51 protein-coding genes and 1 tRNA gene (1 of these 52 running past the window's edge) are annotated in these 56,936 nt (G+C 70.9%); 23 read left to right on the forward strand and 29 right to left on the reverse strand.

Annotated elements, in window-relative coordinates:
- Positions 1–1,019 precede the first annotated feature (1,019 nt).
- From BLQ63_RS24195 to BLQ63_RS24225, 7 genes are all read right to left on the reverse strand, one after another.
- Entirely contained in the window at positions 1,020–2,108 is a 1,089-nt protein-coding gene (locus BLQ63_RS24195; protein ID WP_143015068.1) for a hypothetical protein, read from the reverse strand.
- Between the two features lie 275 nt (positions 2,109–2,383).
- Positions 2,384–3,541 (reverse strand): hypothetical protein, encoded by a 1,158-nt coding sequence (locus BLQ63_RS24200; RefSeq protein ID WP_091040114.1) that lies wholly within the window; start codon positions 3,539–3,541, stop codon positions 2,384–2,386.
- Positions 3,541–3,867 carry a hypothetical protein gene (locus tag BLQ63_RS24205; RefSeq protein ID WP_091040115.1) on the reverse strand — a complete coding sequence of 109 codons (327 nt, stop codon included), beginning with the start codon at positions 3,865–3,867 and terminating at the stop codon, positions 3,541–3,543. The genes BLQ63_RS24200 and BLQ63_RS24205 overlap by 1 nt, the downstream gene beginning before the upstream one ends.
- Positions 3,868–4,254: 387 nt before the next feature.
- Positions 4,255–4,842: a GTP-binding protein gene (locus BLQ63_RS24210; RefSeq protein ID WP_091040116.1), complete on the reverse strand. Its 588-nt coding sequence runs from the start codon at positions 4,840–4,842 to the stop codon at positions 4,255–4,257.
- A 6-nt stretch (positions 4,843–4,848) separates the two neighbouring features.
- Positions 4,849–5,226 carry a DUF742 domain-containing protein gene (locus BLQ63_RS24215; RefSeq protein ID WP_091040117.1) on the reverse strand — a complete coding sequence of 126 codons (378 nt, stop codon included), beginning with the start codon at positions 5,224–5,226 and terminating at the stop codon, positions 4,849–4,851.
- 217 nt (positions 5,227–5,443) lie between these two features.
- Complete coding sequence (locus BLQ63_RS24220) at positions 5,444–5,842, reverse strand: roadblock/LC7 domain-containing protein (protein ID WP_091040118.1); 399 nt, start codon at positions 5,840–5,842, stop codon at positions 5,444–5,446.
- Between the two features lie 45 nt (positions 5,843–5,887).
- Positions 5,888–9,046 carry a nitrate- and nitrite sensing domain-containing protein gene (locus tag BLQ63_RS24225; RefSeq protein ID WP_091040119.1) on the reverse strand — a complete coding sequence of 1,053 codons (3,159 nt, stop codon included), beginning with the start codon at positions 9,044–9,046 and terminating at the stop codon, positions 5,888–5,890.
- 636 nt (positions 9,047–9,682) lie between these two features.
- On the opposite strand from BLQ63_RS24225, the gene BLQ63_RS24230 reads away from it, so the two are divergent.
- From BLQ63_RS24230 to BLQ63_RS24250, 5 genes are all read left to right on the forward strand, one after another.
- A complete protein-coding gene (locus BLQ63_RS24230; RefSeq protein WP_091040120.1) occupies positions 9,683–10,492 on the forward strand; it encodes an MHYT domain-containing protein in 810 nt (269 codons plus the stop codon).
- An 83-nt stretch (positions 10,493–10,575) separates the two neighbouring features.
- A complete protein-coding gene (locus BLQ63_RS24235) occupies positions 10,576–11,643 on the forward strand; it encodes an MHYT domain-containing protein (RefSeq protein ID WP_091040121.1) in 1,068 nt (355 codons plus the stop codon).
- A gap of 358 nt (positions 11,644–12,001) precedes the next feature.
- On the forward strand, positions 12,002–12,325 hold the full coding sequence (locus BLQ63_RS24240; RefSeq protein WP_091040122.1) for a hypothetical protein: 324 nt from the start codon (positions 12,002–12,004) through the stop codon (positions 12,323–12,325).
- Positions 12,326–12,345: 20 nt separating this feature from the next.
- Complete coding sequence (locus BLQ63_RS28625; protein ID WP_091040123.1) at positions 12,346–13,056, forward strand: hypothetical protein; 711 nt, start codon at positions 12,346–12,348, stop codon at positions 13,054–13,056.
- Positions 13,057–13,058: 2 nt separating this feature from the next.
- A complete protein-coding gene (locus tag BLQ63_RS24250) occupies positions 13,059–14,699 on the forward strand; it encodes a hypothetical protein (protein ID WP_091040124.1) in 1,641 nt (546 codons plus the stop codon).
- A gap of 270 nt (positions 14,700–14,969) precedes the next feature.
- Here the strand turns inward: BLQ63_RS24250 and ccsB are convergent, their stop codons facing one another.
- The 8 genes from ccsB to BLQ63_RS24290 form a co-directional block, all read right to left on the reverse strand.
- The gene (gene ccsB / locus BLQ63_RS24255; RefSeq protein WP_091040125.1) at positions 14,970–15,938 is read right to left on the reverse strand and encodes a c-type cytochrome biogenesis protein CcsB; all 969 of its coding nucleotides are present in this window, start codon (positions 15,936–15,938) and stop codon (positions 14,970–14,972) included.
- Positions 15,935–17,518, reverse strand: a complete 1,584-nt coding sequence (resB, locus tag BLQ63_RS24260; protein WP_245681078.1) for a cytochrome c biogenesis protein ResB — start codon at positions 17,516–17,518, stop codon at positions 15,935–15,937. Before resB ends, ccsB begins: the two co-directional genes overlap by 4 nt.
- Positions 17,515–18,255, reverse strand: coding sequence for a cytochrome c biogenesis CcdA family protein (locus BLQ63_RS24265; RefSeq protein WP_091040126.1), 741 nt, complete (start codon positions 18,253–18,255; stop codon positions 17,515–17,517). Before BLQ63_RS24265 ends, resB begins: the two co-directional genes overlap by 4 nt.
- A 52-nt stretch (positions 18,256–18,307) precedes the next feature.
- Positions 18,308–18,469: a hypothetical protein gene (locus tag BLQ63_RS28630; protein ID WP_177155086.1), complete on the reverse strand. Its 162-nt coding sequence runs from the start codon at positions 18,467–18,469 to the stop codon at positions 18,308–18,310.
- Positions 18,466–19,041, reverse strand: coding sequence for a TlpA family protein disulfide reductase (locus BLQ63_RS24270; RefSeq protein ID WP_177155087.1), 576 nt, complete (start codon positions 19,039–19,041; stop codon positions 18,466–18,468). Before BLQ63_RS24270 ends, BLQ63_RS28630 begins: the two co-directional genes overlap by 4 nt.
- Positions 19,042–19,064: 23 nt before the next feature.
- The gene (locus BLQ63_RS24275) at positions 19,065–19,718 is read right to left on the reverse strand and encodes a histidine phosphatase family protein (RefSeq protein WP_091040128.1); all 654 of its coding nucleotides are present in this window, start codon (positions 19,716–19,718) and stop codon (positions 19,065–19,067) included.
- Positions 19,715–21,019, reverse strand: coding sequence for a glutamate-1-semialdehyde 2,1-aminomutase (gene hemL / locus BLQ63_RS24280; protein ID WP_091040129.1), 1,305 nt, complete (start codon positions 21,017–21,019; stop codon positions 19,715–19,717). Before hemL ends, BLQ63_RS24275 begins: the two co-directional genes overlap by 4 nt.
- Before the next feature lie 358 nt (positions 21,020–21,377).
- Positions 21,378–23,033, reverse strand: coding sequence for an adenylate/guanylate cyclase domain-containing protein (locus tag BLQ63_RS24290; protein ID WP_143015069.1), 1,656 nt, complete (start codon positions 23,031–23,033; stop codon positions 21,378–21,380).
- Between the two features lie 607 nt (positions 23,034–23,640).
- On the opposite strand from BLQ63_RS24290, the gene BLQ63_RS24295 reads away from it, so the two are divergent.
- The 4 genes from BLQ63_RS24295 to BLQ63_RS24310 all read left to right on the forward strand — a co-directional run bounded on the left by BLQ63_RS24295 (position 23,641) and on the right by BLQ63_RS24310 (position 28,886).
- Positions 23,641–24,516, forward strand: a complete 876-nt coding sequence (locus BLQ63_RS24295) for a lytic transglycosylase domain-containing protein (RefSeq protein ID WP_091040132.1) — start codon at positions 23,641–23,643, stop codon at positions 24,514–24,516.
- 69 nt (positions 24,517–24,585) lie between these two features.
- Positions 24,586–25,611 carry a GNAT family N-acetyltransferase gene (locus BLQ63_RS24300; protein ID WP_091040133.1) on the forward strand — a complete coding sequence of 342 codons (1,026 nt, stop codon included), beginning with the start codon at positions 24,586–24,588 and terminating at the stop codon, positions 25,609–25,611.
- 113 nt (positions 25,612–25,724) lie between these two features.
- Entirely contained in the window at positions 25,725–27,494 is a 1,770-nt protein-coding gene (locus BLQ63_RS24305; protein ID WP_091040134.1) for a potassium channel family protein, read from the forward strand.
- 159 nt (positions 27,495–27,653) lie between these two features.
- Entirely contained in the window at positions 27,654–28,886 is a 1,233-nt protein-coding gene (locus BLQ63_RS24310) for a trypsin-like serine peptidase (protein WP_091040135.1), read from the forward strand.
- A gap of 73 nt (positions 28,887–28,959) precedes the next feature.
- On the opposite strand, the gene BLQ63_RS24315 is transcribed toward BLQ63_RS24310, so the two are convergent.
- The 7 genes from BLQ63_RS24315 to BLQ63_RS24345 form a co-directional block, all read right to left on the reverse strand.
- Complete coding sequence (locus tag BLQ63_RS24315; protein WP_091040136.1) at positions 28,960–29,361, reverse strand: YbaB/EbfC family nucleoid-associated protein; 402 nt, start codon at positions 29,359–29,361, stop codon at positions 28,960–28,962.
- A gap of 91 nt (positions 29,362–29,452) precedes the next feature.
- Positions 29,453–30,604, reverse strand: a complete 1,152-nt coding sequence (gene mqnC, locus BLQ63_RS24320; protein WP_091040137.1) for a cyclic dehypoxanthinyl futalosine synthase — start codon at positions 30,602–30,604, stop codon at positions 29,453–29,455.
- A gap of 91 nt (positions 30,605–30,695) precedes the next feature.
- Positions 30,696–31,463 (reverse strand): FAD-binding oxidoreductase, encoded by a 768-nt coding sequence (locus tag BLQ63_RS24325; RefSeq protein ID WP_091040138.1) that lies wholly within the window; start codon positions 31,461–31,463, stop codon positions 30,696–30,698.
- Complete coding sequence (locus BLQ63_RS24330) at positions 31,448–32,404, reverse strand: menaquinone biosynthetic enzyme MqnA/MqnD family protein (RefSeq protein WP_218125478.1); 957 nt, start codon at positions 32,402–32,404, stop codon at positions 31,448–31,450. The genes BLQ63_RS24325 and BLQ63_RS24330 overlap by 16 nt, the downstream gene beginning before the upstream one ends.
- A gap of 332 nt (positions 32,405–32,736) precedes the next feature.
- A complete protein-coding gene (locus BLQ63_RS24335; RefSeq protein WP_091040140.1) occupies positions 32,737–33,030 on the reverse strand; it encodes an HPr family phosphocarrier protein in 294 nt (97 codons plus the stop codon).
- Between the two features lie 219 nt (positions 33,031–33,249).
- Positions 33,250–35,391 (reverse strand): zinc-ribbon domain-containing protein, encoded by a 2,142-nt coding sequence (locus tag BLQ63_RS24340; protein ID WP_143015070.1) that lies wholly within the window; start codon positions 35,389–35,391, stop codon positions 33,250–33,252.
- Positions 35,392–35,496: 105 nt separating this feature from the next.
- Complete coding sequence (locus tag BLQ63_RS24345; protein WP_177155088.1) at positions 35,497–36,867, reverse strand: C40 family peptidase; 1,371 nt, start codon at positions 36,865–36,867, stop codon at positions 35,497–35,499.
- 269 nt (positions 36,868–37,136) lie between these two features.
- Here BLQ63_RS24345 and mqnE point away from each other — a divergent pair, with 269 nt between their 5' ends.
- From mqnE to BLQ63_RS24360, 3 genes are read left to right on the forward strand one after another with little or no spacing between them, the layout of a single operon-like run.
- Positions 37,137–38,312, forward strand: coding sequence for an aminofutalosine synthase MqnE (mqnE, locus tag BLQ63_RS24350; RefSeq protein WP_091040143.1), 1,176 nt, complete (start codon positions 37,137–37,139; stop codon positions 38,310–38,312).
- Complete coding sequence (locus tag BLQ63_RS24355; RefSeq protein ID WP_091040144.1) at positions 38,312–38,746, forward strand: hypothetical protein; 435 nt, start codon at positions 38,312–38,314, stop codon at positions 38,744–38,746. Before mqnE ends, BLQ63_RS24355 begins: the two co-directional genes overlap by 1 nt.
- A complete protein-coding gene (locus BLQ63_RS24360) occupies positions 38,743–38,988 on the forward strand; it encodes a DUF4229 domain-containing protein (RefSeq protein WP_091040145.1) in 246 nt (81 codons plus the stop codon). The genes BLQ63_RS24355 and BLQ63_RS24360 overlap by 4 nt, the downstream gene beginning before the upstream one ends.
- A gap of 22 nt (positions 38,989–39,010) precedes the next feature.
- Here the strand turns inward: BLQ63_RS24360 and BLQ63_RS24365 are convergent, their stop codons facing one another.
- Positions 39,011–39,766: an oxidoreductase gene (locus BLQ63_RS24365; protein WP_091040146.1), complete on the reverse strand. Its 756-nt coding sequence runs from the start codon at positions 39,764–39,766 to the stop codon at positions 39,011–39,013.
- A gap of 339 nt (positions 39,767–40,105) precedes the next feature.
- On the opposite strand from BLQ63_RS24365, the gene acs reads away from it, so the two are divergent.
- The 3 genes from acs to BLQ63_RS24380 all read left to right on the forward strand — a co-directional run bounded on the left by acs (position 40,106) and on the right by BLQ63_RS24380 (position 44,295).
- On the forward strand, positions 40,106–42,064 hold the full coding sequence (acs, locus tag BLQ63_RS24370) for an acetate--CoA ligase (RefSeq protein ID WP_091040147.1): 1,959 nt from the start codon (positions 40,106–40,108) through the stop codon (positions 42,062–42,064).
- Positions 42,065–42,139: 75 nt separating this feature from the next.
- Entirely contained in the window at positions 42,140–43,060 is a 921-nt protein-coding gene (locus BLQ63_RS24375; RefSeq protein ID WP_091040148.1) for an alpha/beta fold hydrolase, read from the forward strand.
- Between the two features lie 92 nt (positions 43,061–43,152).
- Complete coding sequence (locus BLQ63_RS24380; RefSeq protein WP_091040149.1) at positions 43,153–44,295, forward strand: amidohydrolase; 1,143 nt, start codon at positions 43,153–43,155, stop codon at positions 44,293–44,295.
- A 106-nt stretch (positions 44,296–44,401) separates the two neighbouring features.
- Here the strand turns inward: BLQ63_RS24380 and BLQ63_RS24385 are convergent, their stop codons facing one another.
- The 3 genes from BLQ63_RS24385 to BLQ63_RS24395 form a co-directional block, all read right to left on the reverse strand.
- On the reverse strand, positions 44,402–44,605 hold the full coding sequence (locus BLQ63_RS24385; protein WP_091040150.1) for a hypothetical protein: 204 nt from the start codon (positions 44,603–44,605) through the stop codon (positions 44,402–44,404).
- Between the two features lie 643 nt (positions 44,606–45,248).
- Positions 45,249–45,464, reverse strand: a complete 216-nt coding sequence (locus tag BLQ63_RS24390; protein WP_091040151.1) for a CDGSH iron-sulfur domain-containing protein — start codon at positions 45,462–45,464, stop codon at positions 45,249–45,251.
- An 89-nt stretch (positions 45,465–45,553) separates the two neighbouring features.
- Positions 45,554–46,603, reverse strand: coding sequence for an iron-containing redox enzyme family protein (locus BLQ63_RS24395; RefSeq protein WP_091040152.1), 1,050 nt, complete (start codon positions 46,601–46,603; stop codon positions 45,554–45,556).
- 617 nt (positions 46,604–47,220) lie between these two features.
- On the opposite strand from BLQ63_RS24395, the gene BLQ63_RS24400 reads away from it, so the two are divergent.
- The 6 genes from BLQ63_RS24400 (at position 47,221) to BLQ63_RS24425 (ending at position 52,484) form a co-directional block, all read left to right on the forward strand.
- The gene (locus tag BLQ63_RS24400; RefSeq protein ID WP_218125479.1) at positions 47,221–47,706 is read left to right on the forward strand and encodes a hypothetical protein; all 486 of its coding nucleotides are present in this window, start codon (positions 47,221–47,223) and stop codon (positions 47,704–47,706) included.
- A gap of 484 nt (positions 47,707–48,190) precedes the next feature.
- The gene (locus tag BLQ63_RS24405) at positions 48,191–48,991 is read left to right on the forward strand and encodes a SigB/SigF/SigG family RNA polymerase sigma factor (protein ID WP_091040153.1); all 801 of its coding nucleotides are present in this window, start codon (positions 48,191–48,193) and stop codon (positions 48,989–48,991) included.
- Between the two features lie 180 nt (positions 48,992–49,171).
- Positions 49,172–50,794, forward strand: coding sequence for a phytoene desaturase family protein (locus BLQ63_RS24410; protein ID WP_091040154.1), 1,623 nt, complete (start codon positions 49,172–49,174; stop codon positions 50,792–50,794).
- On the forward strand, positions 50,791–51,273 hold the full coding sequence (locus BLQ63_RS24415) for an SRPBCC family protein (protein WP_091040155.1): 483 nt from the start codon (positions 50,791–50,793) through the stop codon (positions 51,271–51,273). The genes BLQ63_RS24410 and BLQ63_RS24415 overlap by 4 nt, the downstream gene beginning before the upstream one ends.
- A 258-nt stretch (positions 51,274–51,531) precedes the next feature.
- Positions 51,532–51,987: a DUF4383 domain-containing protein gene (locus tag BLQ63_RS24420; RefSeq protein ID WP_091040156.1), complete on the forward strand. Its 456-nt coding sequence runs from the start codon at positions 51,532–51,534 to the stop codon at positions 51,985–51,987.
- 200 nt (positions 51,988–52,187) lie between these two features.
- Positions 52,188–52,484 (forward strand): hypothetical protein, encoded by a 297-nt coding sequence (locus tag BLQ63_RS24425; RefSeq protein WP_143015071.1) that lies wholly within the window; start codon positions 52,188–52,190, stop codon positions 52,482–52,484.
- Between the two features lie 215 nt (positions 52,485–52,699).
- Here the strand turns inward: BLQ63_RS24425 and BLQ63_RS24430 are convergent.
- Positions 52,700–52,774: transfer RNA gene (locus BLQ63_RS24430), tRNA-Lys, on the reverse strand.
- 624 nt (positions 52,775–53,398) lie between these two features.
- Here BLQ63_RS24430 and BLQ63_RS24435 point away from each other — a divergent pair.
- Positions 53,399–54,169, forward strand: coding sequence for a YaaA family protein (locus tag BLQ63_RS24435; RefSeq protein WP_218125480.1), 771 nt, complete (start codon positions 53,399–53,401; stop codon positions 54,167–54,169).
- 234 nt (positions 54,170–54,403) lie between these two features.
- Here the strand turns inward: BLQ63_RS24435 and BLQ63_RS24440 are convergent, their stop codons facing one another.
- Positions 54,404–54,901, reverse strand: a complete 498-nt coding sequence (locus BLQ63_RS24440; protein ID WP_091040159.1) for an inorganic diphosphatase — start codon at positions 54,899–54,901, stop codon at positions 54,404–54,406.
- 55 nt (positions 54,902–54,956) lie between these two features.
- Here BLQ63_RS24440 and dacB point away from each other — a divergent pair, with 55 nt between their 5' ends.
- Positions 54,957–56,390, forward strand: a complete 1,434-nt coding sequence (dacB, locus tag BLQ63_RS24445; protein WP_091040160.1) for a D-alanyl-D-alanine carboxypeptidase/D-alanyl-D-alanine endopeptidase — start codon at positions 54,957–54,959, stop codon at positions 56,388–56,390.
- A gap of 190 nt (positions 56,391–56,580) precedes the next feature.
- Here dacB and BLQ63_RS24450 read toward each other — a convergent pair whose 3' ends face one another.
- A protein-coding gene (locus BLQ63_RS24450) for a carbohydrate-binding module family 20 domain-containing protein (protein WP_143015072.1) crosses the window boundary here: on the reverse strand, positions 56,581–56,936 show its 3' end. It continues 1,435 nt past the right edge of the window; 356 of the gene's 1,791 nt are visible here — the last part of the coding sequence; its start codon lies beyond the right edge, outside the window — the gene reads right to left on this strand; its stop codon occupies positions 56,581–56,583.

Consider the following 56,936-nt stretch of genomic DNA (forward strand, 5'->3'; position numbering starts at 1 on the left):
CCCGGCCCACCACCCACCTCATCATCGCCGCCCGTTTGAGCCACAACCGAGACGGCTCCCCAGGTCGGCAACCCACCCCCGGCCCACCGCACAACGCTCCGTCGGCGCCGCCCGAACCGCAACCCGAAGCAACGCTTCGGGACCGGTGAAGTACCCCGCACCACCACCGACACCGGAGGCCACGAACAACGCGCCCGGCCCCGCATTCGCCTCGCACCGCTTCGAACCACGACCACCGAGCAACACCCGGCAACACACCCCGACCCACCACCGACCGCTTCGTCGCTGCCCGCTCGAAGCCCCAGCACAACCCCGCCCGGACCAGCGACACACCCCCGGCCCGCCACCCACCACTTCACCCCTGCCCACACGCACCGCAACCCGAAACGACGCTTCGGAATCACCGAAGTACCCCGCCCCGCCACGCACCCCCGCATCGGTGCCACTCGAACCACAACTGAGACGACGATTAAAGCCGCCACCGACCCCGCCACTCACCACAGACACCACGACTCGGCTCGGCCCGCGACATCACGGGGCGACAGCACGATCCCGCCCCCACCAGCCCCGACCGGCCACCACCACGACGCCCACACCCGCCGCCAGAAGCGACGCCCGCACCACCACCGACACCAAAGGCCACGAACAACGCGCCCAGCCCCCGCATTCGCCCTGCACCGCTTCAAACCACGACCACCGAACAACACCCGGGAAACACACCCCGCCCCACCACCCACCGCCTCGTCGCCGCCCGTTTGAGCCACAACCGAGACGGCGCCCAGAGTCGGTCATGCACCCCCGGCCCGCCACACAGCGCTCCGTCGGCGCCCGCTCGAACTGCAACCCGAAGCGTCGCTTCGGGATCAGCGAACTACCCCGCCCTGCCGCTCACCCATTCGTCGCCGCCCGTTCGAAGCTTCAGTGCAGCGCCGCCCGGATCAGCGACACACCCTCGCCCCACCACCCACCACTCCGTCGCTGCCTGCTCGAACCGCGAACGCGATGCAGCTCGGGCCCCTTCACGGCTCCAGCGTGAACGAGGCGGAGTATCGGGACAGTTCCCAGCCGGACTCTGCGGGAGTCATTTCAATGCGGGCCATGCCGTTCAGGACGGCGGGGCGGTCGGTTCGCAGGTCTGCCGAGTACTCGCCGTTCGCGTCGTCTAGAGCGATCTCGGTGGCGTCTCCGGTCAGTACCTCCGGTGGCGGTGGCACCACGACCGTGATCTGATGCTCGCCAGGGGAAAGCCGGTACTCGTTGATCCCCCAGACGGCCGGGACGGGTTCACCGTCGACCGCGACCAGCGGGGCGTCGACCCAGGGCCGGGCCTCGGGCGGGTAGGCCTCGCCGAACTGCCTGCGGCGCTTGGCGGCACGGCGGGCATCGCGCTTCTCGTCCTGGAGCTTCGGTCCGAAGATCGAGGGCCGCAGTCGCCTGGGGTATTCCTCGCCGATCCGCGCGGTCATGTCGATCGGCGCGGTGTTCGGGAGGTGTGGCTCCTGTCGGTGCGGGGTTTGATCGAAGGTCAGGCACAGTCGCAAGACGGCCATGCCTTCCGAACCTTGAGGCACGGCCCGGTCCTGCGGGTCGATCAGGCGCCAGGAGCCGCCCGGAAAGGGTTGCGGCGCATGGATTGCGGGCGGCAGCGGCCGGGCCAGGCGGCGTTCGGCGCGGGCCACGGCGGCCCGATGGGCGAGAAATGTCAGCTGCTGAGCCGCAAGCGCAGACGCCGTCGCGAAGATTCCCATACCGGCAGCCGCGATCCAGGTGGAGAGATCAAGGGCCGTTGTAGCGGCGATGCCCGCGAAGGCTCCGAGGAAGAAAGCGGCCGTGCTGACCGGCATGTCGATGAGATGGCTGAGCCGGCGCGGGACCGCCTGCGTCGGGGCCATCGGGAACTGGCGCAGGAAATCCGCTCCCCGCAGCGTCGCGTCGAGGCGCTGTGGCACGAAGGAGGAGAGCCATACATATCCGTTGGGGCGCATGGATACCGGGAAGTACCCGGCGGAGGCCCCGGCCTGGATCTGTACGAGGTGGTCCCCTGGCTCGAGGGCGATCAGGCCGCGGCCGAAGCCGGTCGCGGCGGGTTCGCCGTCGATGAGGACCACCGGGGTGAACGGTCGCGTGTCCTCGTGTTCCGTGATGGGGCCCAGGAAGTCCGATTCGAGGATGAGTAGGCCGCTGCCTCTCGGGCGTCGCGTCTCGACGTCGGGGCCGGCCGACCCGAGGCGCACCGACCGCGTCCAGGGCCGGATGCGGATGCGCCTGCGGCGCTTGGCGTAGTAGTCCTCGGAGAGGACCTGGCGGCTCCTGCGGCCCAACGGGTGCGCCGCGATCTCGTACGGCGCCGCCTGGAGTCCGAGCGCGCGGAGCCAGGCCCAGTTCACTGCACGGCCTGCTGCGCGATCCGGGTGCTGTTGACGACCGCGGTCCGGTGCTCCCTCAGGAAGTCCAGGACCGGGCGGATCTTCTCGAGGATCTCAGCGATCGTCGACACGACCTTCGCGGCGCCCTCGGCGATCCGCAGCACCTTCGCGATCGAGTTGAGCGCCTTCATGACCAGGGAGGCGACGCGTGCGATGCCGCTGGCGATCGCGGTGGCGACCGTCGCGCCGAAGGTGGCGATCCCGGCGGCGACCTGCGGGAGCAGTGCCGTCAGCATCCACGAGACGCCCTTGGCGATGAGGTCGACGATGTCCTGTCGCAGGAGCTTCGCGAGGTCGGCCATCTGGAGCAGGAGCGCGTTCATCCCGATCGCGACGTAGCCCATGACCGACACGGACTGGCCGAGTTCGCCGACGCGGGTGCGGGCGGCGTCGCCGTCCTCGCCGACCCAGGACGCCAGCTCGGCCTCGCCGGTCGCGGCGATGTACTCGCCGGTCTGCTGCGCCCCCTCGGAGACCTTGACCCACATCTCGGCGGACTTGCGCATCCGGGTCTCGTTGCCCGACACCATGCCTACGAGGTCCTCGAGGGGCTGGAACAGCTGGATGAGGAAGTCGATGACGGTCCCGGCGAGCCACTGGACGGGATCGAACTTGGGGTCGGTGATGTGCTCGACGAAGGCCTCGTAGTTCTTCGCCATGTCCATGACGGAGCCGATGTCGCCGGCGAGGCCGGTGACGGCGTTGGCGATGCCGTCCCAGTCGGACAGGCCCTCGATCTTGCTGACGTTCTTGTAGGTGTTGAGTCCGGCCGTGATCGGGGCGGTCGCGCTGTGGAGCATGTTCATGCCGCTGTTGGAGTAGTTCGAGCGGCCGTTGTAGAGCAGGCTGCCGTCGCTGTCGCGCCCGCTGACGCGCACGTCGGAGCCGACGGCGTCGCCCGCGCGGTTCTGGCCGGTGTCGTTGCCCGACCCGGCCAGGCGCTGGTTCGCCCACTGGTGGAATCCCGAGTGCGCGTCGTCGGAGGTGACGCCGCGGGAGCCGCGGCCGGTCACCGCGTCGTAGCTCTCCTGGGCGCCGGGGGTCCAGTCGTTGGTCTGCGCCTGCTCGGGGAGGGCGCCGTCGTTCCAGGTGGGTTCTTCGACCTGGTCGGTCATCACTTGTCGCCCTTCATCTCGGAGCCGAGCTTCTCCAGCTCGGTCGCGATCGCCGCGTCGTTGTCCTCGTGGGTGTCGGCGCAAGCCTCCAGGCGCGCGCACAGGCCCTCGACGGCCTCTCCGGCGTCCTTGAGGGCGGGGTGGAACACCATCTCGCTGACGCCGAAGTACAGGCCGGCGAAGGGGATGCCGCCGAGGCCCCACGTCCACCAGTCGGGGTCGGCCTCGTGGGCGTAGTCGGCGAGGGCCTCGACCTCGCCGGTGGTCTCGCGGAGTGCCGAGGCGGCTTGGCGCAGCTTCTGGGCGTCGACGTCGATCCAGGGCATGAGAGGTCTCCGTTCGGGGGCGGGCGGGCCGGGGGAAGCGGACCGCCGGAGCACTTCGGGGGTGTCCGGACCGCGGTTGCGGGGGCACGGACACGAGGTCGAGCTTAGGGCATTCACGCCATCACCCAGGGGTGTCGCCGAAGGGAACGGCCGGCGAAGGGCGGGCGTGCTCGGCATGAACCGGCGGGCCTCCGGCGGGGACTTTCGCCGCGCACGGCGAAGGGCCCGAGGCGGATCGCCTCAGGCCCTTTCGCACATGGTCCAGGTGGATTGGGTCAGCCTAGACTTCACCCGATTGCGGCTCGCGAGCCTCGCCGGCAGTGCTCATGCTCGGCTCGAAAGCGTCACCGGGTGTCAATTCGCGGTCGTACGTCCAGTTGTGGGCACTTAGCGGACGCCGACGGTGCGGGTGCGCCGCATCGAGAGCACGTATTCGACGAGCTTGATGAGCACCTGCTTGGTGGACTCGCGGTTGCGGGCGTCCGTGTAGACGACGGGGACCTCGGGGGAGATCTGGAGCGCGTCGCGGATGTCCTGCACCTCGTGGAGCTGCTTGCCGTCGAAGCAGTTCACCGCCACCAGGTAGGGCAGCTTGCGGTGCTCGAAGAAGTCGATCACCGAGAAGCAGTCGGCGAGACGGCGGGTGTCGACCAGGACGATGGCGCCGATGGCGCCGCGCACCAGCTCGTCCCACATGAACCAGAACCGGGTCTGGCCGGGCGTGCCGAACAGGTACAGGATGAGGTCCTGGTCGATGGTGATACGACCGAAGTCCATCGCCACCGTGGTCGTCGCCTTGTCGGGCACCAGGTTGTTGTCGTCGACGCCTTCCGAGGCCGAGGTCATGATCGCCTCGGTCGTCAACGGGGTGATCTCGGAGACCGATCCGACCAAGGTCGTCTTGCCTACGCCGAAGCCCCCGGCGATGACGATCTTGGCAGAGGTCACACGAGAGGTGTCTGCGGGTGAGTTCATTAGGGTCTATAGCCTCCTGAGTCCACTGAGAACGCGCTCAAGGAGCTCGGTTCCGACCGATCCATCGGCGTCTTCGGCGTCGAAACCGGTGGGTGCGTGCACTGCCAACAAGCCGTCGGCCGCCATGTCGGCGACCAGCACGCGGGCGACGCCGAGCGGCACCTCCATGCGTGCGGCGATCTCCGCGAGCGATTGCAGACGGCCGCCGCACAGGTCGACGATCACCTTCTGCTCCCGGCCGCCGAGGAATTGCCCGGACCTGCCTCTGGCGGTGGTCTCCACCAGCGCTTCGAGGGCGATCTCCAATTGTGGCCGCGTACGGCCGCGTGTGACCGCGTACGGTCTGACGAGTGAGCCGGTCGGCTCATCACCACCGAGGACCATTGTTACCTCCAACCGCGACCCGCAGATCCCACAATCCTTGTGCCGCAGTCTTGTCAGTTATCCATGTACCGGGTGCCAGGGGCGGCACCGGCCCGTCGCCTGGGGATGCGACGGAGGGGTAGGTTGTTCAGTTCGTCCCACTCGTGCTGCGTTCGCTCGAATGGAGCCTACCGTGCCGCACGCCCGTGCGCCAATCGTGCACCGGCCGCGGCCCGGATCAGCTTCGGGCCGAAGGCGTCAGCGCCTGGCCGACCCGGTCGACCAGGAGGGCCATCTCGTAGCCGACCTGGCCCACGTCGCAGTTCTTCGATGCCAGCACCGCGAAGGAGGAGCCGTCGCTGATGGACATGAGGAACAGGAAGCCACGGTCCATCTCGACCACCGTCTGGAGGACGGCGCCGCCCTCGAAGCAGCGGGACGCGCCCTGGGTCAGGCTCACCAGACCCGAGGTCACCGCCGACAACTGGTCGGCCCGGTCCCTGGGGAGGTCCCGTGAGGACGCCAGCAGCAGCCCGTCGGCGCTGACCGCCACGGCGTGCGCCACTCCCGGCACGCGTTCGGCGAAGCCGGCCAGCAGCCAGCCCAGGTCCTGGACCGTGGTTCCACCAGTGCTCATCGTTTGCGCTCCTTAGTAGCGTCTTCCGTGTTGCGGTTCAGCGACTCAGTTACCGTCATTGCCACGTCCTCGCTGCACCCCACGGTGATAGGCCGACAGCAGGCCCCGAATGCCCTCGGGGTTGCGCTTCTGCGCGCTGACGGTCTCCTGAGATTCCTCCACGGCGCCGGGAACCAGGCGGTCCATCGGCTTGCGTTTGGGAAGTCCCGCCGAGGTCGTCTCGTCGACGACGGTATCGGCGAAGGCGTTGTCGACCCGCTGCCAGCCGTCGTCGGCCGCCGTGCGCCAGGCGTACGAACCGGAGTCGGTCTCGGAGGCGGTGTTGAGGCGGCGCCGTTCCAGGCCAGAGGCAACCGGCGACTCGTCGGCGGGGCTGCTCTGCATGGTCGGGCCTTCCGTGGGCTGCGGAGGGGAGGGCGGCGCCGCGTCCCAAGCCGGGGCAGTGGAATCGTCCGCACCTGACTGGTCAGCGTAGCGCGGTGCCGAGGGCTCCGCCACCTCCGAACGCGTCTCGGGGGCCGTCCGCGCGGACGGCGCGGGGGCCGTTTCGGCGGAGGGACCGGAGGACGGGGCCTCCTCTTCGACGGGCTTGGGCGCGGGCGTCACGGCCTTGAACCAGGCCGATTCGACCTCGCGGAAGATCGGCAGCTCCGTGGTCGCGTCCAGAGCGGACACGCGGTCGCCGCGCTTCGCCTGGCGCGGGGCCTCGGTGCCGCCGGGGCCGGCGGCCACGTCGGGCCACGACGGCGGGACCGGCTCGGGCTCGGGGGTCCACGCCTCCAGCTGGATCTTGGGCAGCGCCACGTGCTCGGAGGAGACGATCTCCCCGGTCACTTCCATGACCTTGCCGTTGGCCTTGCGCTCGTCCGCGTTGGAGCCGGGGCGGAACATGAAGCCCGGTTCCTCGTCGACGTCGGTCTGCATCGACTGCTGCTGCGGAACCTGCTGGCGGTGGAGCTGGTGCTCGCCCGTCAAGGGCTCCACGGGGTGGGGCTGCATCTGCGGGCGCGACTGCATCGGCGGGGCGCTGGGCTGCCACACCGGCGGCGTGGGCTGGGGCTGGGGCGACTGCTGCCCTGACGGCGGCATGTCGAACAGTCCGGCGGGGCTCTCGGGGACTCGCGGCAGGGCGCCGGTCGACTCCATGCCGGAGAGCAGTTCGCCGCGGGTCGCGCCGTCGCGGCCCTGGATGGAGAGGTTCTCGCCGCCGTCGAGCGGGACGCCGGAGCGCAGGCCGCGCTCGGGCAGCCGGGGCTCGGTCAGGACCGCATCGCCCAGGATCACCTCGGCGACCGTGCCGCGGTGCTCGCCGGGGCGCAGTTCGACGCGGACGTCGTGGCGCTTGGCCAGGCGGGCGACCACGACCAGGCCCATCATGCGCGAGGAGGCGAGGTCGATGGCGTCGGCCGACTCCGACAGCTGGCGGTTGATGTCGTCGAGCTGCGCGGGCGGCATGCCGATGCCGATGTCGTTGATGCGGACCCGGAGCGCCCCCAGGGGGCTCTCGGCGGTGCGCATCTGCTCGGCCTCGACCAGGACCGGGGACTCCGGCGGGGAGAACGCGGTCGCGTTGTCCATGAGCTCGGCGATGAGGTGCACGAGGTCGTTGACGGCGGCGGGCTTGATCTCCCGCTCGGCCTCCAGGTTGCCGAACTCGATGCGGGTGTACTGCTCGACCTCGGACTGGGCGGCCTGGAGGATGTCGCCGACCGGCGCGGGGTAGCGCTCCTGGCGGGTGGAGTCCGCGCCGGCGAGGACCAGGAGGTTCTCGTCGTTGCGGCGCATGCGGGTCGCGAGGTGGTCGAGCTGGAACAGCTCGGCCAGGCGGTCCGGGTTCTCCTCGCCGCGCTCCAGGTGGTCGAGGTGGCCGATGAGGCGGTCGACGAGGTTCTGGGAGCGGCGGGCCAGGTTGATGAACATCTGGGAGACGTTGGCGCGCAGGGCGGCCTGCTCGGCCGCGATGCGGATCGCCTCGGTGTGGACGATGTTGAACGAGTGGGCCACGTTGCCGATCTCGTCGCGCTGATCGATGTCGATCACCGCGCCGGTATCGGCGGCCACTTCGTCCGGTGTCCGGTTGCCGATCGTCTCGGCGTCGCGCATCTGCGCCACCGCCTGCGGCAGGCTGACGTGCGCCACGTCGAGCGCGCCCTCGCGCAGCCGCCGCAGCCCGGTCGCCATGTTGCGGGCGATGAGCAGGGCGATCACGGTCGCGATGACGAACGCCGCCAAGATGAGCACGGCCTCGAGGAGCAGCTGGAAGATCTGCTGGTCGCGGTCGGTTCGGGCGCTCTCGAGGACTTCCTCGGACTCGCTGGTGATGTAGTTCAGGCCGTTCTCGAGGATCGCGTTGTACGAGTCGATGATCTCGGCGTTGACCGTCAGCGGCTTGTCCGTGCCGGCGTTGATCGCGGTGTTCTCGAACGTCAGCGCGGGCTCGGCCGACTCGGTGTTCAGGCCGCCCTCGCTGAAGAAGAACGCGAGCTGCTCGTCGCGGTTGGCGACGGTCTTGAACTCGTCCTCGGCCGACTCGCGCAGCTTCGCGTAGGCGATGAAGTTCTGCCAGCGCGTGTTGTTGATGAACTGCTGGTCGTTGCCGACGTTGATGGCGATCGAGCGCTCTTCCTCGAGGGTCTCGAGGATGGTGGTGGCGGCGGCGATGGCCTGGAGGTTCCGGGCGATGTCGGGGTCGTTGACGATGCGCGAGGAGATGTCGGTGATGGTCACCAGTTCGGCGACGAGCCGCTGGTAGACGCGCGAGGTCGCGTCGACCGAGGTGTCGCCGGGGTTCTCGGCCGCGTTCTGGCGGATCTGGACGAGGCTCTCGTACTGGGTGCGGACGGCGTCGATGCGGTTGTCGATGTCGTCGGAGAGCGACGGGAGGGTGTCGGCCTTCTCGTTGAAGCTGTCGAGGGCCTGGTCGGTCTCGGACTGCTGGGCGGCGACCGCGGACTCGTCGTACAGGGACTTGTCGATGCCTTCGACGTGGTCCTTGTCGAGCCGCAGGTTCGTGACCAGCAGCGAGCGCTCCTTCTGGAGGTTGTACCGCAGGTCGGCGGTCACGGCGTTGAAGCCGACGAGGTCCACCATGTCGTTCGACTCGAATACGCGGTCGGCCAGGTCGTAGAGGCGGAGGCTCGCGACGGCCACCAGCACCACGAGGGGCACCAGGAGGATCAGTCCCAGCTTTGACCGGATTCGCATGTCGGCGATGCGGGGCAGGCCGAGCGGTCCTCGTCGAGCCGCTGAACCCGCACGGTTCGAGCTGCGCTTGCTCACCTTGTCTAGCCTCCTGGGGTGGTCCTCTGTGTCAGACCGAAGGGCCCGTGCCGGGCCGGGCTCGGTCTCGGGCCGACGGCGTGCGTCGGCTGCCGTCCGGCCGCCGGGGCGACGGGGGGCGGCATGTGAAGCCCAGCAGATTCCATCATGACGAATATGGGCCGCGAAATCCAGGGGCGTACCGGAGTACTGAACCCGGCTCCGTAAGCCTCGGCGTTACGGGGCGAATCTAAAGAAACACTGATCTTTCGGACACATGCCTACACGGTATTCGACCAATCGGGCAAGAAATCCGACCACTCGGACGGTCGGGCTCACACCTCACGGCCCACCTCGGAGAAAACCGGCGGCATCGATACCGGCCGCGCCGTTGTGAACACGCTCCGTGGCGACCGTTTCGCCGCCTTGGCCCGGGCACGCAGCGCCACGTTGTGAACACGATCTCCGGGCGGATCCGCCGTACGCTCCTCCGACGCCGGCACGACTCGCACAGTCTGTGCGACAGACCGCACCCTCTGCTCAGGCACCGTAGACCCACGACGCCTTCCAGGAGGTAGCCCCATGGACCTGCTCGCAGTCACACTCGAGCACCGACACTTCACTTACGGCTGGCTCAATCCGGCAATGGGCCTCGCCTTCGCCGCGGCCGGGTCGTACCTCGGCCTGTCCGCGTCCCGCTTCGCCCGCGCCGCCCCCACCGCCGGAGGACGCTTCCGCTGGATTCTGTTGGCCGCCCTGGCCATCGGTGGAATCGGCATCTGGATGATGCACTTCATCGCGATGATCGGCTTCACCGTCACCGGCGCCGACCTCGCGTACGACCCGGCGCTCACCGCCGCCTCGGCCGCCTTGGCGGTACTGGCGGTCGGCCTCGGGTTGTTCGTCTCCGGCGGCGAGCGCGCTGGCTGGCCGCGCTTGGTCCTCGGCGGACTGGTGTGCGGCGCGGGCGTGGTCGGGATGCACTACACCGGCATGGCCGCGGTCGCGACGGGCGGGCGGGTCGCCTACGAGCCGGCGCTGGTCGCGGCCTCGGCCGCCGTCGCGGTGGTCGCCTCCACGGTCGCCCTCCGCTTCACCGCCGTCGTCTCGCGGCGCGGCACCATGACCCTGGCCTCGGCCGTCATGAGCGTCGCGGTCGTGGGCATGCACTACACCGGCATGGCGGCCGTCCGGGTCGAAGGCCCGGCGAGCGCCGACATCACCGGCATCAGCCCCCTGGTGCTGCTCCTGCCCATCCTGCTCCTCGCTCTCATCTCGATCGTCGGGATGGTGTTCGGGGTGCTCGCGTCGCCTTCGCTCGATCATGGGGCACACGAGCGAAATGACCGTCCTAGTGCAACTGTCCGTCTTGCGGATGCCGCCGGACAGTAGTCGTATAAGTTTCGAACCGCGCAGATCGCAAAAATCGCGCGACATTCCGGATACGGGCCCGAGCCCGGGGAGGAAGACCAACGGTGGAACACGTCAGTCACTTCACTTACGGCTGGATCAATCCCATCATGGCCTTCGGGTTCGCCTTCGCGGGTTCGATCCTGGCGCTCATGTGCATGACCCAGGCCCGCAGGCAGGATGGGACGGTCAAGTCCGCCCGCAAACGCGTCCAGTGGATCGCCCTCGCGGCGTTCGCCTTGGGCGGCACCGCCATCTGGATGATGCACTTCACCGCCATGATCGGCTTCAAGGTCGTCGAGTCCGACATCGCCTACGACCCGTTCAAGACGTTCCTGAGCCTCGTCGCCTCGATCGGCGCCGTGTTCTTCGGCCTGCTCGTGGCCGGCACCGGCCGCAAGGGCACCGTCGGGAAGATCCTCATCGCCGGCCCGCTGACCGGCATCGGCGTGGTCATCATGCACTACTCCGGCATGGCCGCCATCAACGTCTCCGGCCACATCAGCCACGACCGCGACTACTTCATCGCCTCCGTGGTCGTCGCCGTGGTCGCCGCGACCGCAGCGCTGTTCTGCGGCATGTACCTCGACGGCTGGCGCTGGCAGACGGCCGCCGCGGTCATCATGGGCATCGCCGTGTGCAGCATGCACTACACGGGCATGGCGGGCGTGCGCGTCACCGTCTACGACGAGGGCCTCAACGCCGTCCCGGGCATCGACCCGATCATGCTCATCCTGCCGATCCTCGGGGTCGCGACGATCGGCATCATCGTGCTCCTGTTCGCGCTCATGGGAACGCAGCCGAAGATGGTCACCAAGCGCGACCAGCTCGGGATCGAGGTGGGGGACGACGAGCCGCTGCCGACCTCGACCGGCGCGATCCCGGTGGAGCGCATGCGGTCCCAGCGCCCCCGACCGGGCGCCGGGCGGGTCCGCAACCGCACCGAGCGCAGCTCGGGCTACGTCCCGGACCAGCGCACGGCACCGCCCGTCGCCGCCCCGCTGGGCAGCAACGACGGCCCGCCGATCGTCCCCGACCGGCCGGGTTCGCGGGCGCAGCGCTCGTTCCAGCAGGCGGACTTGGGGAAGACCGCCGAGCACTTCGACATCACGCGGCAGAGTCCGCGCCAGTAACCGCACCCTCAAGCAGCGGGAACGGCCTCCGTCCGATGGACGGGGGCCGTTCCCGTCCCGCACCTTATATATATGGGTCCGTCACGCACCGCAGCGCGATCCGACCGCGCGAAGTGGACCGGCGCGGTACTCGATCGGCGCATATCGCGACATCTCGTTGCACTGCAAGGAGATCGAAGCCGCAGGTCGGGCGCGACCGGGCACCTTCCTCATTGCAGTGAGTGATCGATTTCGCACGCACGGTTCGGGAACGGGTAAGCACGCGGAGGGTTTCGCTGTACCACATGAGCGGTGACTTTCAGTTAGCATGAAAAGCGGTGCTAATCATCTGAAACCGACTCCCGTGAAGGATCCCCCGATGGCCCAGCGCGTTCTCGACCCCGCCTACCTCGAGGCGTTTCGCGATGAACTCGTCGCCCGCCTCAACTTCGTCACGCAGTTGACCGAGAAGCTCCAGACCGGCAACGAACTGGGCGTGGAGCCCGGATTCGGCCTTCTCGACTCCTCGCAGCAGGCCCGCGCGGACTACGCGCTCGCGCACGAGGAGATCTGGAACAACTTTCAGATGCTCCGCGCCGACCTGTATGGCGCGATCGTCACGATCAACGAATCACTCGGCCTGCACACCGACTCCGAAGAGCTGAACATCCTCCAGATCGCTCAGACCGAGTCCCAGATGTAGAACAGGACCTGACACCTCTCATGAAGCACACGCTCTTCAAGACCTTCGCCGCGGCCGCCGCCGCGCTCCTGCTGGCGGGCTGCAACTCCGGCGACGACGGCACCGACGACGACGCCTCGGGCGACACCGGCGGCGACGACCCCGTGTACGCCGAGATGTCCGGCTGGAACGCCTGCGAGGTCCTCGACGACCTGCAACCCCTCGCCGATGAGATGGGCATCGAGGGCTGGGGAGGCGCCAACGCCGAAGGCGGCACTCCCGGCAATTCCGAACTCGGCAACACCCTTGACCCCGATGCGCTGGGTTGCAACGGCCTCATCAGCATCGGCGAGAACGAAGGCATGGGCGGTGGTGGTGAGGTCCAGGTGAAGATCGTCCCCACCGAAGACGAGGACCAGGCCACCGCCGCTTATGAGGACCGAGTCACCTCGGCGGAGACCGAGTCGGCGCAATGGACCGATGCGCAGTCCGAGGAGTTCACCGGTCCCTGGGACCAGGGAACGCTGGTCTCCTGGATCGGCGACGCTGAACAGCCGTATGTCGAGGTCGTCGCCCGCGACGGCCAGTGGGTCAGCCACATCGTCATCTACCACACACAGGACTTCGGACTCCGCGGCGGCGGGGAACCCTCGCTCGCGTTCACCACTGAAGAACTGCACCAGTGGCTCGTGGACACCTATCTGCCGCAGGTGAACCAGATTGTCAACGACAAGATCGCAGAGGTGCAGTGAGCATGGGCGACGAGATCGAATTCGCAAGCGAGGGCTACGGCGGCATGGCCGGTTCGGAGGCGATCGACTCCCAGCAGACCTCCGCCGACGCCACCTTCCTCAACCTCGACCCCTGCCCGAACTCCGGGTGCACCAACACGAACTCCGAAGCCGAAGTGGCCTGGGTCAAGTTGGTCTCGGCGATCCCGGTCGCCGGACAGGTCCAGAGCTTCGTCTGCGTCGCGGGCGGCACGGCCGCCCCCACGCAGGATGAGGTCCAGTCGATGGTCACCCAGATCAGGCCCAAAGAGAATCCTGATCAGTACGCCCTCCGCACCATGTCGGAGCAGTGGCTGCTGGTCGGCTACGACTTCGGCAAAAACCCCGAAAGCGGCGTGGCGAGTATCCTGAGGAACCGCCTTACCGAGCTCTCGAACGGCTGGCAGGGCAGCGACTTCGACGCGTTCGCCGAGCAGATGGAGAAGGTCTTCGCCAACTGCGAGGTGCTCACCGCGGACATCGGCGATGACACCAGCGGCATCGCCGGGCTCCTGGAGCAGAAGGCTTCGGAGATCTACGCCCTGCAAGGCGGCGACTCGCACGAACTGCCCTACCCCGCACCGCAGTACTGGGTCGAGGACGAGGGCGGCATCTTCTCCGACCCCACGGTCCACAACCGGGTGCCGTTCCGCTCGGGCGAGTGCGAGATCGCGACCGGCTGCGCCTGGGACGGCGAGGACGACTCCACGAAGAAGGCGATGGAGCTGGGCGGGTTCGACGGCGAGTACGCCGACGAGCTGAACCAGTACGTCACCGACCAGACCGAATTCCACTTCACCCGGCTCAAGTCCGAAAGCCCGGACGCCCCGGAGGAGGAGCTGCGCACGCAGGCGGCCGGCCTCGCCGAGCAGGACGGGAACACCCGGGCCAAAGAGGACTACGACTCCAGTTCGCAGGACTACGAGGCGCGCGCCCACGAGCAGAACGACACCGTGCTCGCCCGCTGGCAGGACGCCGAGGTGTCGGCCATGGAGTTCGTGCCGGCGGTCGAGCCCTCCGGCGATACCAGTTTCCGCGACTCCGCGGGCGGTCTCGACGGGTCGACGTACTCACCGGTCTCCGGCGGCGACTTCAACGCCTCGCCGACCAGCTCGGGTACGACCGGCCTGAATCCCCCCGCCTCAACGGCTTCCTTCAGCAGCGGCGGCACCGGCACGACCGGTACCGGCGCGAATCCGTGGGAGTCCACCACGGGCGGTGAGGATGAGCCCGGTGGCGGCCTCGCCGGCGGCGGCGGCCTCGGTGCGGCCACGTTGCCCGGTACCGGCGCTGGAGTCGGTGCGGGCGGCGGTGCCGGCGGCGGGAGCCTCGGCGGCGGTGCGGGCCTGTTCGGCCCGGCCATCGGCGGCGGCGGCGCCGTGGGCGCCGGAGCCGGCGGCGGCCGCGGTGCGGGTTCGGGTGTCGGCAAGGGCGCCGGCCTGTTCGGCAAGACCGCGGGGGCCGGTGCGCGCGGCGGCGCGGGCGCCATGATGGGCGCCGGCGGCGGTGGCCGCGGCGCCGGTGCGGGCAACGAGGACGAGGAGGGCCGCGCCACGTGGCTCACCGAGGACGAGGACGTCTGGGGCACCGCCCGCTTCAACGACGACGACGATCCCCTTGTCTGACTAAGGGATGCAGCCCCGGGCCGGTGACGGCCCGGGGCTTTCGACCCGTGCCCGCCCGGCTCCGTCGCAAACTCACGTCGGGCGGGCACGACCATGTCCGCGATCGGAAGGCCCGGCCTCGGCGGGAGGTTCGGAAGCGACGGCCGTACCGCAGGCGGCAGTCCGGCCCCAGCCAAGCGTTCGCCGATGACCTGCGGGCGAACGGTTCCGGGAGACGACGAAGGCGGGCGCCGGTGACCGGCACCCGCCCCTCGCGGCGTTCGGCGGCGGTCAGACTCCCGCGTAGGAGTGGAGGCCGCTGAAGATGAGGTTCACGGCGGTCAGGTTGAAGAGCATGACCGCGTAGCCCAGGATGGCGATCCACGGGGCATTGACCTTGGCGCTGCGGCCGGAGACGCGGGCGTGGAGGTAGGCCGCGTAGACGACCCAGGCGATGAACGCCCAGACCTCCTTCGGGTCCCAGGCCCAGTAGCGGCCCCAGGCGAAGTGGGCCCAGACCGAGCCGGCGAAGATGCCGAAGGTCAGCAGCGGGAACGCGAAGACGTGGATCTTGAACGTCAAGCGCTCCAAGGCGGTCGCGTCGGGGAGGCGCTCGGCGATGCTGAGCGGGAAGCGGATCGGCTTGCCGTCGGAGACCTGGCGGTCGTAGCGGCGCTTGATCAGGTGCAGGATCGCGAAGACGCAGCCGATCAGGAGGATGCCGGAGGCGGCGATCGCGGCCGTGACGTGGATGATGATCCAGTACGAGTCCAGGGCCGGGACCAGCGGTCCCGCCTCGGTGTAGACGCGGACCGAGGTGCCGAGGACCATCGTCACGGCGAACGCGGCGAACAGGCCGAGGCGCCGTGGCACCGTGCCGCGCGAGACGAGGACCAGCCAGGTGACCATCCCGGCGAGGGCGACGCCCACGGTGTACTCGAACATGTTGCCCCACGGCCACCGTCCGGTGTAGATCACGCGGGTGACGATGCTGGCGGCGAGGGCCGCCGTGCCGAGGAACGTCAGGATCAATCCGAGCCGGCCCGCGCCGCGCGCGGCGGCGGGGCTGATCGGGGCCTCACCCGGAGACTCGGATTCGGCGGCGTCGGATTCGCCCGAGGCGCCGACGGCCGCGAGGGCCTTGGCGCGCTTGGGGGCCCGTTTGTCGAAGGCGTATTCGACGGCGTAGGCGAACATGGCGGCGGCGTAGGTGAGGATGGTGGCGACGAACAGCGCGTTCGCGGCTTCGGCACCGGTCATGGCTTGCTCCCTTGGTCCGGTTCGGGTTGCGGCGGTTCGAAGCCGGGTGCGATCTCGGCGGTCAAGGCGTCGCACTCCTCGTCGAGTCCGTCGTAGTCGTTGCGGTTGAGGCCGGCGGTCTCGACGGTGCCGTCGGGGTTCCACCGGATCCAGTAGCGCCTGCGGCGCACGGCGAGTGCGGGCAGGAGGCCGCCGAGGAGCAGCAGCGCGCCCGCGAGGACGATGGGGCCGCCGGGGTCGTGGCGGACCTGGAGGACGGCGTACTGCTCGACGCCGTCGAAGGTGAGGCTCGAGCCGTCCGTCAACCGCATGGTGTCGCCGACGCCGATGACCTCGACCTCGTCGTTGTCCTGCTGGAGTGCGCCCGAGGCGATCTGGGCCTCGTTGACGGAGTAGACCGATTCGGGCCGCCCGTCGGCGAGCCCGAGGTCGCCGATGTAGGCGGTGAGGGCGAGGACGGGGTTGTTCAGCTCGGGGTCGGAGCCGATGAGCATCCCGGTCGAGTCGTCGTAGGTGGGGACGAGGACGGCGTCGAAGCCGACTTCGGCGTCGTCGTCGACGGCGCCGGTCTCGGGGTTGTAGTTCGCGTCGGGGAACTTGAAGGCGCCCTCGGAGTTCAGGGCCGCGTCCATGGCCAGGAACTCCTGGTGGAGGGTCTGGGTCTGCCCGTAGCGGTCGGTGTAGGTGACGACGGCGGTGTAGCCGTGGCCGATGAGGAAGACGTTGGTGCCGTCGATGTTCAGCGGGTAGTTGACCTCGAGGTGGTAGTCGCCGGTCTCGCCGCCGGTCTCGTAGGAGACGTCGGCGTCGTAGGCGGTGGGGCCGCCGTTGGTGAACTCGGCGTCGAAGTCGTCGAGGGTCAGGCAGAACTGCGGCAGGCTGGTCTCGTCGACCCAGGCGCCCAGGCCGTACTCGTCGTACTGCTGGAGGTTGTTGCAGTAGGTCTTGTCCTCGGAGAGGATGCGGTTGCCGTACCAGCTCATGAGGCTGCCGACGGCGACGCCCACGAGCATGAAGATGATGCTGGTGTGGAACAGGAGGTTCCCGGTCTCGCGCAGCTGGCCCTTCTCGGCGGCGATGGTGACGGTGCCGTCCTCGGCCTCGCGCACGGTGGTGCGCCAGCGGCGCTGCTTGAGGACGGCGCGGGCGAGGGACTGGTTGGCCCCGGGGGCGACCTCGCGGTGGTAGGGCAGGATCGACATCCGCTTGGGGGCGTCGGGGACCTTGGCGCGCAAGGCCTTCCAGTGGACGCCCAGGCGCGGGATGATGCAGCCGACGAGGCTGACCATGAGCAGCAGGTAGATCGCGGAGAACCACGGCGAGGTGTAGACGTCGAAGGCCCACAGGCGGTCGAGCCAGGGCGCGAGGTCGGGGTGCTCGGCGAAGTAGTCGGTGACCTCGACGGCGCTGATGGACCGCTGGGGGAACGTCGAGCCGGGGATCGCGGCGAGCGCGAGCGCGAGCAGGAGCAGCAGGGCGGTGCGCATCGAGGTGAGCTGGTGCCACCAGCGCCTGGCGAAGGACCGCAGTCGCTTGGCGGGCTTGGGTTTGCGGGGCGGCGGGGCGAGCGTGGCGGTCACAGGAGGCTCACTCCGACTCCGACGGTGGCGCGCAGCCAGTTCATGAATTCGGTCCAGGCGCCGGTGACCAGCATGAGGCCGACGAGGACGAGCATGGCGCCGCCGGCGATGGAGATGGCCCGGCCGTGGCGCTTGAGGAAGTCGAGGGCCCCGGCGAGGCGGTGCATGCCGACGGCGAAGAGCACGAAGGGCGCGCCGAGTCCGGCGCAGTAGGCGATCATGAGGCCGACGCCGCGGGCGGTGCCGTCCTGGATGACGGCGAGGCTGGTGATGGCGGCGAGTACCGGTGAGGTGCAGGGGATCCACGAGAGCGCGAAGACCGCGCCGAAGAGGGGGGCGCCGGCGAGGCCGACGGCGGGGCGCCATTTGGGGGCGTAGCCGCCGCGCGTGGGGATGAGGCCGATGAACATGAGGCCCATGGCGATCATGACGATCCCGGCGACGGTCTCGAGCATGTCGGTGTTCTGGAGGAGGGCCCGCCCGGCGCTCTGGAGGGCGAAGACGACGGTGGTGTAGACGGCGGTGAATCCGGCGACGAACAGGAGCGCGCCGGTGAGGATGCGTCCGGTGCGGCGGTCCTTGGACAGTTCGGTGCCGCTCATGCCGGTCACGTAGGAGACGTAGCCGGGCATGAGGGGGAGGGTGCACGGGGAGGCGAAGGAGACGAGTCCGGCGAGGGCGGCGACGCCGAAGGCCAGGAGCAGCGGTCCGGAGGCTGCCGTCTCGGCGGGGTTCATGCGGCCTCCTCGCGGACGGCGGGCCGTCCGGCGGCGGCGGTCTCGGCGGGGTTCACTCGGCCTCCTCGCGCGGTCCCGGCTCGGGCTCGGGGGCGGGGTAGAGGCGCTTCTTGACGAGGGTGCTCACGGCGAGTGCGCTGACGGCGAGGGTGCCGGCCATGACGGCGCCCTTGGCGGCCTTGCGGAGGTTGACCTTCGGGGGGTTGGGCTTCATGTCTCCAGGGCCTTCTTGACGTCGGCGATGAGGGTCTCGGCGTCTTCGAGTTCGCCGCGCCAGATGGAGAAGACGCGGTGTTCGGCGTCGATGACGATGGTGGCGGGGATGTCGTTCGGCGAGAGCCCGTAGTCGACGAACTGGTCGGCGATACGTCCGGGCGCGTCGGAGATCGACGGGTAGGCGATGCCGTAGCGGCGCTCGTAGGCGAGGGCGGCGTCGTCGGTGTCGCGGATGTTGACGCCGAGGAACTGCACGTCCTGGCCCGCGAATTCGGCTGCGGCGTCGGCGAGGTGGGGGGCCTCGGCGACGCAGGGCGGGCACCAGGAGCCCCAGAAGTTGACGACGAGGACCGATCCGGCCCAGTCGTCGGTGTCGACTTCGGTGGTGCCGTCGACGGCGGTGCCGGTGAGGTGCGGGGCCGCGAAGCGGTCCTCGGGGTCCTCCCACCGGTAGTTCGAGCCGTCGCCGGAGACGTAGCGGTCGCGGTTGATCTCGTTGACGCGGTCGGCGTTCTCGCCGCCCGACTCGGAGCAGGCCGCGAGGGCCAGCAGCGGCAGCGCTGCCAGCATCGACCTCCGCCGAACGCCCATCGTCAGGCGCCCTTGGCCTTCCGGGCGGACTCGGATTTGAGCAGGAGGTGCGCCGCGGGCTCGGAGTACTCGATGCGCGAGAGCGTGGCGTTCTCGTAGTGGAGGCTGGTGACCGAGGCGAGCGAGCATTCGCGCCGGCGCGGGTCGTGCCAGAGGGTCTTGCGCTCGGCGAAGCGGCGGGCGGTCCAGATCGGCAGCTGGTGCGAGACGAGGACGGCTTCGGCGCCTTCGGCGGCGACGCGGGCCTTCTCGACGGCGTCCATCATGCGGCGGGCGATGTCGAGGTAGGCCTCGCCCCAGGAGGGGCGGAAGGGGTCGCGCAGGCGCCACCAGTAGCGGGGCTGGCGGAGGGCGCCGTCGCCGACGCCGACGCGCAGGCCCTCGAAGGAGTTCCCGGCTTCGATGAGGCCGTCGTAGGTGACGGTGTCGAGGCGGTGGGAGGCGGCGAGGGGTTCGGCGGTCTCCTGGGCCCGCTGGAGCGGGGAGGCACCGACGTGGACGACGTCGCGTCCGGAGAGCCGCTCGGCGGCGGCCACGGCCATCTCGCGTCCGAGCTCGGACAGGCCGAACCCGGGGATGCGCCCGTAGAGGATCCCGTCCGGGTTGTGGACCTCCCCGTGGCGCAGGAGGTGGACGATGGTCGTGGAGCCGCTCATGAGCGCACCTTAGCCGCGGCTTCTGCGGCCGGTTGCAGTGCCTGTTCGATGTGTGACAGGGCTTCCTCGTCGATCGCGGCCGAGGTGAACCAGCATTCGTAGGCGCTCGGGGGCAGGTAGACGCCGTGGTCGAGCATGGCGTGGAAGAACGCGCCGTAGGCCTCGGTGTCCTGCGCTTTGGCCTCGGTGAAGTTCGTGACGGGGCCTTCGGAGAAGAACACGCTGAACAGGTTCGAGGGCGCGGAGACGTAGTGCGGGACCCCGGCCTTGGTGAGCGCTTCGGCGGCGAGGCGCTGGATCTCGGCGGCGGTCGCGTCGAGCGTGCGGTAGACGGCGTCGTCGCAGGCGCGGAGGGTCGCGAGTCCGGCGGCCACGGCGAGGGGGTTCCCCGAGAGGGTGCCGGCCTGGTAGACGGGGCCGGCGGGGCTGATGCGGCCCATGAGGTCGGCGCGGCCGCCGAACGCGGCGGCGGGGAGGCCGCCGCCCATGACCTTGCCGTACGTGTAGAGGTCGGCGGGGGCGGCGAGGCCGCCGGGTCCGACGCGGAAGCCGGTCATGACCTCGTCGGAGATGAGGAGGGCGCCGCGGGCGCGGGCGACCGAGTAGAGCTTCTCGTTGAAGCCGTCGAGGGGTTCGATCGCGCCCATGTTGCCGGGGAGGGCCTCGGTGATGACCGCGGCGATCTGGCCCGGGTGCGCGGCGAAGGCGGCCTCGACGGCGTTGATGTCGTTGTAGGGCACGACGATCGTGTCGGCCGCGGCGGCGGCGGGGACGCCGGGCGAGTCGGGGTGGCCGAGCGTGGCGACGCCGGAGCCGGCTTCGGCGAGGAAGTAGTCGGCGTGGCCGTGGTAGCAGCCGGCGAACTTGACGATCTTGTCGCGGCCGGTGGCGGCGCGGGCGAGGCGCACGGCGCTCATCGTGGCCTCGGTGCCGGAGGAGACGAGGCGGACCATCTCGCAGGGGGTGCGCTCGACGATGAGCTCGGCGAGTTCGATCTCGCCGAGGGTGGGCGCGCCGTAGGAGGTGCCGCGGGCCGCGGCGGCGGCGAGGGCCGCGACGACGTCGGGGTGGGCGTGCCCGAGGATGAGCGGCCCCCAGGAGCCGACGAGGTCGACGTAGGTGTTGCCGTCGATGTCGGTCATGCGGGCGCCGGAGGCCTCGGCGATGAAGACCGGGTCGCCGCCGACGCCGCGGAAGGCCCGCACGGGCGAGTTGACGCCGCCGGGCACGACGCGCGCGGCGCGCGCGATGGCGGCGGCGGAGGCGGTGCGGGCGAGCGGCTTCGGTTGCCTGTCAGTCACGGCCTCAGCATCGCACACGAGGGCCCGCCCGGGCCTGATCGGCCCGCGCCGCTATGAGACGGCACGGACACGCGGCTGCGGGCTGCGGGCTGCGGGCTGCGGGCTGCGGGCTGCGGGCTGCGGGCTGCGGGCTGCGACTGAGCCGTACGCCTTTGGGGGCTTGAGGCCGTATACCGTCCCTAACCCCCACCCACCCGGGGACCGTGCGGCAACCTTGCCGCGCGGGTCCGACAAGAACCGGCCCCCGCGGCCCTTCTGTCGCCCGAAGGCGTGACCGAACGCGAGCGGGCGGCGGGCTCCGGCCCGCCGCCCGCCGACACCGCCCGCCGCTACGCCGGCGCCCGGTCCGAAGCGGTCTTCACGCGACCGCGCGCAGGCGCGTGCCGTCGATGTTGACCGGGCGCACCAGCCGCTCCGCGAAGTCCGCGCTCATCGCGCCGCGCAGCCCCTGGCGCTGCGGCGCGCGCTGCGAGTCCGGCCCGACCAGCAGCCACCGCAGCGGCGCCGGCACCCGGTACACCGCCTGGTCCATCGCGGGCCGCTCGATCACCACGAGCGCCACGTCCACGAGTTCCACCAGCGCCTCCAGGCTCCCGTCCCGCGGCCGGCACAGGTCGAGCACCTCGTCGACCGTCGCCCCGGCCGACCGCGCGGCCAGCTCCAGCAGCACCGCCCGGGCGGGCCCCGAGATCGCCCCCACGGCCGCGTCCACGGCCGCCCGGAGGCCGCCGCGGTCGCCGCCGAGCGCGGCCGCCGGGTCGTCCGTCAGCCGCCGCAGCGCCACCGCCGGGGACGCCAGCGCGCACAGCTCCGCGACCGCCGCCAGCGCGGGCACGAAGCCCTCGACGGCCGCGGCCAGGCCCCGGCAGTCGGCGGGGGTCCACGGCGCGCCGCGCTCCTCGCAGTACCCGGCGAGGATCGCGGCGGCGACGTCGACCGGCGGCGGGGCGAGGGCCCGCTTGGCCTCGCCGGGCAGTTCGAGCGGGCGCACGCCGACGGCGAGGATCGCGAGGTCGGGGCATTCGCGCAGGAGGAAGTCGACGTCGCCGGCCGCGGCGCGCGGGAGGTCGTCGAGGACCAGGAGCGCGCGGGATTCGCGGAGCCGGTCGGCGGCGGTGTCGATCGCGGGCCGCATCGCCTCGGGGTGTCGCCCGAGTGCGGCGAGGATCGCGGCGCCGAGGCCGTCGCCGGTGCGGCAGTACCAGACGCCGCCTTCGTAGAACGCGAGCCGGCTCCGGGCCCAGGCTTTGGCGACGGTGGTCTTGCCGCAGCCGTCGAGTCCGGTGAGGGTGACGAGGCGGTGGTTGGCGAAGGCCCGGTCCAGTTCGCGGTACTCCCCCGGCCGCGGGATCGGGGTCTTGAGGTCGGCGGGCAGGTGGTGGGTCAGGGGCCGGACGGGCGGCGGCGGGAAGGCGGCCGGCAGTCCGGGCGCGGCGAGTTGGACCAGTTCGGTGGCGCCGGGCAGGCCGCGCAGTTCGAAGTCGCCGAGGCGGCGCACCGCCTCGGGTGCGAGTCCGGCGGCGTCGGCGCAGGCGGCCGAGGCGAGGATCTGGTCGCCGTGTGCGGCAGAGCAGATCCGGGCGGTCCGGTGCACCTCGGGCGTGGCGTACCCGCCGGCCGAGGGCCAGGCCTCCCCAGTGTGCAGTCCCATGCGGACGCGCGGCCGCAGTGGCCCGGCGCCCTGTCCCATGTCGGGCCAGTCGGCCGCGCGCAGCGCGGTCTGTATCGCCACGGCGGCGGCGCAGGCGTCGGCCGCGTCGTGGAAGGCCACGAAGAACGAGTCGCCTTCGGTGTCGATCTCGACGCCCCCGGCCGCCCGCAGTACTTCGCGGACGAGGGCGCGGTGTCGGTGGAGGACGACGCGGTAGCGCTCGGCGCCGAGGCCGGATGCCAGTCGCGTCGACCCTTCGATGTCGGTGAACATGAATGTGACGTCTCCGGCCGGCAGCAAGCGGCTCGGTTCGGACGCGGCGCCGTTGCCGCCGTCCGCGATTCGACCGGCTACATCGGACACAGCCCGATACTCCGGTCCGTTGTCCCCGAGGGGGAGGGCAAAGGATGTCAGTGCGGCGTGCGATGCCGTTGTCGTATCCACGTGTCGATCAACTTTCGTTCAGCCCCCGTATGCCGGGCTGTGGCGCGCTGGTGCGCGGGCACAAATGCCCAGCGGCCTCACAGTGTCACCCCCATCTCAGTCGGTTACCTGCCGTGATGGGAATGGGCACTCGGTATTGGCGCCGCCTCCTGCCGAGGGCGGACCGTGAGACCCCTTTTGACGTGGGTTTGCTCGTGGCAACCACCGATCCGATAGGAGAACGATCCTGTCGGCCGCTGGTGGCGGGCTTTTCGGGAATTGTTGACCCTCAGGCGTTGCCCACGGGAATGAAACTAGGGAATACTCGCTTTCAGCCCGGTGCCGCGATCGACCGCGTCCCGGAGGGCGGGAACGGCGGCCGGCAGCGCCCACCCGTCGCTCCCGCGATGCGGCGAACGGGTGCATACTGGGCACTCCGGCGCCCTACCGTCCGCACCGGACCGAACACCCCTGGCCGCCCCGGCGCCGGGACCGCGTCCCGACCGTCCCGCGTCCGCCCCCGACCGTGAAAGGACGACCCTCCCCCGTGTGGTTCGCGCTCCTCCTCCGCCGCCTCGCAGCGCTCCCCAAGCGCGCGCTCCGCGTCCTCTGGCGGGCTCTCAAGGCCTCCGGCAGGGGCCTGCGCGCCGCCTGGCGCGGACTGCGCGCCCCGGCCGGTCGCCTCGGCGTCCAGGTCGCCGCGACCGCCCTGGCGCTGACGGCGACCCTCGCCGCGGGGTGGTTCCTCGTCCCCGGCGCCGGCCCGGCCTGGTCGTTCGGCACCGAGCCGAGCCCCGAGGCCGAAGAGGCCCCGCTCGTCCTCACCCCCGAGAACGCCCCGGCCGCGGGCCTGCCCGCCGAGACCGGCCCGGTCGGCGACACCACCACCGGCGCCCCCACCGAGTCCGCGACCTCGCCGGCCGCGGGCGGCGCCACCGACCTCGACTCGTGGGCGCAGAACCTCGCGGCCCTGGGCATCCCCCAGCGCGCCCTGGTCGCCTACGGCAGGGCCGAGCTCGTCTCGGCCGTCGAGAACCCCGGCTGCAACCTCCCGTGGACCACCCTCGCGGGGATCGGCGCCACCGAGACCAACCACGGCACGACCGGCGGCAACAGCATCCAGTCCGACGGCACCACGATGACCGAGATCATCGGGTCCGGCTACAGCGAGATGGGCCCCATGCAGTTCCTCCCCAGCACTTGGGAGAACTGGAAGGCCGACGGCGACAAGGACGGGGTCTACAACCCGCACGACATCGACGACGCCGTCACCGCCGCCGCGAACTACCTCTGCCACGGCGGCCGCGACCTGACCACTCCGAGCGGCTGGTACGAGGCCGTGCACAGCTACAACCCGCGCGACGACTACGTGCAGAAGGTATTCGACCGCGCGGACGAGTACGGCAGGAAGAGCACCGTCTGACCAACCCTCGCGGCTGCGAAGTGTGAGGTAGGGGTTCCGTTCGGTGACGATTTCGGGTAAGGATAAGAGATGCCCCTGAAGCAGCTCGCTCCCGGCGAGATGACGGCCGACGACCTCCGAGACTGGTGCTCGGTCCTCAACGACATGACCGCCGCCGACATGCCCGCCGAGCCGCGCTGGCGCACCGACCGCCTCCGCGACTACCTGGTCGGGTCCCTGCCCGACGACACGCGCTACCTGTTCATGGACCGCGACGGCGACGGCGACCTGGTCGGCCACGCGAGCCTGATCCTGTTCGGGGGCGAGCAGGGCGGCACGGGCGTCGTCGAGATGTCCACCCGGCCCTCCGCCCGCGGCAAGGGCGTGGGGACGCGGCTGCTGCGCGCGGTCGCCGAGTGCGCGAAGGCGAACGGCTGCCGGACCCTGTCGGTCGAGGTCATCGCCACGACTCCGGCCGTGGGCTTCTACGACCGCCACGGCTTCACCCGCCTGGAGGTCGAGCAGCGCCATCTCCTGCGGTGGGCCGAGATCGACTGGGAGAAGATCGAGCACGCCGCCGGGCGCCTGGCCGCGGGCTACCGGCTGGAGTACCACGCGGGGGGCGTCCCCGACCGCCTCATGGACTCGTACGCGGACGTCAAGGCGAACCTGCACTCGAACCCGGGGAACGTCGCGTTCGTGCCCGAGTGGCGCGGCTCGGCGTACGCGCCGGCGCTGCGGGACTCCTTCACGGTGCTGGCCGAGCGCGGGATGCGCTCGCACATCGCCGTGGCGATCTCCGAGCCCTACGGGCACGTCGTGGGCCTGACCGAGCTCGTGGTCTCGGCGCAGCGGCCCACGCGCGCCGACCAGTACGACACCGTGGTCGCCCCCGAGCACCGCTCCTACGGGCTGGCGATGTCGATGAAGGCCCGCCTGCTCACCGAGCTGCGCCGGGCCGAACCGCAGCTCATGGACGTCCAGACGTGGACGCTGGACTCCGCCGACGACGTCCGCTGGATCAACGCCGAACTCGGCTTCGTGCACGACGTCGACTGGTACGACTACGAGGCCGACGTCGACAAGCTCCTCGCCCGCATGGCCCGCAAGGCCTGAGCGCCGGTGCACCCGAGCGGACCGGTCCGCGGGCGCCCGACCGGCCCGCCTGGGCCCGCGGTCCGGAAGATCATGGGCCGCAACCGTTTGTGAACGTTCCGTACACTAAGTCGATGCACCCCCGGCACGCGCGCATCGACGACAACACGACCGATCGCCGCGTCATCGTGGTGGGCGACAACGGCCTGACGCTCCGGTTCATCAAGCACCTCATCGAGCGCTACTCCTTCCGCGTCATCGCCGTCTTCCCCGACGGCCCCGGCGGCCAGCGCGAGGAGATCCGCAAGGAGTCCGAGGGCAACCGGAACCTGGTCGTGTTCACCCGGCCGCACGTCACCGCCGAGACCATCCGCGAGGCCGGGCTCACCGACGCGTACGCGGTCGCCCTCATGGACCAGAACGACGTCGGGAACCTGCATCTGGCCCTGGAGATCCGGGAGATGTCGCACTACCTGGGCGACCAGACGCTCCCGCGGCTGGTCATCCGCATGTACAACAACGGGTTGCGCGACAACATCCAGAAGCTCCTGGGCGACGACGACGACGGCGTGTACGTCGAGTCGGACGCCGAGATGGTCGCCGACACGTACGCGCTCGCCGCGCTCCAGAAGCTCCCGCCCGGCGACATCGACATCTGGGACCGCCGGCTCTACCTGACGCGGCGGCGAGACGAGCGGGCCGAGACGCAGTGGCTGGTGGCCAGCGGCAACCGGATCGGCGTCGAGCTCATCGCCGACGACGAGGCCGAGGCGCTGCGGTACCTGTGCCTGGCGCCCGACCGGCGCCAGTCCCGGTTTCGCCCGATGTGGACGAACATGGTGCGCCGGGTGAAGGAGTCGGCGAGCGCGCTGCGGGGCATGCTCAACAAGAGCCTGGTCGTCCTGTCGATCGCGCTGCTGGTGGTCTTCGTGTTCGGCTTCGTGGTCCTGTTGAACGACCACAGCGGCGTGAGCCGTCCCGAGGGCCAGGGCGACGTGTTCTACCTCCTCGCGCTGCTGGCGGGCGGCGGGATCGACCCGGACATGCAGGCCAGCGGCATGCTCAAGACCACGTACGCGGTGATGACCCTGTCGGGCTCGCTGCTGATCCCGTTCGCCACCGGCGCCATCGTCCAAGCGGTGGTCGACCGGCGCTACGCGCTCTCGGAGGGCCGGCGGGTGCGGCGGGTCCGCGAGCACGTGATCGTGATCGGCCTGGGCAACATGGGGACCCGCGTGGTCGAGAAGCTGCGCGAGCGCAAGATCCCGGTGGTCGCGATCGAGCAGAACCGCGACGCGATGGGCATCCAGGCGGCGCGCAAGGCCGGCGCGCAGGTGCTGCTGGGCGACGCCAGCAGCCAGCAGATCCTGGAGGAGGCCGACGTCGCGCACTGCCGGTCCCTGGTCTCGATGGCCAAGCAGGACACGGCGAACCTGGAGGCGGCCCTGTCGGGGCTGCAGTGCAATCCGTCGCTGCGCACGGTCATGCGCATCTACAACCCCGAGTTCGCCACGCTGATCCGCCAGAACCTGAACAAGGCGGCCGCCCCGCAGGAGGCGCCCCCGCACGCGTCCTACAGCGCCCCCGAGGTCGCCTCGGCGAGCTTCGCGCAGCGGCTGACCGACGACAAGGTCCTCGTGACGATCCCGGTGCGCGGGCACATCGCCTACATCGAGGCGTTCGAGATCGGCGAGGGCTCCCGGCTCGACGACACCGGCGCGCACCGGGCCACGAAGATCGGCTCGCACCGGCTCCTGGCCGTCAAGCGCCCCGGCGGCACCATCCGGTGGCAGCCGGACGCGGGCTTCCGCCTCAACGCCGGCGACACGCTCCTGGTGCTGGCGACCCGCAAGGGCCTCAACGACATCCTCGACGACTGCCGCCCCGGCGGGGCCGCCTGGTAGGTCGCGGCGGCGCACTCCGCGAGAGTGTGGTTCCAGCCGGGTGGTCCGGCGCCCCGTGTGACGCTCGCCGTCCCCTGAAAGGCGGCGCAACTTCCCTCCGCCTCGATCGTTGAACGGTCGACACATCTCTCACGAAAGGGGCCGACCGTGGCGGTAGGCGTGCGGAATCCACGAAGGGGCGCGGCCGGACGCACGCGCCGCAAGATCATCCTGGCGGCGACGGCCGGCGCCCTCGCGGTCGGCGCGGCCGCGGTGGTGGTCCCCAGCGCGTTCGCCGAGGACGACCCCGTCGGCACGGCCCTCGGCGAGGCCGCCGAGATCCTGCCGGTGGACGACTCGGTGCTCGGCCTGATCGACGTCGGCGAGGTCGAGGAGCTGGCCGAGTCGCTCACCTACGCCGACGCCGGCAGCGCGTTGGAGATCGCCGGTCCCGACGCGGGATACGTGAAGGTGCACTTCGAGCGGCTGCTGCTGAACGCGGGCGACCACGTCACCGTCTCCAGCCCCGACGGGACCGAGTCCTACACGTACGAGGAGTCGACGGTCGACCAGTGGGCGACGTCGATCACCGGGGACACCGCGATCGTGGAGCTGCACCGCGGCGAGGGGAGCCCGGAGTCGTCCGCGCTGGGCGTCCTGATCGACAAGGCCGCCTACGGGTTCGCCGCCGACGTCGTGGAGGGCCTGGTGGAGGAGAAGACCGACCAGGCCCGGCCCGAGGAGAGCATCTGCGCCGAGGACGAGAAGAAGAGCTCCGCCTGCTACCGGTCCTCCTACCCTGAGGTGGTCGAGCACGCCGAGCCGGTGGCGCGGCTGCTCATCGACGGGACGGTGCTGTGCACGGCGTTCCGGGTGGGCGAGGAGAACCGGCTGCTGACCAACCACCACTGCCTCACCGAGTCGTGGGAGGCCGCGCAGACCGAGGTGTGGTTCGGATACGACTGCGTCGCCTGCGGTTCGGAGCGGACGAACGTGCCGGTGAAGGTCAGCGGCTCGCAGGTCCTGGCGACCTCGAAGCCCCTGGACTACACGCTGTTCACGGTGGAGGACTTCTCGCGGATCGAGCGGTTCGGGTACCTGGAGCTGGCGGACCGGCCGGCGAAGCGCGGCGAGGCGATCTACATCCCGCAGCACCCGTCGGGCCGGCCCACGGAGATCGCGATGGAGTCCTCGGTGGACGGCGGGAACTGCGTGGTCAAGAACGCGGTCTACGACGGCTACGTGACGGGGAGCGACGTCTCGTACTACTGCGACACGGAGTTCGGGTCCTCGGGCTCGCCGGTGCTGTCGAGGGACACGCACGAGGTGCTGGCCTTGCACCACTTCGGAGGCTGCCCCAATTCGGGCGTGAACGCGGGCCTCATCAAGGCCGAGATCGGGCACCTGCTCTAAACCCGCGGATACGCCGAGGGGCCGCCCGGTCCGGCCGGGCGGCCCCTCGGCGTGTCGAGTCGCGCCCCGCCGTCTAGACGGTCCCCTCGGGTTCGTCGGGCGGGGTGAGCTGCTTGCGGACGCGTTCGGCGATGGCCCGACCGGCGGAGGAGTCCGTGCCGAGGGTCGTCTCGATGATCTCGGCCGAGCGGTCGGCGACCTGGATCTTCGCGGCCCGGATCGTGTCCATGAGGGCCTGCGAGACCTCTTCGGGGGTGAAGCGCCGGATCAGCTCGGAGAAGAGCACGTCGACGAGGTTCCCGGTCGAGTCGACCGTGACCTCGACGATCCGGCGCGGGTCCATGACGGTGACCCGCAGCCGCTCCATCTGGTCGCTCATGGCCTGGGTGTCGGCCGCGAGCTGGTCGATCCGGCCCTTCCAGGCCACCAGCCGGTCCCTGGACGCCTCGGGATCGGGGATGCCGCCGATGGACATGGAACGCTCCTCAACTCGCCGGACGGCACAGGGGGTCATGCGCCGCACACGAGCCGAGAGTCTATCGGGTCGGCGCCAGTCGCGGGGGCCCCTAGCGGGCCTGGAGCTCGGCGACGATGGTCGAGTAGTGGGACCGGATGCGGTCGTCGGTCGGGTCGTCCTCGGGCGTCCAGTGGACCGACATCCGCTCGTACAGCGTGTTGCGCTGCGCCGGAATGCGCTCGGCGGTGCGGATGAGTTCGATGAGCTCCGACAGGCGCGAGCGGTGGCGGGCGCCGGCCGAGGAGATCACGTTCTCCTCCAGCATGATCGAGCCCAGGTCGTCCACGCCCAGGTGCATGCTGACCTGGCCCGAGGCCTTCCCCGTCGTCAGCCACGAGGACTGGAGGTGCCTCACGTTGTGGAAGAACAGGCGCGCGGTCGCCAAGAGCCGCAGGTACTCCAGCGTGGTCGCCTGCGTCCGCCCCTTGAGGTGGTTGTTCTCCGGCTGGTAGGTCCACGGGATGAACGAGCGGAACCCGCCCGTGCGGTCCTGCACGTCGCGGATCATCCGCAGGTGCTCGATGCGCTCGGCCGCGGTCTCGCCGGTGCCCATCATCATGGTCGCCGTCGACTCCAGGCCCTGCAGGTGCGCGGCCTCCATGATCTCCAGCCAGCGCTCGCCCGACTCCTTGAGCGGCGCGAGCGCGGTGCGCGGGCGCGCCGGGAGCATCTCGGCGCCCGCCCCGGCGATCGAGTCGAGCCCGGCGGCCTTGATGCGCCGGATCGACTCGTCGATCGAGGTGCCCGAGACCTTCGACATGTGCGCGATCTCCGACGGGCCGATCGAGTGGATCACCAGGTCGGGGTATTCGCGCTTGACCGAGGAGAACAGCTCCTCGTAGTACTCGACGCCGAAGTCGGGGTGGTGGCCGCCCTGGAGCATGACCTGCGTGGCGCCCAGGCCCACGGCCTCGCCGCAGCGGCGCAGGACCTCCTCCATCGGGTGGGCCCAGCCCTCGTCGTGCTTGGGGGCGCGGTAGAAGGCGCAGAACTTGCACGCGGTGACGCACACGTTCGTGTAGTTGATGTTGCGGTCGATGATGTAGGTGACGATGTTGTCCCCGATGACGCGCCTGCGGGCCGCGTCGGCGGCCTCGGCGAGGGGGTGGAAGGGCGCTTCGGTGTAGAGCAGCAGGGCTTCCTCGGCGCTGATGGCGCCGCCGTCGGCGGCGCGGGCGAGGACGTCGTCAATCTCGGCCATGCACGAAGCGTATCGCCGCAGCGGCGCCGGGGACAGTGCGCCTGAGCGGATTGACTCGTGGGTCTCGGTCGCACCGGCCCGTGGGCGGGCCTCAGACGGTGTAGAGCTCGGTGTGGATCTCGCGGGCGCCGGCCTCTTCGAGGACCTCCTTGACGCCCAGGACCATCTCGTAGGGCCCGCACAGGAACCACTCGTCGATCTCGCCGGCGGCGACGGCCGAGCCGAGGAAGTCGCCGAGGCGTTCGGGCGTGAGGCGGCCGGTGAGCAGCGGGGTGGCGCCTTCGGTGCGGGTGCGGATGTGGTGCAGGCGCAGGCGGTCGCCGTGGACGCGCGCGAGTTCGCGCAGCTCCTCGGCGAACATGGTGCTCGTCTCGGTCCGGTTGGAGTACAGGAGGGTGACGCGGGCGCCGGCCTCGAGCGCGGCGGTGCTGATCGCGATGATCGGGGTGATGCCCGACCCGGCGACGACCGACCCGTAGTGGCGGTCGGGGCGGATCTCGGTCCAGAAGTGGCCCAGAGGCGGCAGCACTTCGAGGACGTCCCCGGTCTGCAGTCGCCGGTTCGCGTACCCCGAGAAGTTGCCCTTGGGGATCGAGCGGATGCCCAGGCGCAGGGTGCCGTGCTCGGCGAGTTCGCGCGGGGTGGAGGCGAGGGAGTAGGAGCGGCGCACTTCGGAGCCGTCGGGTTCGACGCGCTGGAAGGTGAGGTGCTGGCCGGGCTTGAAGTCGAAGGCCTCGCGGAGGTGCTCGGGCACGGCGAGCGTCACCTCGACGGCGTCCTCGGTGAGGGCGCGCACGCGGCTGACGGTGAGCTTGTGCCAGGAGGGCCGGGGCCTCCGCTTCTTCAGCTCGACGGCCACAGCGGGTTCCCTTTCTTCGCGGGTGTTCGGGGAGTTCGGATCCGGGCGCCGGGCCCGGCGGCGAAGAACTCCGGCCCGCCTTCGGGCAGCGCCGCGATGCGGCTCGCCGGGTCGGGGCCCATACCGGTGTAACGGGCCGCTCGGGAGGCGAATTCCCGCAGTCCGGCGAGGTGTCGCTCACTGAGGCCGAACTGGAGCCGGTCGAAGTACTCGGCGAGCGCGGCGGGCTCGAAGGGCTCCCAGCGGGCGGCGGAGGCGACGACCTCGTCGATCTCCTCGCGGCTGCGGCGCACCGATTCGGTGAAGGCGAGGTGGACGTCCTTGACGATGCCGGGGCTGGCCTCGGCGTAGTCGCGGCGGACGGCCCAGACGGCGAAGACCATCGGCAGGCCGGTCCAGTCGCGCCATTCGGCGGCGAGGTCGAGCACGTGGTGGCCCTGGGGGTCGTGGTGGACGCGCAGGGCCTCGTCGCCGATGAGGACGGCGGCGTCGGCGCCGCGGCCGTCGAAGGAGCCCTCGAGCGCGGAGGCGAGGTCGGGCGATGTGACGGTGTAGGAGGGCTTGCGGCCGTAGCGGTCTTCGAGGAGCATCCGTCCGAGGAGGACGCCGGTGCGCGAGTGGGAGGCGAGCGCGACGCGCGGGGCGGCCGGGAGTTCGACGAGGGGGACCCGGGAGACGAGGTTGACGCTCAGGACCGGGCCGTCGGCGGCCACCGCGGGGTCGGGGATGAGCACGAGGTCGTCGGCGTGGCGGAGGTATTCGACGAGGGTGATCGGGCCGATGTCGAGGTCGCCGTCGACCAGGAGGCGGCTGAGCTCGTCGGGCGCGGCGCGGTGGAGGTCGAGCTCGAGCAGCGCGCCGGTGCGGGCGAGTCCCCAGTAGATGGGCATGCAGTTGAGGAACGCGATGTGGCCGACCCTGGGACGCCTGGCGATGTTCACAGCTTCGACCGTAGCCTGTCGCGCGGCAAGGGGACCGGTGAGCGGGGGCGGCGTCGCCGACATCACCGGGACGCGGCGCGGACCGGGGAAACGCGAACGGAGGGTCCCGGCAAATCGGACATCCGGGATCCCCCCGATGCAACGATATTCGGCCCCTGCGACATCGCCTCGGGGCGAATGACGCTCAGCCTCGGGGCGAATGATGCTCAGGCTTGGGACGAACGGTGCTGATGCGCCTGCGGGGGCGGTGCCGTGCCGTCCCCCGGCACGGCACCGCCGCCGCTCCGGCCCGGCACCCGGCATCCCGCTGCTGCCGAGCGGTCGTCGGCTGCCTAGTGGTCGTCGATGTCGCCGATCTCGCCGCCGGCGCCGATGCGGGCGTCGTCGGTCACTAGCGCGACGAGCCGGTCGAGGACCTCCTCGTCGTCGGCTTCGATGACGATCGCATCGCCCGGGCGCACGTCCAAGGTCAGCACCTGCAGGATCGACTTGGCGTCGTGCGCGCCGCCGCCGGGCTTCGCGATCGCGACCTCGCCATCGGCCTCGGCGGCGGTCTCGACGAAGACCGTCGCGGGCCTGGCCTGGATCCCGACCTCCGTGGTCACTGTCACACGGCGTTCGGCCATGCTCCTCACCCTCCCCGTTCGCGCGGGGCACGGGCCTCGGACCGGCCCGGCCCCCGCGCCGTCAGCGGGCCGCCTCGGCGTCCCGTCAGCACCAGGATGGACCGCCGCAAGGGACGGTGTAAGACTTTTCGTGCTATTGCAGCGGGAAGCGGTACACAACGGGACCGGACGGCAGCGGATCGGGGTGTGTTCGGGACCCCGATGCCATTGAGCCCGCGGTCACTCCCCGGTCTCGGCCTCGGGCTTGGCGCCGTAGACCGTCGGGCGCGGGAGCGGGATGTGCTCGGGCAGCTCGGAGCGTTCGAGGTGGTTCTTGACGTGCGCGCGGCCGGGCGCGAACCCGTCCCCGTCCACGGGCGGCCACGCCGACGGCGGCAGCTGGTGCGACCCGGTCCGCTTCGTCGACGGCTCCTCGAACAGGCTGATGTCCGGGGCGTTGACGATCTTCTTGCGCGACGCCTCGATCTCGGACTTCGGGCCCTCCTCCGGGTGGTCCTCCGTGTCGCCGTCGTCGATGGTGGGCTTCGCGGGCTCGATCGCGTCGAACTCCTCGATCGGGGCCGCGTCCGAGAACGGGCTGTCGTTCACGCGCGGGAACGGCGGGCCGGGCTCGGGGTGCGGCACCGGCTCGGGCTGCGGCAGCGGGTCGGGGGCCGGCTGCGGCGACGGCGGGCGCGGCTCCGGATTCGGGACGGGCTCGGGCTGCGGGGTCGGACGCGGCGGCGTCGGCGTCGGCGTCGGCTGGGGCGGCGTGGGCTGCGGGTCCGGCACCGGCTCGGGCTGCGGCGGCGTGGGCTCGTCGAAAACGGACGGCTCGGACGCGCGCTCGTGCACCGTCGCCCCCGACTCGAGCGAGTGGTCGGCCGCGTCGAACACGGAGTCGTTCGCATTGGCGCCCAAGGCAATCACCGGTTCGGGCACGGACACGCCGGCGGCGTCGGCGAGCTCGGTCGCGGCCTCGACCGCCTCGACCAGGTCGGCGCCGGGGCTCGGGGCCTCCATGACCGCGGCGGCGGCGAGCGCCTCGTCGAGCTCGGGCTCGACCACGGAGTCCGCGGTCTCGCCGTCCTCGGCGAGGCCGGGAGCCGAAGGCGGGGCGGGCGGCAGGGACTCGCCGGGCACGTCGTCGCCCAGTCCGGCCAGCGAGGTCTCGTCCTCGGCGGAGAGCTCGACGTCGCCGTCGTCCTCCTGCGGGTCGGGCAGGTCGTCCCACATGGGGCCGTCGTCGTCGTCCTCGACCACTTCGGCCGGGGTCGGCCGCTCGGAGCCGGACGGCACCGGCGCGGGAGGCTCGGCGGGCGGCGCGTCGAAGCGGGGCGCCGACTCGGCGAACGGCGAGGGCGTGGACAACGCGGGCTCGGGCGAGGGCGTCGCGTACGCCGCACCCGGCGTGCTGTCGGCCGGCGGCATGCTGAAACCGGAGGCTGCGGCGGGCGGCTGGGCCGGCCCGGGGTCGGCGAACGGCGCGGCCGCGGCGACCGCCGGGGTGCGCCGCAGGATCTGCGTCCCGTCCGGGGACGCCTGGTCGGGGCCGGGCGCGGCGAACGCGGCGGAGTCGGTCGAGGGCAGGCTGAAACCGCCCGCGGGCGGGGCCGCGAACGGCACACCGGTCACCGGGGCGGCGATCGGCGGCTCCCCGAACGCCGAGGCCGACGCCTCGGCCTGGTACGGCACCGGCGGCACCGTGAACTGGCCCTCCGGCGAGGGCGCGTACTGGCCCTGCGGGACGGGCGGCGAGACCGGCGGCATCGCGGGCTGCGGCGCGGCGACCGGCGGCAGCGACTGGGAGGACTGGTACGGCTGCGGCGGCTGGTAGGGCGGCCCGGCCTGGTAGGACTGCGGCGGCTGCTGGAACTGCGGCGCCGACGGGTACGGCTGCGGGACCTGGGCCGCGCCGGAGGCGGGCCCGTGCGGCGGGTACGGCGGCACCTGCGCCGAACCGGACGCGGGCGGCATGGGAGCGCCGTAGCCGGGGGCCTGGCCCTGGGGCGGCATGCCCGGGGGCGCCCAGCCCTGCGGGGCGGCGTGGTGGGGCGCCGGAGGCGAACCGGGCTGCCCGTACTGCGGCACCGCGGCCTGGCCCTGGCCCGCGCCGTAGCCTTCCGGGGCCGCGGACGGCTGGTAGGCGCCGGGCGGCGCGTAGGTCGGCTCGGGGGGCTGTCCGGGCGGCGCGTAGGTCGGCACCTGAGCGGCGCCGTACGCGGCGGGCGCGCCGTAGTTGGCGGACTGGGACGGCGGCGGGTACTGCGGTTCGGCCGGGAAGCCGCCGAACGGGGGCGGCAGGGGCGCCCCGCACTGGGGGCAGCGCCGCTGCCCGGATGTCAGTCGCTTGCCACAGGAGCTACAGCTGTTCGCGTCCACGCGGGCCTCCTCGGGGCTGGAGCGTCGTCAATCGGGCAACTCATCACCATCGTGCCATCAACCGGTGGCGTCCCGTGCGCGCCTTCCCACTACCGGGCAGTACCCTCACGCTTCCGATTCACGCGTGAGGGTCGCCGATTCGGCGCTGTCGGCGCTGGGTGTCGGGCTTTCGCCGCCGTCGTCGGTGGGCGTGTCCTCGCCGTCGGTCGGCGAGGGCGTGGAGGAGGGCGTCTCCGTAGGCGACGGCTCCTCGCTGGGCGTGGGCGAGGGGCTCGGCGACGGCGAGCCCGTCTCGCTCGGCGTCGGCTCGGGGTCGGTCGTGCCGGGGTCGGACGGCGACTGGGTCGGGTTCTCGGCGTCGGGGTCGGTCTGGACCGCGTCGACCACGCGATGCGCGCCCGCGAAGTTCTCGAACCAGATCGAGCTGATCTTCACGACGTCGCCCGTGCGGGGCGCCTGGATCATCTTGCCGTCGCCCAGGTACATGCCGGTGTGGTAGACCGACTGCCAGCTGCCCGGATCGTCCCACCAGTACAGGAGGTCACCCGGCAGGAGCTTCTCGGTGTCGACCGGCTTGTCGCGGGTCGCGTTGTACTGGTCGGCGGCCACGCGCGGCAGGCTCACGCCCGCATACGCGTACGCGGACTGGACGAGCCCGGAGCAGTCGAAGGAGTCGGGGCCCTCGGCGCCCCACACGTACGGGTCGCCGAGCTGGGCCAGCGCGTACTCGACGGCCTTCTTGGCCTCGGGCGCGGCGTCCCAGCCGTCGACCTCGGAGGAGAAGTCGCCGGAGTACTCGGCGGCGGCGGCCTCGCGCTCGCGCTCGAGCTGCTCGAGCTCCTCGCGGTTCTCCTCGACGAGCTCGTTGAGCTCGGTCTGGGCGCGGTCGAACTCGGCGTCGAGGGTGATGTAGCGGCCCTCGGCGCGGTCGGCGGAGAGGGACGCGGCGTCGAGGGCGGCGCGGGCGACCGCTTCGGCGGTCTCGGCGTCGTCGAAGTCGGCGCTGAGGCTCGGCAGGTCCCATTCGCCGCCGAGCGGGGTGAGGCCCGAGAGGTCGGGCAGGTCGGCTTCGGGGACGCCGGAGAGTTCGGTGTAGGCCTCGCCCGCGGCGTAGTCGAGGGCGGCCTGGGCGGTCTCGAGGTCGGCGGCGGTCTCGGTCCAGGCGGTCTGGGCGCCGGCGAGGCGGTCCTCGCGGGCGAGCCATTCGCTCTCGGCGGCGGTGGTCTCCTCGGCGATCTGCGCGAGGTCGATCTGCGCGGCGGTGATCTGGTCGCCGAGGGGGCCGTCGGCGGTCTCGGGGTTCGTGACCGGGGTGTCGTCGGTCGCGCCTCCGGCCGGGCGTTCGCCGTCGTCGGGGACGGTGACCCCAGGCTCCGCCTGGGCGGGGAGCGCACCCCCGCTCTGCCCTACAACGACCATGACCGCGGCCGCGGAGGCGGCGGCGATCACGCGGGCACCGAACCGTGAAACGCGCATGTGAGGTGTCCTTCTGTGGGGGAAGCCACGGATATGGTACCGAAGACACGCAACTCTCGCGTCCGCGGTTGCCCGCGGCCGGACTTCCATGGCGCGCACCACGTCCTGCGGGGCCTTGCGCGCGCGTTCGCGTCGGGGAGGACCCGGGGGTGTCCGATTCGCCGGGACGCTCCGCCCGCGTTCACGGCCTCACATACCGCATCGAGCGATCCGACCGCCCGGCCCCGGCGGGGTTACCCTGGGCGAGACCGCACAACGTTGGGAGCGCCATGGACGACAACGCCGAGTTCAAGGCCGGCATCGAGGAGAAGCTCGCGGCCGGCGAGCGGCTGAGCTTCGAGGACGGCGTGGGCCTGTACGAGGTCGACGACCTCGCCTGGCTCGGCCGGCTCGCGCACGGGGTCCGCACCGCCAAGAACGGCGACCGGACGATGTTCAACGTCAACCGGCACCTCAACCTCACCAACGTCTGCTCGGCCTCGTGCGCCTACTGCTCGTTCCAGCGCAAGCCCGGCGAGGCCGACGCGTACACGATGCGCGTCGAGCAGGCCGTGGCCCTCGCCGAGCAGATGACGGGCGACCTCCCCACCGAGCTCCACATCGTCAACGGCCTCCACCCGACGCTCCCGTGGCGCTACTACCCGCGGGTCCTCAAGGCGCTCAAGGAGACCCTCCCCACGGTCAACCTGAAGGCCTTCACCGCCACCGAGGTCCAGTGGTTCGAGAAGATCTCCGGCCTGGGCGCCAGCGAGATCCTCGACGAGCTCATCGAGGCGGGCCTCGAATCGCTCACCGGCGGCGGCGCGGAGATCTTCGACTGGGAGGTCCGCCAGCACATCGTCGACCACGCCTGCCACTGGGAGGACTGGTCGCGCATCCACCGGCTCGCCCACGAGAAGGGCCTGAAGACCCCGGCCACGATGCTGTACGGCCACATCGAGGAGCCGCGCCACCGCGTCGACCACGTGCTGCGCCTGCGCGAACTCCAGGACGAGACCGGCGGGTTCGCCGTGTTCATCCCCCTGCGCTACCAGCACGACTTCCACGACTCCAAAGACGGCAAGATCCGCAACAAGCTCCAGGCGCGCACCACGATGGCGAGCCCGGCCGAGTCGCTCAAGGTCTTCGCGGTCTCGCGCCTCCTGCTCGACAACTTCGACCACGTCAAGTGCTTCTGGGTCATGCACGGCCTCGACGTCGCGCAGCTGTCGCTCTCGTTCGGCGCCGACGACCTCGACGGCTCGGTGGTCGAGTACAAGATCACGCACGACGCCGACGAGTACGGCACCCCCGACAAGATGACCCGCGAGGACCTCCTCGAACTCATCCGCGACGCCGGCTTCCAGCCCGTGGAGCGCAACACCCGCTACGAGGTCGTGCGCGAATACGAACGGCCGCAGACGATCGGGGAGCGCCGGGCGGAGCCGCAGTCGGTGAAGTTCTAGTGCCCGGGGACAAGGCCCGAGACGAGGCCCTGGACCGGCCCGCGGGGAGCCCGAAGGCGGAGTCCCTGGGGCAGCTCATGGGCACCGCGCTCGCGTACTTCGTGATGGGCGCGGGCGTGCTCGTCGTCATCGACCTCGTGTTCGTGCTCCCGACCGGCCGGTCCTTCGGCCAGACCTCGGGCTGGATCGCGGCGCTGCCGACGGTCTGGGCGTTCACCGAGCAGTTCCGCCGCTACGCGGGCGCGGCCCGCTGGGGCCTCATGCTCATCGGGGTGCTGCTCGGGCTCGGCGCCGGCCTCGCGGTCGCGCTCATCGCGCCGCCGGCCTGGCCGCCCATGCTGTCGGGGGGCCTCGGCGGCCTGGCGGCCGTCCTCGTCTACGGCCCCTTGTGGTACACCGGCATCAGATCCTTCGGAGAGGAGCGGCGCGCATGAACCCGGTCGCCAAGTACTTCCTGGCCCGCACGGGCCTGTTCGCCGCGATCGCGGTGCCCCTGGCGTTCGTCCTCAACCTGTGGGCGGCGCTCGCGGTCGGCCTGCTCGGCTCGATGGTGCTCGGCTTCGCGCTGCTGCGGGGCCAGCGCGAGGCGATGATCGACCACATCGACGCGGGCGTCAAACGCCGCAAGGAGGAGAAGGAGCGCCTGCGGGCCGAGCTCGCGGGCGAGGACGCCTGACCTCAGGGCCGGGCTCGACCGCTCAGCCGGCGTCCCTCATCAGCTCGGTGCAGATCTGGAGCGTCTCCGCGGCGCCGGCCTCGAGGGCCTTGCCGTAGTGCTTGAGCCAGGACCGGACCCCGTCGGGGGTGCCGGTGGACCAGGCGCGCTGCGCGCCGACGTACTCGGGCTGGCGCTCGAGGTGCCCGGCGTCGACGGTGATGAGCAGGTTCGGGTCGAGTCCCTTGCTGGCCAGGGCGAGCCGGGACGCGGCGCGCGCGACCACGTTGTTCGCCACCGGGAACGGGCGCACCGCGAGGAGTTCGCCGTGGACGACGGCGGCGGCCATCGCGGCGGGGATCTCCTTGGTGGGGTTGGCGACCAGCGCGCACAGCGCGTTGATGCGGGCCGAACCGGACTTGTCGACCTCGATGCGGCCGGGCTCGAAATCGGTGCCGGCGTCGGGGAAGTCGCGCGTGGCGAGCAGGTGGAGCTTCGCGAGCACGAACCGCGGCGAGACCGGCCACACGTCCGAGAGCGCCGGCAGGGTCTCCTCGATGCGCAGGACCCCGCTGACGATGGGGTCGTCGAAATCGCCGGCGCGCAGCCGTTCGACGTCGCAGTCGTAGCCTTCCAGTGCCAGCGTCGCCGAGGCGCTGTGCAGGGCCACTTCCGAGGCGACGAGTTCGTCGCCGCCGCGGAGGGCCTCGTGCCAGAGCATCCGGTCGACGGTCGTTCTGGCGTTCTCAAGGGCGTCGGCAACCTCGGAGAGTTCGAGGAGAGGCGCGAGAGGATCCACGGGCGGAACCTTACCTTTTGCGTGGGCGACTGATACGGCGCACCGGGCGGTCTAGAGGGCAGTCACACGATGGTAGCGAAGTTCACGGTCGTGCACCGGTCCGACGATACCTCCCGAATCGGCGTTCCCGGGTCCCCGAGACGATGGAATCCGAAAGGGGGCGAACCGCCCGCGCGCCGTCCGCCGCCCGTCCGCGGGCCGCTCGGCGAAGGCACTTCCCAGATGCCGGTGCGTCGGCGGGTGAACGTTCTGTGTCGTCCCGTTCGCGCTAGTGTTGCCGGACATAGACCCGCCTCACAGTCGCGCATCGGCGCGTAGATCTGTAAGGAGCGAATACCCGTGGCAGAAACCCCGCAAGAGACGCTTGCCAATCTCCTGTCGGAGGACCGGACCTTCCCCCCCTCCCCCGAGTTCTCGAAGACGGCGAACGTCACCGCGGCCGCCTACGAGGAGGCCGCCGCCGACCGGCTCGGCTTCTGGGAGCAGCAGGCCCGCAGGCTCGACTGGTCGAAGGACTGGGACCGGGTCCTGGACTGGGACGACCCGCCGTTCGCCAAGTGGTTCACCGGGGGCGAGCTCAACGTCGCCGCCAACTGCCTCGACCGCCATGTCGAGGCCGGCCTGGGCGACCGGGTCGCGATCCACTTCGAGGGCGAGCCCGGCGACACCCGGGCCGTCACGTACGCGGCGCTCCTCGACGAGGTCAAGCGCGCCGCGAACACGCTCACGGACCTGGGCGTGGAGGCGGGCGACCGGGTCGTCATCTACATGCCGATGATCCCCGAGGCCGCGGTCGCGATGCTGGCGTGCGCGCGCATCGGCGCGCCCCACTCGGTGGTCTTCGGCGGCTTCAGCGCCACCGCCCTGTCGAGCCGCATCGACGACGCGGGCGCGAAGCTCGTGGTCTGCGCCGACGGCGGCTTCCGCAAGGGCAAGGCGTTCGCGCTCAAGCCCATGGTGGACGAGGCCGTGGAGCAGTGCCCCACCGTCGAGAAGGTCCTCGTCGTGACCCGCACGGGCCAGGACGTCGACTGGAACGACCGCGACGTCAAGTGGGAGGACACGGTCGCGACCGCCTCCAACGAGCACGTCGCGCAGGCCTTCGACGCCGAGCACCCCCTGTTCATCCTGTACACCTCGGGGACCACGGGCAAGCCCAAGGGCATCCTGCACACCTCCGGCGGCTACCTCACGCAGGCCTCGTACACGCACCACGCGGTGTTCGACCTCAAGCCCGAGTCCGACGTGTACTGGTGCACGGCCGACATCGGCTGGGTCACCGGCCACTCGTACATCGTCTACGGCCCCTTGTCGAACGGCGCCACGCAGGTCATGTACGAGGGCACCCCGGACACCCCGCACACCGGGCGGCTGTGGGAGATCGTCCAGAAGTACGGCGTGACCATCCTCTACACCGCGCCGACGGCGATCCGCACGTTCATGAAGTGGGGCGACGACATCCCGGCCCGCTACGATCTGACGAGCCTGCGGGTCCTCGGGTCGGTCGGCGAGCCCATCAACCCCGAGGCGTGGATGTGGTACCGCGAGCACATCGGCGGCGGCAACGTCCCGATCGTGGACACGTGGTGGCAGACCGAGACCGGCGCGATCATGGTCTCCCCGCTCCCCGGCGTCACCGCGACCAAGCCCGGCTCGGCCCAGCGCCCGCTCCCGGGGATCTCGGTCGACGTCGTGGACGAGCAGGGCGCCTCAGTGCCCGACGGCGGCGGCGGGTTCCTGGTCATCCGGGAGCCGTGGCCGTCCATGCTGCGCACCATCTGGGGCGACGACCAGCGGTTCCTCGACACCTACTGGGCGCACTTCGACGGCATGTACTTCGCCGGCGACGGCGCGAAGAAGGACGGCGACGGCGACCTCTGGCTGCTCGGCCGGGTCGACGACATCATGCTGGTGAGCGGGCACAACATCTCGACCACCGAGGTGGAGAGCGCGCTGGTCAGCCACGCCACGGTCGCGGAGGCCGCCGTCGTGGGCGCCTCCGACCCCGTGACCGGGCAGGGCATCGTCGCGTTCGTGATCCTGCGCGGCGTCTCGGAGTCGAGCCCCGAGCACCTCGCGGAACTGCGGGGCCACGTGTCGAAGACCTTGGGGCCCATCGCGAAGCCGCGACAGGTCATCGTCGTGGCCGAGCTGCCGAAGACCCGCTCGGGCAAGATCATGCGCCGGCTCCTGCGCGACATCGCCGAGGACCGCGAGATCGGCGACGTCACCACGCTCGCCGACAACACGGTCATGAGCCGCATCAAGACCGGCCTGCAGGGCGGCAAGGAGGACTAGGGGCTCATCGCCGTTAGCGTTTCGTGACGAGGTCGGGGTCGGTCCAGCCGGTCCCGACCTCGTACGCTTTGCTGCGTGACCCGCAAGACCTTCGCCGACAGCGCCGCCCACAAGCCCGGCCCGTGGACCCACCGGCACATCGATGCCAACGGCTCGCGCTTCCACGTGGTCGAGTCCGGTGAGGGCCCGCTCATCCTGCTGCTGCACGGCTTCCCGGAGTTCTGGTGGGCCTGGCGCCACCAGATCCCGGCCCTCGCCGACGCCGGCTTCCGCGTCGTCGCCGTGGACCTGCGCGGCTACGGCGCCTCCGACAAGCCCCCGAACGGGTACGACGCGTACACGATGGCCGCCGACGTGGTCGGGCTCGTCCGGGCCCTGGGCGAGCGGGAGGCCACGGTGGTCGGCCACGACCTCGGCGGCATCCTCGGCTTCGCCGCCGCCGCGTTCCACCCGCGCCAGTTCAAGTCCCTCATCGTGCTCGGCGCCGCCCACCCGCTGCGCCAGCGGGCCGCGCTCGCCGTGGACCCGAAGGGCCAGCTGGCGGCCTCGCGGCACCTGTTCGCGTTCCAGATGCCCCGCTACGAGCACAAGCTGACCGCCTGGGACGCGCGCAAGGTCGCCGACCTCATGTACGCGTGGTCGGGGCCGGGCTGGCGCGGCACCCGCGACTTCCAGGAGTACGTGCGGGCCTGCCGCGACGTCATCCAGATCCCGCAGGCGGCGTTCTGCGCGCTGGAGGCGTTCCGGTGGCCGTTCCGCACCGCGATGGGCCTGGCCGGGCGGCGGTTCGTGAAGCTCCTGCAGCGCCCGACGCCGGTGCCCACGCTGCAGCTGCACGGCGCGCTGGACCGGTGCGTGCTGCCGCGGACCGCGCAGGGGTCGGGCCGGTACGTGCACGGGCGCTACGAGTGGAAGCTCCTGGACGGGGTCGGGCACTTCCCGCAGCAGGAGGCGCCCGAGACCGTGACGAAGGAGATCATCCGCTGGGCCGCGTGAGGCGCATGATTCACCCCTCCTGAACTAGCCGTGCGGCTAGTTATACGGCAGGATGGTTGCGGCAAGCACGACACCTGAATGAAGGCGGCTCCATGTCCGAGGCAAGTTTCGCCCTGCGCGGCGCGACGATCGTCCCCATCACCGCTGCTCCGATCGAGCAGGGCACCATCCTGGTCGAGGACGGCCGCATCAGCGCCGTCGGCGGCGCCGACCTCCCCGTGCCCGAAGGGGTCGAGATCCGCGACGCCCGCGGCAAGTGGATCGTGCCCGGCCTCGTCGACGCGCACACCCACCTGGGCGTCCACGAGACCGGCGAGGGCTGGGCGGGCGACGACACGAACGAGGTGACCGAGCCGAACACGGCCCACGTGCGGGCCCTGGACGGCATCAACCCGGCCGAGCCCGGTTTCGCCGACGCCCTCAGGGGCGGCGTGCTCACCGCGTGCGTGAACCCCGGTTCGGGCAACGTGATCGGCGGCGAGTGCGTCGTGGTGAAGACCGCGGGCCATCGCCGCGTCGACGACCTCGTGGTCCGCTCCCCCGCCGGGATCAAGTCGGCGCTGGGCGAGAACCCCAAGCGCGTGTACGGCGACAAGGGGCAGACCCCCAAGACCCGCCTGGGCACCGCGGGCGTGCTGCGGTCGGCGTTCATCGCGGCCGAGAAGCACCGGGACGCCGAGAACCCCGACCGGGACCTCAAACTGGAGAACCTGGTGAAGGTGCTGAACCGGGAGATCCCGTGGCGCCAGCACTGCCACCGGGCCGACGACATCGCGACCGCGATCCGCGTCGCCGACGAGTTCGGGTACGACCTGGTCCTCGACCACGGCACCGAGGCGCACCTGCTCGCGGACGTGATCGCCGAGAAGGGCATCCCGGTCCTGTTCGGGCCCTTGTTGACCGTGCGGGCGAAGGTGGAGACGGCGAAGCGGTTCCCCGAGAACGCGGTGAAGATGGCCGAGGCCGGCGTGAAGCTGGTGATCATGACCGACCACCCGGTGGTGCCGATCCAGTACCTGATCGTGCAGGTCATGGAGTGCGTGAAGGCGGGCCTGGACCGCGAGACGGCGCTGCGGTCGGTGACGATCAACCCCGCCGAGGTCCTGGGCGTGGCCGACCGGGTCGGTTCGCTGGAGGCGGGCAAGGACGCGGACTTCTGCGTGTGGTCGGGCGACCCGCTCGACTACTACTCGCAAGTGGAGCAGGCCTACATCGAGGGTGCGCGGGTCGCATAGGCGAAGGCCCGGGGCGGCGGTGCTGTGGAGGCTGGGCCGCCGCCCCGGGAGCGTGAGGAGGGGCCGGGAAGCGATGCTTCCCGGCCCCTTTTCGCGTGCGTCGGCCCTATGCGGCCCGGCGGACGTCGGCCCGCTTCGGCAGCGAGTCCACCCGCAGGTCGCGGGCGATGAGGCTGCGGCGGGCGGCCCCGGCGGCGCCGGAGATCCGCTCGAAGAGCGTGGGACGGTGCGGGACGACCGGAGCGTCGGGCAGTGCCGACAGTGCTTCGGACTTCACGAGGTTCATGGCCAAGAGCGCGTATGCGTCCATCGGTGTTTCCTTCCGGGCGGTGATGCGATGAGCGTGCCGCGCCGGTGCGGCGGTGAGGCCCTTCCCGCGGAACGGGCAGTTTCGGGGGCCTCGGGAACTACTCTGACCGGGCCGTGTCACCGGCTCATTACGTCGCAGGAAACCCTCGGACAAGCCTGATGAACACCAGAGTGCCGATGATGCCCCAGGTCACAGTGGCGAAGGGCACGTTGGGGTTCGGAGGATCGGCAGCACCGTCTGCATCGGCCGCGATCTGGCGGTTCACTCGGTTCGCGCGAGGTCCGTCCACCCCACGCCCGCGGGCTGTACCGAGGGGTGGATGCCCTTCGCCGATCACCTGTGCGCCTTAGGTGTCGATGTCAGGGCCACAGGTCGAGCCCGACCCTCGCAGCGAGGACGCGGCCGGCGACCTGTTCAGGCGATGCGCTTCTCGACGCCCCTCCGCCAGGCCTGCTCGATCTGGTGGCCGCCGCCAGCGCTTCGACAGGGTCGCGTCGATCGTCTCGGTCCATGGAGATCGGCATCAGCGGGATCCGGCCGTTCCCTTCCGATGTTCCGACGCACGGACGTCAGCGGCGCGGAGTCGGGATTCGACGAGCGGCGTTCGCCGACAGTGGTTCCGTCATGAATGTCGGGCGTGGCGTCATCGGGGTTCGCGACCGCCGGTGGTGAAACCGGTGCGCTTGTGGGTGCCGTCGCACCAGGGTTTGATCGCCGAGGCTCCGCAGCGGCAGAGTGCGACGGATCGTCGCGGCTGGTCGATCGGTGTGCCGTCCTCGGCGATGAAGCTCGCCGGGCCGCGGATGATGAGTGGTCCGTCCGGGCAGGCGGTGACGGTCACGAGGTCGTCGTCTCGCATGAGTTGCCTCCTGTAGGTGCGGAGCCCGTTCCCTCGTCGGGGCGGGGTCCTCTGGCCTGAGCCGGTGCGGGTGTCGGACCGCTCAAGCTTCAAGCCCGGATCGTTTCGCGCGAAGTCGGCCGGAGCGAAGTGCGACCCTCCTGCCAGGCGTGGAGAAGGCGGTCGCCCACCCATCCGTCCATTCGCAGGCCGGCGACGGCTCCGAAGAGGATGTCCTCCAGCAGGGCCGGCTCGTCCTGGGCGAGGGCGCCGGCGAGGTCGCGGCCGGCGATCTGCTCGTGGACGGCGTCCGCTTCGACGTGCTCGTCGAAATAGGCGGTGACATCGACGCCGAAGCCCAGCCGCCGGAACCCGTCGCCGTAGAGCCGGTTCGGGAGCGAAGAGGTCATCTCGAGTGCCGCCAGATGCCCGACAGTCGCTCCCAGCAGTCGCCGGTTGAGGCCGAACATCGACATCAGGTTCTGCGAGGCCAGCGTGATGGCGGGGACATCGTCGACGTAGGCGCCGTAGCGGTCGTCGAGCTCGGCGCCGCGCATGGTCCGCGCGAAGATCGCCGCATGCATCCGCTCGGAATCGCCGCCGCCGTACTCGTCCGATTGGATCTCGATCAGCGCGGCCTTCGATCTGCCGGTCAGTCGCGGGATCGCCCACGAGTGCGGGTCCGCCTCGCGGAGCGTGTAGATGCTGCGCTGGATCAGGAACTCCCGCGCCTGGTCCCGCGAAGCGGATCTGGCGACGAACCGCGCCAAGTCGGGTCCCGGGGTCGGGGCCGTCGCGGCGAACAACCAGGCCGCTACCGCTTCCCGGTCGGCTCGAGGGGGGTCCTCGGCGGTCGCCGCCGACCGCATCTGCGCCTCGAACGCGCGCTCCAGCAGCGCGCGGGTCGCGATCAGGTCCGGGTGCCACTCCCATGACGCGTCCAGCCAGGGCAGTGACCCGTACATCAGCCCGTACAGCAGGAACAGCGACAACTGGAGGTCGTCGTCCTCGACCACGTTTCCCGTGGCCGCCAGGGCCTTCTTCGCCGCGTCGAGCAGGTGCCCGGTCCGCTGCGGTGCCTCGGGTGGCGGGCACCTGCGGTGCAGCAGTGCGCACAGCGACGCGCTCAACGGCCCGCGCGGTCGTACGCGCGCCGGCATGGACCGTACCTCGCCTGGACGGACACGGCGAAGAGCGGACGGGGTGTCCGTCGCCGGTGCGTCCCTCGATGGTCCGGGCGCTCGGAGCGATGCCGGGCCTGTCCCGTTCGACGAGTTCACGCCTCGAGCGGGTTCAGTGCCGGACTTAATGTTCGTCATCGCATCGGCCCAGGGCGTTGGCGTGACCAAGCGTGGCGCCCGAGTCGCATGGCTTCCCCATCATCGTTTCCCCCTCGTCATCGTCCGGCGGCCGAGTTCCGGGTCTCCCGCAGGTTCGGCGCGAGCGCGGCGATCCGCCAGACCCGTGCGTGCGCGCCCCCACTGTCGCGTACCCGACGCGAGCGGCCCCAACCCCTCGCTGAAAATCGCCCGGCCAGATCGACGTGGGAGCATCCGGCCAGGCCCTCGTCCGGGGCGCCAGTGCCGCCGATACCCCCGCTTGGTCTGGACTGGGCGGTCCTTTCGTCCTTGGTTCGAACGCTACGAAAGCCGTCGCGCACACGATCGAGCCGATCGCCGCCACCGCAGCCGTCGATCGGCCGCTGTAGCCGCGACGGCGGTCCGCAAGCGGTTTGATCTGGTGCTTCAGCCGGTGTCGCGGGGGTATTACGGAATGCATGAACCACATCTCCGACGCACCGCCGCCCGAGCCTGCCGGCAGCGGGAGCGACCCGCGGCTGGCCGGGAGCGCATGGCGCTCGGCACTGGATGATCGCACCGTCGAGGCGGTGGGCGCACTGACCGAGGCGCTGGAGACCGCCGAAATAGCCCGCGGCCACCTGTTCGCCTTCCACCAGCTCACCGGCTCCGCCGACTACAAGGTCGAGGACGCCATCGGCCTGCTGAAGGCCGCCGGACACGGGGATCTGGCGCAAAGGCTGACAACCGAGCTGCTGGGCCGCAACGTGCTTCCCGGACGCTGGACGTTCCAGATCATCGAAGAGTACGAGAGCACCTACTTCGACGTGTTCCGCGACCTTGAACGCGAGGTCCGTGCGCTCACCGGCGGCATGCCTCACGTCTACGAGGCCGACCTCAAGCGCCGACGCCGCTCGGCGGGCGAACCCGGCCACGAGGCCGAGCCGACCGAGCCCGCCGCCTGAACGCCCGCGGCCGACACGAGAGCGTGTCGGCAGGGTGATCAGTGGGGAGCATCCATGAGCGGGTGGCGCTCCGGTCGCCGCGGGCGAGGCTGACTCCTGCGCGCCGACCGAGACGCGCTCTACTGCATTCCCCGCCGAAGCTTCCCTGCGTGTATCGGCATGTGGAATGCGTTTGGAAGAACGACAATAAAGGCGACCCCGGTGACGTGGACGTGTTTCCGTTATACGCTCGAGCTAAAGGTGGAGACACTCGGATATCCGCGTGGATCGGTCTGTGAGAGATCGACCAGATGCGGGCGACAGTCGTCTGAGCGCTCCAGCCGGTATCGGCAGGTGACAGGCTGGTGGCCCTGTCCCGGGAACCGACTCCTCGCAGCGAGTCGCCCGCAGCTCATCGATATCGACCTGGCCGCACCCGCGGCTCGCTCGACCGAAGCCGGCCACGGCCGGAGTACCCACCAGTCCGCTGTTAGGCGGTGGCCGCATGGCTGCAGACCTCAGAACCGACACCAAGCGCGACCGTAACGAATACCAGTCGCTCACTCCCCTGTTCGATCGCCTGGCCGCGCTCGAGGACAACCACCCTGATCGCGCCGACCTGCGCGACCGACTCATCACCGGACACCTCCCCCTCGCCGCCCACATCGCGCAGCGCTACGCGGGCAAAGGCATCTCCAAAGAGGAACTGCTCCAAGTCGCCTCTGTGGGCCTCATCCACGCCGTCGACCGGTTCGACCCGGCCCGCGGCAGCGACTTCCTCTCCTACGCGGTGCCCACCATGATGGGCGAGGTGCGGCGCCACTTCCGCGACACGACCTGGCCCATGCGCGTTCCCCGCCGGCTCCAGGAGCTGCGCCTGGCGATCAACCAGGCCGGCGCCGAGCTCACCCAGGCGCTGGGGCGGCCGGTCACCAACGCCGACCTCGCTCGCCACCTCGGCGTCACCGAGGCCGAGATCGAGGAGGGCATGGAGGCCAGGCAGGCGTTCCGGTCCGTCTCGCTCGACGAGCCCGCCTTCCAGGACGCCGACTCCGGCTCCCTGGCCAAGTTGATCGGCGGGGACGACGACGCCCTCATGCTCGTGATCGACCATGAAGCCCTCGTACCGCTCCTCCAAGACCTGCCGCCGCGTGAGCAGCGGATCCTGGCGCTGCGGTTCTACGACGAGCTCACCCAGGCCCAGATCGGCGAAGAGGTCGGCATCTCCCAGATGCACGTCTCCCGCCTCCTCAAGGCCACCCTGGAAGACCTGCGCGAACACCTGCTCACCGCGCCCGAGCGCTGAACCTCTCGCCCGTGGAGTTCCCCACTTTTCCGGAGGGGCGCCCGCAGACGGGGGGAGCGGCCGAGACTGAGGAAGGCTTCGAGAATGTCCGGCGCAGGGGACGTTCGTGGCATGCATGTGGGGCGGGTGGGTATGCCGACTGAGTGGGCTCACGGGCGGCTGAAGGGGATGGCTTGCAGGATGAGAGGGATTGAGACCGTCGATGCGGTCGTCATCGGGGCCGGTCCGAACGGGCTGGTCGCGGCGAACCTCCTCGCGCAGGAGGGCTGGGACGTTCTCGTCCTGGAGGCTGAGAAGGAACCGGGCGGGGCCGTGCACACGACTGAGCCGGTCGCCCCTGGATTCCGTGCCGACCGGGCCAGCGCGTTCTTTCCGCTGGGCGCCGTCTCTCCCGTCATCGCAGGGCTCGGTCTCGAAGACCACGGCCTGTGTTGGCGCCGCGCGCCCGACGTCCTCGCGCACGTGCTGCCCGACGACCGGGCCGCCGTGCTCTCCCAAGACATCGACCGCACCGCCGCCTCGCTCGACACGTTCGCGGCCGGCGACGGCGAAGCCTGGCGCACCGAGTTCGACCTGTGGCGGCGCGTGCGCGAACCCCTCATCGACGCCATGCTCCGACCGTTCCCGCCCGTGCGGGCCGCGTTCGCGTTCCTGCGGGAGCTGGGCTCCGGCGACGCGCTGCGTTTCTCCCGCCTCGCCGTCCTGCCCGCACGGCGGCTCGTGGAGGAGCGCTTCGCGGGCGAGGGGGCCCGGATTCTCATGGCCGGCAATGCGATGCACTCGGGGCTCGGGCCCGATCAGGCCGGCAGCGCCCTGTTCGGCTGGCTCCTGTCGATGGTCGGCCAGGACGCGGGCTTCCCCGTACCCGAAGGCGGGGCCGGGAACCTCACCGCCGCGCTCGTCGCGCGCCTCTACGCTCACGGCGGCCGCGTCGACTGCGGCAGGCCCGTCGCGAAGGTGCTTCAAGCCCGCGGGGTCGCCGTCGGCGTCCGCGACGGCGAGGGGACTCCGATCCGCGCCCGCCGTGCCGTTCTCGCCGACGTCACAGCCCCGCACCTGTATCGCGATCTCATCGGCACTGAGCGGCTTCCGGCGCGCCTCGTCGCGGACCTCGACGCCTTCGAATGGGACCCGGCCACGTTCAAGGTCGACTGGGCCCTGTCATCGCCCATTCCCTGGCGGAACGAGGCGGTCGCCGGGGCGGGTACCGTCCACCTCGGCGCGGACCTCAACGGGCTCTCCATGTCCAGCGCGCGGGCCGCCACCGGGCGCGAGGCGAAGAAGCCGTTTCTGCTCATGGGCCAGATGACGACCACCGACCCGACCCGCTCCCCGGACGGCACCGAGAGCCTGTGGGGTTACACCCGTTTGCCACGCGGTCTCGATTGGAGCCCCGACCTCGCGCGGCGGCGTGCCGACCGCATCGAGCGGGCGATCGAACGCCACGCTCCCGGCTTCGGCGACCGCATCATCGGCCGAGTCCTGTCCGGCCCGTTCGAACTCGAAGGCCTCGACCGCAATCTGAATGAAGGCGCCATCAACTGCGGGACCGCGGCCGTCCACCAGCAGCTCGTCTTCCGGCCCGCGGCCGGAGCGGCGCGCGCCGACACCGTGCTGGACCGCCTGTTCCTTGCCGGGGCCTCGGCCCACCCGGGCGGCGCCGTCCACGGCGCTCCCGGTGCGAACGCGGCCCGCGCCGCACTCGCGAGGAACGGCCTCGGCGGCGCGTGGTACCGGGCCGCCGTCGACCGGCTCCATCGGCGGCTTTACAACGACCCTGAAACCGGAAGCGGTGCAACATGAAGGACGCAGCAGACCTCGGCGTGACGGTGACCGTCCCCGCCCCGCCGGAGGTGGTCTTCGCCGTGCTCGCCGACGGATGGGGCTATGCGTCCTGGGTCGTCGGCGCCTCGCGCATCCGCGACGCGGACGCCGACTGGCCCGCGAAGGGAACCCGCATCTGCCACAGCATCGGCCCCTGGCCGCTGCTCATCCAGGACACGACCACGGTCGTCGCCGTCCGCCCGCCGAGCCTGCTCGTCCTGGACGCCCGGATGTGGCCGCTGGGCAAGGCCCGGGTCCGCTTCGACCTGGCCCCTGCCGAAGGCGGGACCGCGATCACGATGAGGGAGGTCGCCACCGGCGGCCCGCTCGCGCTCCTGCCGGTGTCGGTCCAGACGCGGCTGGTCGCGCCCCGCAACCGCGAATCGCTCGACCGGCTCTCCCGACTGTCCTGCGCGCAGGACCGCGACGAGCGAACGGTGGACGAAGAACCGGCATGAGCCGGTCCGGCGAGGCCGTCGAACGCCCGCGCCGAGCAGTGCCCCGAACTCCGAGCGCACTCAACTCCGGTCGTCCGGCCTTCAAGGCCCCAGGGAGGCGGCACACGTCCGTCGACGATGCGGACTGGGCCTCTGCGGCCGCCGATTCGATGTCGGCGGAGCGGGGCCGAAAGCTGGTGCTCGGACAGGCGCCCACCGAATGGAACGGAGGGGAAGGGGTACGCCTGTATTCCCGGATCGATCAGAAAGGATTCAGCAATGACGCAAACACATTCACAGTCGACGAATAAGCGCTCAACCGTGCAGATCGTGACGATGTCGATCGCCCTTGTCTTCGCGGTCATCGGGCTGCTCGGGTTCGTCCCCGGCATCACCACGAATTTCGACACGATGACCTTCGCGGGCCACCATTCGGATGCGAAGCTGCTCGGGGTCTTCGAAGTCTCGATCCTGCACAACCTGGTGCACCTGCTGTTCGGGGTCGTCGGGTTCCTCATGGCCCGTACTGCGAGGAATGCCGTCATGTACCTGATCACCGGCGGCGCGATCTATTTCGTGCTCTGGATCTACGGTCTGTTCATCGACCTGGACTCGGCGGCGAACTTCGTGCCGCTCAACGACGCCGACAACTGGCTTCACCTGGTTCTCGCCATCGGCATGATCGGTCTGGGAGCCTACTTCTCCCGCAGCAACCGGAGCGTCACCCGCTCATAGATCCGCACCACTGACCGCGCGGCCGACACGTTCCTCGCGTCGGCCGCGCGTTGATGCGGAGTGGACGCGCGACCCGACGGGCAGCGGCTTTGCGCCCCCGTCCTTGGCGACCGCCGAGCAACGCGAGCGCGGGCCCGGTCGAGCACGCCGAGCAGTTGTGCGCCGGCGGCCGGGAGTATCTCGAGGGGATCATCCCACTCTTGAAGAGGCGCTCGCCCTCGACAGGCCGGTCACGGCGCCTCGTCCGCACCCACCTGCGGCTGGTCTGCGACGCCATGGGTCCTGAAGCCAAACGCATCGCCCTGTTCGACATGGCCGGGGCCGGCGCCGACCTCGGGCGCATCATCCCCGGCGTGCTGCACGCCTTCGCCGACGCACACCCCGAGCGCAGGGCCCTGTGGTTCAGTGCCTCGGCGGTGAGGCACCGATTCGAGCCGTCGCCGACCGCAGCTCCGCGTCCGGGGGCGACGGAGCCAGGAGCCCGCGGCGCGGGCTAGCCCGCTCAGCCCCGTCGGCTCCGCAGCCTGGCGGCTCATCGCAGTTGATCACCTCACCAGAGGCAGACGCGGCAAAGCCGTTCACCCCGACTGTCCACGGAAGGACTACGTCGCTGGCCCATCCATAGGACACCCACGGAAACACATCGCAAAGCACTTCCAGGAGCGTGAACGGAGGCGCCATCAGAAGGAAGTTGCTGGCGACGAGCCTGAACTGGTGGGCCCCCTCGGACTCGAACCGAGAACCTACGGATTAAAAGTCCGCAGCTCTGCCATTGAGCTAGAGGCCCTTGCCGAGACGATATCGTATCGGCCCGCAGCTCCGCTCTGGCAGCAGGCTGCGGCATCGATGGTACGGCATGGCCGCCACGAGGACTGTTCGACTTGGGCCCTCGTGGCGGCCAGCACGGCCACCCTCCGAGGAACTTGTCGATCTCGCTCTGCCAGCGGTGCACATGGCCGCCGCCGACGTTCGCGTAGAGTGCCGACCTCCGCGGCTCCCGTTCCTCCCAGGTGGCGCTTTCGAGCGGACGGCCCGCGGCACTCGGATTGTCACAGCCCTGGGGGAGGATGGGAATCGGACCGGTTCTCGCGTCGCCGGACCCGCGATCCGGTCGCGGCGACCTGTTTCAGGCCGGACTCCACCGCCGGGCCGGTGGCGGTGGAGCCTGCGGCGGGCGGTGTGGGCTCGGCACCGCCGCTGGTGGACGGCGCGGCGGCAGTCGCGGAGCACCGCCGCCGCGCCTTTTCGATCCGCGTCACACGCAGCCCTCGGTGGGGTCGGGCCCGCTCCCGCTAAGATCGAACATATGTACTATAAACCATCGAGGCGAGGCTGTGTACCCCCGGTCGGGTGATACCGCAAGGACTCTGCGATCGGGGCGCGTCGCCCGGCACGGCCCTTCCCTATCCGGGTGGACGAGCAGGTAGACTCGCCTGCTGTGCTCATATTGCTGCCGCCGTCAGAAGGGAAGGCCGGTCAAGGCGACGGTCCTCCCCTCGACCTTGGGCGTCTCTCCTCACCGGCGCTGAACCCCATCCGCGAACTCCTCGTCGACCGCCTGGTCGAACTGTGCGCCGACGAGGACGCTGCCGCGAAAGCGCTGAAACTCCCTGCGACCCAACGGCATTACGTCCAGGCGAACCGGGCGCTGCGCACGGCCCCCACCCTCGCCGCCTGGGAGCTGTACAACGGCGTCCTCTACGACCGGCTCGGCCTCGGGGACCTCCCCGACGGCGAGCAGGTCCTCATCGCCTCGCCGCTGTGGGGGCTGCTGCGGCCCTCCGACCGGGTGCCGCCCTACCGGATGCCGATGAGCGCCAAGCTCCCCGGCACCGAGACGCTCGCGAAGCTGTGGCGACCGGCCGTCGCCGAGGTCCTCGGCGCCCGCGACGAGCTCATCGTGGACCTCCGCTCGGGCGCGTACGCCCAGGTGTGGGGCCCGAAGGACCGCGGCGTCTCCGTCCGCGTGTTCAAAGAGGACGCGGACGGCAAGCGCAGCGTCGTGACACACATGGCCAAGGCCACCCGCGGCGACGTGGCCCGGGCGCTCCTCGCCGGCGGCGCCCGCCCCGAGTCGGCCGCCGACCTCGGCGACTTCCTCGCCGGACAGGGCTGGAAGGTCGAGCTCAGCGAACCGGCGACCCGGTCCAAGCCCTGGCTGCTGGACATCCTGAACGCCTGAGCGAAGCTACCCTCGCGTGTAGTAGCGAGGGCCCCCGGCAACAACCCTGCCCGGGGGAACCTGAAGCGGAGCTGAAGGCGGGCCGGGCATCACGGTAGTTACCGTCGCGTTTCGTTCGGAGCGCCCCTGGCAACAACCCTGCCTCGGTGAAGCTGAAGGGGAGCTGAAGTGCTCCGCGGGTGAAGCGACAGGAAGGACCCGGACGGGATGCGTCCGGGTCCTTCCTTCATGTCGCTAGTGGTTGGAGTGGTAGCCCTCGGTCTTGGCGCGCTCGAAGGATCGGCGCACCTCTTCCTCGGCCTCGGCGCGGCCGGTCCAGGTCGCGCCTTCGACGCTCTTGCCGGGCTCCAGGTCCTTGTAGACCGTGAAGAAGTGCTGGATCTCCAGGCGGTCGAATTCGGGGACGTCCGCGATGTCCTTGAACCGGTCCTTGCGCGGGTCGTCGGCCGGGACGCACAGCACCTTGTCGTCCACGCCCTTCTCGTCGCGCATCCGGAACATGCCGATCGCGCGGGCGCGGATGACGCAGCCGGGGAACGTCGGCTCCACGAGCACCAGCGCGTCCAGCGGGTCGCCGTCCTGGCCCAGCGTGTCGTCGATGAAGCCGTAGTCGGCCGGGTACACCGTCGCGGTGAACAGCGTCCGGTCCAGACGGATGCGTCCGGTCTCGTGGTCGATCTCGTACTTGTTGGCGCTCCCCTTGGGGATCTCCACCGTCACGTCGAACTCCACAGGCCGACCTCCTCCAGGCTCAAATGCAGTGCTCTTAATGGCCTAGTCTCTGTGCATGTCCCTCAGCGACAACGCCGACCCCAAGGGCGCGAGTAGTACGCCACACGCCGGGCCCGCCGCACCCGCCAAACCCGGCCGGGCGCGCCGCCGCCGGGCCCTCACGGGCGTCCTCGCCGCTCTCGCCGTCGTGGTCACCGTAGCCGCAGCGGGGGGCCTGGTGTGGCAGTTCGCCGCCGTCGCGAACCCGCAGACCGGCGTGTTCACCCCGCCCGAGGCCTATCCCCCGGTCGAGCCCGCGCCGGTGCTGGCCTCCTCCGACGCCGACGCACCGGTCCCCGACCTCGCGTCGGTCCTGCCCGCGCTGCTCGACGACGCGCGCCTCAACGGCTCCACTTCGGCGTCGTTCGCCGACGCCCTGACCGGCGAGGTCCTCTACGAGCAGGAGGGCGACACGCCCCTCGCCCCGGCGTCATCGATGAAGGTGGTCGCGGCCGTGGCCGCGTTCGAGCACCTGGGCGCCGAGTACCGCATCCCCACGACCGTGGTCGAGGGCCCCACCGACGACAGCGTGGTGCTCGTGGCCGGCGGGGACGTGACGCTCACCGTCGACGGCGACGGCTACTACAACGAGTACGCCCGGGGCGCGAGCCTCACCGAGCTGGCCGACGCGGTCCTGGAGGCGCGCGGCGGCGACGCGCCGGCCACGGTCTACCTGGACACGAGCGTGTTCACCGACAACCCGAAGGCCGAAGGCGTGCTGACGGAGGACCTGGTCTACGCGACGGCGCCGATGGCCCCGATCATGGTCGACGGCGGCCGCAAGGACAACACCCAGAAGTACGCCGAGCACTACACCGACCCGGCGACGGTCGCCGTGCTGGAGTTCGCGGAGATCCTCGGCGCCGATGTCGCCGAAGGCGTCGCCGAGGAGGGCGCGGCCGAGGTCGCGACCGTGTACTCGGCACCGCTGGCGGCGCTGGTCGACTCGTTCATCCTCACCTCCGACAACCTGCTGACCGACGCGGTGGCGCTCCAGACGGCGCTGGTCGTCGAGGGCGAGATGACCTGGGCGGCCATGTCCACGGTGCACCTGGCGACCCTGGAGTCCCTGGGCGTGGCGACCGACGGGCTGGTGTTCTACGACGGCTCGGGCCTGTCGCCGACCGACCGCATGACCGCGAACGCGTTCACCCAGGTGCTGCTCGGCGCAGCCGGATCGCAGGCGGCGTCGGTGTTCGAGTCGCTGCCGGTGGCCGGGTACTCGGGGACCCTGAGGAACCGGTTCGACTCCGCCGGGGACGGCAAGGGCGTGGTGCGGGCCAAGACCGGCACCCTCAGCGGGGTCAGCTCGCTCACGGGGACCTTGACGACGCTCGACGGCAGGCAGCTCGTGTTCTCGCTCATCAGCAACCAGGCGACCACCGGCGAGGAAGCGGTCGAGGCGGCGATGGACGAGATCTCGACCGCGGTGGCGCGGTGCGGCTGCTGATCGGGGCTTCGATCGATGGGGCTCCTCTCCGCCGGTTCCGTCCGGCAGGTCCCATGGTGGCGCCCCGAAGCTGAAGCCAGGCTTAAGACGGCTGAAGACCGCTTCAGGAAGCGAAGGGCCCCGGGCGGATGCCCGGGGCCCTTCGCTCGGAGTCGGCAGGAAGCCCGGGACCGTTCCCGGGCCGCCGGGGTCAGGCGGTGTTCCAGGTCTGGTTCAGCGCCAGGCACCCGGTGGCCGGGACGGTCGCGGTGCGGTTGCCGATCGACTCCCACGTGTAGCTCCCGTCGGCGCGGACGATCACGTACTTGTACTGGAACGTGGTCCCGGCCGGGACCGAGACGGTGCCCTTCCAGTACGGGTAGGCCGCGCCCGACAGGTGCGCCGAGGCGATCGGCGTCCAGTTCCCCAGCTGCGGGACGGACCCGACGAGGTAGACCTCGTCGCCGACACTGGTGCCGGTGACGTAGGCGCTGGCGTTCACGCAGTCGTCCGCGTCCCCGCCCGGACCGCCGCCCGTGTTGCCGACGTAGATCGCCAGCGCGGTCT

It is taken from the genome of Glycomyces harbinensis, from assembly GCF_900101745.1.
GTDB lineage: Bacteria > Actinomycetota > Actinomycetes > Mycobacteriales > Micromonosporaceae > Glycomyces > Glycomyces harbinensis.

What these genes read in the sequence shown, in the direction of transcription:
- BLQ63_RS24200 (WP_091040114.1), bottom strand. Translation starts at nt 3,541, where the DNA reads ATGACCGACCAGGTCGAAGAACCCACCTGGAACGACGGCGCCCTCCCC.
- BLQ63_RS24205 (WP_091040115.1), bottom strand. Translation starts at nt 3,867, where the DNA reads ATGCCCTGGATCGACGTCGACGCCCAGAAGCTGCGCCAAGCCGCCTCG.
- BLQ63_RS24210 (WP_091040116.1), bottom strand. Translation starts at nt 4,842, where the DNA reads ATGAACTCACCCGCAGACACCTCTCGTGTGACCTCTGCCAAGATCGTC.
- BLQ63_RS24215 (WP_091040117.1), bottom strand. Translation starts at nt 5,226, where the DNA reads ATGGTCCTCGGTGGTGATGAGCCGACCGGCTCACTCGTCAGACCGTAC.
- BLQ63_RS24220 (WP_091040118.1), bottom strand. Translation starts at nt 5,842, where the DNA reads ATGAGCACTGGTGGAACCACGGTCCAGGACCTGGGCTGGCTGCTGGCC.
- BLQ63_RS24225 (WP_091040119.1), bottom strand. Translation starts at nt 9,046, where the DNA reads ATGCGAATCCGGTCAAAGCTGGGACTGATCCTCCTGGTGCCCCTCGTG.
- BLQ63_RS24230 (WP_091040120.1), top strand. Translation starts at nt 9,683, where the DNA reads ATGGACCTGCTCGCAGTCACACTCGAGCACCGACACTTCACTTACGGC.
- BLQ63_RS24240 (WP_091040122.1), top strand. Translation starts at nt 12,002, where the DNA reads ATGGCCCAGCGCGTTCTCGACCCCGCCTACCTCGAGGCGTTTCGCGAT.
- BLQ63_RS28625 (WP_091040123.1), top strand. Translation starts at nt 12,346, where the DNA reads ATGAAGCACACGCTCTTCAAGACCTTCGCCGCGGCCGCCGCCGCGCTC.
- BLQ63_RS24250 (WP_091040124.1), top strand. Translation starts at nt 13,059, where the DNA reads ATGGGCGACGAGATCGAATTCGCAAGCGAGGGCTACGGCGGCATGGCC.
- ccsB (WP_091040125.1), bottom strand. Translation starts at nt 15,938, where the DNA reads ATGACCGGTGCCGAAGCCGCGAACGCGCTGTTCGTCGCCACCATCCTC.
- BLQ63_RS24265 (WP_091040126.1), bottom strand. Translation starts at nt 18,255, where the DNA reads ATGAACCCCGCCGAGACGGCAGCCTCCGGACCGCTGCTCCTGGCCTTC.
- BLQ63_RS28630 (WP_177155086.1), bottom strand. Translation starts at nt 18,469, where the DNA reads ATGAAGCCCAACCCCCCGAAGGTCAACCTCCGCAAGGCCGCCAAGGGC.
- BLQ63_RS24270 (WP_177155087.1), bottom strand. Translation starts at nt 19,041, where the DNA reads ATGCTGGCAGCGCTGCCGCTGCTGGCCCTCGCGGCCTGCTCCGAGTCG.
- BLQ63_RS24275 (WP_091040128.1), bottom strand. Translation starts at nt 19,718, where the DNA reads ATGAGCGGCTCCACGACCATCGTCCACCTCCTGCGCCACGGGGAGGTC.
- BLQ63_RS24300 (WP_091040133.1), top strand. Translation starts at nt 24,586, where the DNA reads ATGCCCCTGAAGCAGCTCGCTCCCGGCGAGATGACGGCCGACGACCTC.
- BLQ63_RS24305 (WP_091040134.1), top strand. Translation starts at nt 25,725, where the DNA reads ATGCACCCCCGGCACGCGCGCATCGACGACAACACGACCGATCGCCGC.
- BLQ63_RS24315 (WP_091040136.1), bottom strand. Translation starts at nt 29,361, where the DNA reads ATGTCCATCGGCGGCATCCCCGATCCCGAGGCGTCCAGGGACCGGCTG.
- mqnC (WP_091040137.1), bottom strand. Translation starts at nt 30,604, where the DNA reads ATGGCCGAGATTGACGACGTCCTCGCCCGCGCCGCCGACGGCGGCGCC.
- BLQ63_RS24335 (WP_091040140.1), bottom strand. Translation starts at nt 33,030, where the DNA reads ATGGCCGAACGCCGTGTGACAGTGACCACGGAGGTCGGGATCCAGGCC.
- BLQ63_RS24345 (WP_177155088.1), bottom strand. Translation starts at nt 36,867, where the DNA reads ATGCGCGTTTCACGGTTCGGTGCCCGCGTGATCGCCGCCGCCTCCGCG.
- mqnE (WP_091040143.1), top strand. Translation starts at nt 37,137, where the DNA reads ATGGACGACAACGCCGAGTTCAAGGCCGGCATCGAGGAGAAGCTCGCG.
- BLQ63_RS24360 (WP_091040145.1), top strand. Translation starts at nt 38,743, where the DNA reads ATGAACCCGGTCGCCAAGTACTTCCTGGCCCGCACGGGCCTGTTCGCC.
- BLQ63_RS24380 (WP_091040149.1), top strand. Translation starts at nt 43,153, where the DNA reads ATGTCCGAGGCAAGTTTCGCCCTGCGCGGCGCGACGATCGTCCCCATC.
- BLQ63_RS24385 (WP_091040150.1), bottom strand. Translation starts at nt 44,605, where the DNA reads ATGGACGCATACGCGCTCTTGGCCATGAACCTCGTGAAGTCCGAAGCA.
- BLQ63_RS24390 (WP_091040151.1), bottom strand. Translation starts at nt 45,464, where the DNA reads ATGCGAGACGACGACCTCGTGACCGTCACCGCCTGCCCGGACGGACCA.
- BLQ63_RS24395 (WP_091040152.1), bottom strand. Translation starts at nt 46,603, where the DNA reads ATGCCGGCGCGCGTACGACCGCGCGGGCCGTTGAGCGCGTCGCTGTGC.
- BLQ63_RS24400 (WP_218125479.1), top strand. Translation starts at nt 47,221, where the DNA reads ATGAACCACATCTCCGACGCACCGCCGCCCGAGCCTGCCGGCAGCGGG.
- BLQ63_RS24405 (WP_091040153.1), top strand. Translation starts at nt 48,191, where the DNA reads ATGGCTGCAGACCTCAGAACCGACACCAAGCGCGACCGTAACGAATAC.
- BLQ63_RS24410 (WP_091040154.1), top strand. Translation starts at nt 49,172, where the DNA reads ATGAGAGGGATTGAGACCGTCGATGCGGTCGTCATCGGGGCCGGTCCG.
- BLQ63_RS24415 (WP_091040155.1), top strand. Translation starts at nt 50,791, where the DNA reads ATGAAGGACGCAGCAGACCTCGGCGTGACGGTGACCGTCCCCGCCCCG.
- BLQ63_RS24420 (WP_091040156.1), top strand. Translation starts at nt 51,532, where the DNA reads ATGACGCAAACACATTCACAGTCGACGAATAAGCGCTCAACCGTGCAG.
- dacB (WP_091040160.1), top strand. Translation starts at nt 54,957, where the DNA reads ATGTCCCTCAGCGACAACGCCGACCCCAAGGGCGCGAGTAGTACGCCA.